Origin of the sequence: Schumannella luteola (genome assembly GCF_013408685.1) — a bacterium.
Lineage (GTDB): Bacteria > Actinomycetota > Actinomycetes > Actinomycetales > Microbacteriaceae > Schumannella > Schumannella luteola.
This window is the reverse complement of sequence record NZ_JACBZY010000001.1, coordinates 3,068,337-3,124,662: the sequence shown is the minus strand read 5'-3', so window position 1 is coordinate 3,124,662 and position 56,326 is coordinate 3,068,337. Positions and strand designations below refer to the sequence as shown.

Below are 56,326 nucleotides of genomic sequence, written 5' to 3'. Positions count from 1 at the left end.
GCCAGGTCGACCTCCGTGTGCGGCCGGCGGTAGATCACCTTGACGTCGAAGCGGCTGTCGAGGTCGGCATCCGCGGGGGTGAAGGCGACCACGGGGGAGTCGGGGGATTCCGTGAGCCAGGCGCCGAGAGCGTCGACAGCGGCGGTGTCGCCCGTCGAACCGCCGCCCGCCGCATCCGCGAACACGTAGATGCGCCAGCGTCCGTCGGCGGTGGCGTGGTGGCCGAGGTGCTGCGGCGTGCCGTCGGCGACCCGCTGCACCGGCGCCGAGCGGAAGCGCTTGCCGACCGGGAACCCGGTCGCGAGCGACTGATGATCGGCGGAGCCGGTGATGAGCGACGGCGCGTAGTGCGTCATGAACCCGGCCGGGAACTCCGCGGTCTTGACGTAGAAGTCCTCGAGCTCGGTCGGGTCCTTGAGGTCTTCCGGCTTCGCGGCCATGAGCGTCGACCACTCGCGGTCGAAGTCGATGAGGTTCTGCGCGATCACCTGACGCTCGGCCGAGTAGGTGTCCAGCAGGGCCTCCGACGCGCGGCCCTCGAGCACGTGCCCGAGCTTCCAGGCGATGTTCCAGCCGTCCTGCATCGACACGTTCATGCCCTGCCCGGCCTTCGCGCTGTGCGTGTGGCAGGCATCGCCGGTGATGAACACCCGCGGGGTGCGGGTGCCGACGTGCTCGTGCGCGACGTCGTCGAACTTGTCGGTCAGGCGGTGGCCGACCTCGTAGACGCTGTGCCAGGCGACATCCTTCACGTCGAGCGTGTACGGCGTCAGGATCTCGTTCGCCTTCGCGATGATCTGCTCGATCGTCGTCGCTCGCACGGCCGCGCTGCCGCCCTCGGGCACCTCGCCGAGGTCGACGTACATGCGGAACAGGTGCCCGCCTTCGCGCGGGATGAGCAGGATGCTGCCGCCGGTGTGCGACTGGATGGCGCACTTGAGCCGGATGTCGGGGAAGTCGGTGACGGCCAGCACGTCCATGACGCCCCAGGCGTGGTTGGCGCTCGCTCCCGTGAGCTTGCGGCCGATCGACTCCCGCACGCCGCTGCGGGCGCCGTCGGCGCCGATCACGTACTTGGCGCGCACGGTGCGCTCGGAGCCTTCGCGCGGGCCGGCGGGGTCGGGGGAGTCGGTGGTGTGCCGCAGCGTCACCGTCACCGGGAACTCGGGCAGAGCCTCGCCCGCGCCCGTCACCTCCGCCACCTCGAGCCCGAGGAACTCGAGCCCGTAGTCGGGGGTGATGCGCGCCGGCGCGTTCGCGGCGTACTCGGCGAAGTAGTCGAGCACGCGCGCCTGGTTGACGATGAGGTGCGGGAACTCGCTCACGCCCGCCGGGTCGTCGAGCGGCCGCGCGGTGCGCACGATGTTCTCGGGGTGCTCGACGTCGGGCTTCCAGAAGCACATCTCGCTGATCTGGTAGGCCTCGGCCGTGATGCGCCCGGCGAAGCCGAACGCCTGGAAGGTCTCGACACTGCGGGCCTGGATGCCGTCGGCCTGCCCGATCGCGAGACGGCCGGGGCGGCGCTCGATGATGCGGGTCGTGACGCCGGGGAAGCGCGCGAGCTGGGCGGCGGCGATCATGCCGGCCGGTCCGCTGCCGACGATGAGCACATCCACCTCGTCGGGCAGCTCCGTCGGGCGGTCGACCCCGACGCCCTCGGCGGGCAGCACCCGCGGGTCGCCGGACACGTAGCCGTGGTGGTGGAACTGCATCGGGATGCTCCGCTCTGACGTCGCTGTCGGGTCCGCGACGACGAGAGCGGCGCTGCGGCTAGTTCGATAATCGAACTGGACGTTCGGATATCGAGACGACGGTAACTCGAGGCGTCGACGACGCGCAAGCGGACACGCGCTCTCGCCCGTGTCCGCTGCGCTGTGCGACATGCCCGCCGCGACCGGCCGGCGTGAGCGCTCAGAAGTCGATGCGTCCGAAGCGGTTGTGGAACTCGCCGGTCGGCCCGTCGGCGCCGAGCAGTGCGAGCTTCACCGTCGCATCCGTGCCCTCGGTCACCGTCTGGTGTCCGCCGTGCCGGTTGAAGTCGGTCGCCGTGTAGCCGGGGTCACTGACGTTGACCCGGAACGACGGCAGGTTCTTCGCGTACTGCACGGTCAGCGCGATCGCCGCCGCCTTCGACGCCGCGTAGGGGATCGCGGGAACCGGGAACTCATCGGTGCCCGGCGTGGTCAGGAACTTCGGCCAACCCACGCCCGAGGCGACGTTGACGATGACCGGGTTCGCCGAGCGGCGCAGCAGCGGCAGCGCGGCCTGCGTGACGCGCACGAGGCCGGTCACGTTGGTGTCGAGCACCGCGGCGATCGCGGCGGCATCCAGGTCGTCGACGCCGAAGGAGGTGCCGAGGATGCCGGCGTTGTTGACGAGCACGTCGAGCTCAGGCAGAGAGGCGAGGGCGGCGTCGACGCTCGCCTGATCGGTCACGTCGAGCTGCACGGGGATCGCGCCGAGCTCGCGCACGGCGTTGCCGGAGGCGGTGTCGCGCATACCGGCGTAGACGATGTGGCCGGCCTCGATCAGGCGGCGGGCGGTCTCGAGTCCGAGGGAGCGGTTGGCTCCGGTGATGAGTGTCGTGGTCATGGCTTGAGCCTGCGCCCGCCGGCGGAGTCGATCCAGGCACCCGCTGACGGTGGGAACGGCAGTACCAGGCAGCCGGCCGCCGAGCGGGGCACCATGGACTCATGGACGAGTTCGCGCAGGTGCTGCGCGCCTGGCGCGACCGGGTGCGGCCCGAGGATGCCGGGCTGCCGGCCGGCGCCGGTCGCCGCACGCCGGGCCTGCGGCGCGAGGAGCTCGCTCTGCTCGCCGGGGTGAGCGTCGACTACATCGTGCGCCTCGAACAGGGCCGCGCCACGCATCCCTCGAGCCAGCTGCTCGGCGCCCTCGCCCGAGCCCTGCGTCTCGACGAACGCGAGCGCGACCACCTCTACCGCGCCGCGGGCGCCGCCCCACCCTCCGCGGGCACCGTCCCCGTGCACATCACCCCCGGCGTGCAGCGCATGCTCGACCGCTGCACCGACACCCCGGTCGCCGTGTACTCCGCCACCTGGGATCTGCTGCGCTGGAACGAGCTCTGGGCCGCGCTGCACGGCGACCCGTCGACCCGCGTCGGCATCGAGCGCAACGTCGCCTGGCGCACCTTCGTCGAGCAGGACGACCACGTCACGCACACCCCCGGCGACCAGGAGGCCTTCGCCGCCGACATCGTGGGCGATCTGCGCACCGCCGTCGGGCGCTATCCCGAGGATGCGGGGCTGCGCCGTCTGATCACGCGTCTCAGCGAGGCCTCGCCCGACTTCGCGCGCCGCTGGAGCACCGCGCACGTCGCCGAGCACCGGGTGAGCCGCAAGATCGTGCACGGCTCGGCCGTCGGCGACGTCACGGTCGACTGCGACGTGCTGACCGCGCCCGGCAGCGACCTGCGGCTCGTGCTCTACACGGCGGTGCCGGGCAGCGAGGATGCCGAGAAGCTGCGCCTGCTGCGCGTCGCCGGCACCCAGCGTCTCACCGGCGCCGGCACCGTGTCGACGGCGCACTGAGTCCGCCGCGGCCGGGCGCGGTGCGCACCGGCTTCCCGCAGGTCGGGCGGGCATGATCCGGCCATGCCTGACCCGCACATCCACGTCGCCCAGTTCGTCGCCGCCGACCCCGCCCGCGTCTGGGCGGCCCTGACGACGAGCGACGGTGTCGGATCGTGGTGGTGGTCGCACTGGTCGGGGGTGCGGGTGCGCTTCGACGCGGTCGCCGGTCAGGACTACTCGATCGTCGCGCCGCAGCAGGGCATCCACCTGGTCGGCCGCTTCGAGGAGGTCGAGCCCGAGTCCCGTCTGGTCGTCACCTGGAGCTGGCGGGATGCCGACCGCAGCGATCCCGAGGAACGGGTCGAGATCGCGCTCGCGCCGAGCGGCGACGGGCGCGGCACCGAAGTGATCGTGCAGCACAGCGGTCCCTGGACCAGCGACGCCCCGGGCGAATTGAATCTGCAGGGCTGGACCTTCACGCTCGGTCAGCTCGCCCGCACGCTCGCCTGAGCCGGCCTCCAGCCTCCGGGCGCCGCGGCCCTGCCCGCTCGCCCTGCACTGCTCCGCCCCGCCCCGCCCCGCCCCGCCCCGCCCCGCTCTCGGGGGTCGACCGCACGGCCGGATGACGCCGTGTGACAGGTGTCGCCGACGGTGCGGGTGCGAGCACGTAGTTTGCTCTGAACGGCTCCCACGACGACGCGCGAGCCGACACCACCGGGCCCGCACCGCGCCGACGGCGCGACGGGCATCCCGCACCCGCAAGGAGCACCGTGACGACCGATCGACCGCTGCACGCCGCCGGATCGGGGCTGGGCTTCAGCACGCGGCAGCTGCACGCGGGCGATCACTCCGACGCGCAGCACGGCTCCCGCACGACGCCGATCTTCCTCACCGCGGGCTTCGAGCTCGACGACTTCGACGCCGGCGGCGCGCTCTTCTCGGGCGAGCGCGACGGCTACGTCTACTCCCGCCACGGCAATCCGACCGCCGCCGCCGTCGAGCGCCGCATCGCCGCTCTGGAGGGCGGCGATGACGCGATCCTCGTCGCCAGCGGCCAGGGTGCCGTGGCCGGGGCGCTGCTCGGCCTGCTCAACGCGGGCGACCACCTCGTCGCCTCGGCGAGCATCTACGAGGGCACCCGCGGCCTGCTGGGCGAACACCTCGAGCGCTTCGGCGTCACCATCAGCTACGTCACCGCGCCGCACGATCCGGCGGCGTGGGAGGCCGCGATCACGCCGCACACGCGCGTGCTGTTCGGCGAGAGCATCCCGAACCCCAAGAACGACGTGCTCGACATCGCCGCGATCGCCGAGGTCGGCCACCGGCACGGCGTGCCGCTCGTCGTCGACAACACCCTCGCCACGCCCTACCTGGTGCGCCCGCTCGAGCACGGCGCGGATGTGGTGGTGCACTCGGCGAGCAAGTTCCTGGCCGGGCACGGCTCGGTGCTCGGCGGCTTCATCGTCACCGGCCACGGCTTCGACTGGGGAACGGGTTCCTACCCGCAGCTGAGCGAGCAGCGCGGACCCGACGGCCGCACCGCCGTCGAGCGGCACGGCGACCAGGCCTACGTGCGCTACCTGCGCGAGCTCGTCGTGCCGCGCTTCGGCGCGGTGCCCTCGCCGCTGCACGCCTTCCTCATCCAGCAGGGCATCGAGACCCTCTCGCTGCGGGTGCAGCGGCAGTCGGCGTCGGCGCTGGCGGTCGCGCGCTTCCTCGCGGCGCAGCCCGAGGTCGCGAGCGTCGACTACGCGGGGCTCGACTCGAGCCCGCACCACGCCGTCGCCGAGCGCTACTTCTCGGCCGGCTACGGCTCGGTGTTCGCGATCACGCTCGCCGGCGGACGCCCCGCCGCCCGCGCGCTCTACGACGCGCTCGAGATCTTCACCCGCATGACGCACCTCGGCGACGTACGCTCGCTCATCCTGCATCCCTCGACCACGACGCACGTGCTGCGCACCGACGCCGAGAAGCGCCAGGCCGGCATCGGCGAGGGGCTGCTGCGGCTGTCGATCGGCCTCGAGGACGTCGACGACCTCGTCGCCGACCTGGAGCGCGGGCTCGCCGCGATCCGGGCGCTCGGCGCGATCCTCCCGGCGGATGACGCCGACGGCGCCGGGTTCCCGCCCGACGCCGCCGACCCGACCTCCTCGGCGCGCCGCGCCGCCGAACCCGACCCGCGCATCGCCGCGCTCGACCGGATCGCGGAGGCCGTCTGATGGCCAAGCAGCAGCACTTCGGCTGGTTCCTCTCGCGCGGCTTCGGCCCGCACGGCTGGGGCAAGCCCTACTGGGACTGGGACTACGACTGGCGTCGCCCCGATCTCTACCAGCAGTCCGTGCGCACCCTCGAGCAGGCCGGGCTCGACCTGGTGATCATCGAGGACGCGCTCTCGGCGGGCTTCCCCGAGACGCTCGACCTGCGCATCCGCGGGGCCTACGGCGCGCCGAAGCACGACCCGGTCGCGCTCACCCCGTACCTGCTGAACGCGACGCAGCACCTCGGCATCGTGCCGACCGTCAACGTCGCCAGCTGGCTGCCCTACGTCGCCGCACGCCAGTTCGCGAGCCTGCACCACCTCAGCGATCACCGCGTCGGCATCAACGTCGTGACCGACACGGGCAGCGCCCGGCACCTCGGGCTCGAGCCGGTGCCGCACGATCGCGCCTACGACCGCGCCGACGAGTGGATCAGCGGCATCCGCGAGCTCTGGCACAGCTGGGGCGAGGGGGCCGTCGTCGCGGACGCCTCGACGGGCCGGTACGCGGATGCGAGCCGCATCACCGCGACGCAGCACGAGGGCGAGTTCTTCCGCTTCGAGGGCCCGCTCAACGCGGTGCCCTTCGAGCTCAGCGACCCGGCCATCGTCTCGCCCGGCGGCTCGCCCCGCGGCATCGACTTCGCGGGCAAGCACTCCGACGTGCAGCTCGCGCTCGCCTCGCTCGACGTGAACAGCATCCGCGCCTATGCCGAGAAGGTGCGTGCGGCCGCCGCCGTCTACGGGCGCGAGCGCGACATCCGCACCCTGTTCGTGTTCAAACCGCAGATCGTCGGCAGCCGCGAGGAGGCCGATCGGATCGTCGCCGCCTCGGCCGATCCGGACGAGGGGCAGCTGCGCGACATCGCGCTCGGCTGGTCGTCCGACTCGGAGACCGACCTGACGGCGCTCGACCTCGACCGTCCGCTCGACGAGGGCGTCTTCGGCCAGCACGTCTCGCGCGGCACGATCAAGGGACTGCTCGGCCGCTTCGACGACTTCGCCGAGCAGCCGCTGCGCCAGGTGCTCGCCCAGCATGCCCGTCTCGGTCGGGTCTCGAGCCGCGAGGGCTACGTCGGCACCGCCGACGAGATCGCCGACTTCATCGAGGAGCTCGGCGACGACGGCACCGCCGACGGCTTCATCTTCTCGGGCGACCTGCATCCGGTCACGATCCACCGCACCCTGGATGAGCTGGTGCCGATCCTGCGTCGGCGCGGCGTGCTGCGCCGCGACTACGGCCAGGGCGGCGTCGTCGGCAACCTGCGCGACTTCTGACCCGCGGGCCGAGATCAGAACCGGCGAGGCCCGGCCAGGAGACCGAGCCCCGTCGGAGGGATCGCCCGGGTCAGGCCCGGCGGTACTGGGCGAGCATGGGGCACTCGAAGGGGTCGCGCGCGGCGAGGCCGACGCGGTTGAGGTAGGCGATCACGATCGCGTATGACTGGCCGAGGCTCGTCTCCGTGTAGGGCACGGCGAGTTCGGCGCACTTCTCCTGCACCAGCTGGCGCGCGCTCGACAGGTGCGGGCGGGCCATGCTCGGGAAGAGGTGGTGCTCGATCTGGTAGTTGAGGCCGCCCATGAGCGCCGTCGCCCACCAGCCGCCGCGGATGTTGCGCGAGGTGCGCACCTGCTTGGTGAAGAAGTCGAGACGCGCATCCTTCGCGATCACGGCCATGCCCTTGTGGTTCGGGGCGAAGGAGGCGCCCATGTAGACGCCGAAGACGGCGAGCTGCACGCCGACGAAGGCGAAGGCCATGCCGAGCGGCAGCAGCAGGAAGACCGGCACGAGCACGATCGCGAAGCGCGCGGCGATCATGCCGAGCTCGAACCAGCGCGACTTGACGCTGCCGCGCGAGAAGAGGTGGCGCAAGCTCATCCAGTGCAGGTTGACGCCCTCGAGCGTCAGCAGCGGGAAGAACAGCCAGCCCTGGAAGCGCGTGATGACGGCGATCAGACCCCGGGCCTGCACCGCGTCTTCTTCGAGGAACGAGATCGTGTCCTTCGCGACATCCGGGTCCTTGTCGACGCGGTTCGGGTTCGCGTGGTGTCGGGTGTGCTTCGCCTCCCACCAGGAGTAGCTCATGCCGACGGTCGCCGCGAGGATGCGCGCCAGCAGGTCGTTCGCCGGGCCGCGCGTGAGCACCTGCTTGTGCCCGGCCTCGTGCGCGACGAAGGCGATCTGCGTGAAGACGATGCCGAGCGCGCCCGCGATGAGCAGTTGCAGCCAGCTCTCACCGAGCAGGATGAAGCCGGTCACGCAGCCGCCGAGCGCGAGCAGCAGCACGACGCCGAGGATCGAGTAGAAGCCGACGGCACGGCGCAGCAGGTCGAGTCGACGCACCTCGGCCGACAGCTCGGTGTAGGCCTTCGCGACCGGCGGGAACGTCTCGCTCGTCGCGCGGGTGAACCGCACCGGACCCAGCGAATCGGCGCGACCGCCGTCGGACCCGGGTACGAGAGTAGAGAGAAGCGACATGGCGACCCCGATGTTCGGTCCGCCTTCCGGCGGCTGAAGCCAAGGGCAGCTGCCGTTCGCTGACTTCACAGTAGGTCACGCGCCTGTGTTCTTCCGGTCAACGACGCAGAAGATCACCCGGGTCACCCCGAACTGGGGATCGGGGCCCGGGCAACGCAGAAGCCGGGATGCGCGACCGCCGAAGCGGCCGGCATCCCGGCTTCTGGAGCGATCAGAGAGTGATCAGAGGGCGCGGATGTTCGCGGCCTGCAGACCCTTCTGGCCCTGTTCGACGTCGAACTCGACCTTCTGACCCTCATCGAGGTTGCGGTAGCCGTTGCCCGAGATCGCGCTGAAGTGCGCGAAGACGTCGGCGGAGCCGTCGTCGGGAGCGATGAAGCCGAAGCCCTTCTCGGAGTTGAACCATTTGACGGTGCCGGTGGCCATGTCTTTCCTTGCGTTGTGAGTTGTGCTGCGACGTGGACGACGCGGCGGTATTCGCTGAAGTCTAAGGGGTTCCGGCGTCCAGGAGAACGTCGAATCGGTCTCAATTCGTCTTCTCTTCATCGAGAACGAGGCGATAGCCCATCCCGGACTCGGTCAGGAGGTGTCGCGGAGTGGACGGATCGGTCTCCAGCTTCTTGCGCAGCTGGGCGATGTAGAGCCGCAGATAGCCGGTATCGGCGACGTGCTGCGAGCCCCAGATCTCCGTCAGCAGGGTCTGCCGGGTGACGAGGCGTCCGGGGTTGCGGATGAGCAGCTCGAGCATCTGCCACTCGGTCGGCGTGAGGCGCACGGGCGCGCCAGGCGCGCCGCCACCGGCGCCGGAGCCGGCCTCGCCGCCGCGCGTCACGGTGTGCGCCGCGAGATCGACGGTCACGTCGCCGAAGCGCACGACCGGCGCCGAGCCGGCCGCGGCGAAACGCCGGGTCAGGGCCCGGATCCGCGCCATCAGCTCCTCGATCGAGAAGGGTTTCGTGACGTAGTCGTCGGCGCCGGCGTCGAGCGCATCCACCTTGTCGGCCGCGCCCGTGCGGCCGGAGACGACCAGGATCGGCGCGGTCGACCAGCCGCGCAGCGCCGCGATCACGTCGAGGCCGTCGAGCTGCGGCATGCCGAGGTCGAGCATCACGAGGTCGGGGTGGTGCTCGATCGCGGCGGCGATCGCGGCCCTGCCGTCGCCGGCCGTCACGACGTCGTAGCCCTGCGCGCCGAGCGTGATGCGCAGCGCGCGCAGGATCTGCGGGTCGTCATCGGCGATGAGGATCCTCACGCGGCGCTCCCGCCCTCGGAGACCGTCGAGATCGGCAAGGCGACCACCATCGTCAGTCCGCCCCCGGGCGTGTCCTCGGGCGTGAGCGTGCCGCGCATCCCCTCGACGAAGCCGCGCGACAGGGCGAGGCCGAGGCCGAGGCCGACGGAGTTGTCGGTGTCGCCGAGACGCTGGAAGGGCACGAAGACATCATCGCGCCGCTCGGGCGGGATGCCGGGCCCGCGGTCGATCACGCGCAGCTCGACGCGGTCGCCGAAGCTGCTCGTCGTGATCGTGACGGGTGCGCCCGCGGGGCTGTGGCGCAGCGCGTTCGCGACGAGGTTGACGACGACGCGCTGCAGCAGCACCGGGTCGGCGGCCGCGGTCGGCAGGTCGGGGGCGAGGTCGAGCGTGACGCGGTCGGGCCCGGCGGCCGCCTCGGCGCGGTCGCGGGGCCCGGGCCCGGGCCAGCGCCCGCGCCCGCCGCCGAGCTCGACCGCGAGCTCTTCGAGGGCCGGCAGGATGACGTCGGCCGGATCGACCGGCTGGGTCGCCACCGCGAGCACGCCGGCCTGCAGTCGGCTGACGTCGAGCAGGTCGGTCACGAGCTGGGCGAGCGCGCCGAGGCTCTCGTCGGCGGTCGCCAGCAACTCGCGGCGATCGTCGTCGCTGAGCGCGTCGCCGGCCGTGCGGAGTCCGCCGATCGCGGCCGTCGCCGCCGCGAGCGGGCGCCGCAGGTCGTGGCTCAGCGCCGAGAGCAGGGCGCTGCGCACCTTGTCGTTCGCGGCGAGCGGGGCGATCTCGCTCGCCACCTCGGCGAGGTCGCGGTGCTCGAGAGCGGCGTCGAGCTGCGCGGCGATCGCGGCCAGCAGCCGCTGCTCGTCGGCGGCGAGATCGGCGCCCTCGAGCTCGAGCGTGGCCCGCGCGCCGACCGCGACCCGGGTGAGCGGAGCGCCGGCCGCGGCGGCGCCCGCATCCGCCGTTCCTTCTTCTGCCAGCACTGACTCCCCGTCGACGAGCCGCACCCGGCTCAGCCCGAAGGCCTCGCGCGTGCGGGCGACGAGCGCGACCACGGCATCCGCCCCGCGCAGCACGCTGCCCGACACGGTCGCGAGCAACTCGGCCTCGCTCGCGGCACGCAGCGCGGCGCGGGTCTGCCGGGCGGCGCGGTCGACGATGACGCTCACCAGGATCGCGATGACGACGTAGAGCAGGATCGCCAGGAGGTGCAGCGGCTTGTCGATCGTGACCGTGTAGAAGGGCTGCACGAAGAAGAAGTCGAGCGTCACACCCGACAGCACGGCGGCGAACAGCGCCGGCCAGACGCCGCCGACGAGCGCGACGATCACGACGAGCAGCTGGAAGGCGAGCACGTCGCTCGTGATCGAGTCGTCGGAGCGCAGCGCCACGAGCAGCCAGGTCAGCAGCGGTCCGCCGACGAGCGCGAGCGCGAAGCCGGCCACGCGCCGGCGCAGGCTGAGCGCCCCGCCGAGCCGGGGGAGCCGGGCGCGGCCGCCGGCGGAGGCGTGATTGACGATGTGCACGTCGATGTCGCCCGACTCGCGGATGACGGTCGCGCCGATGCCGGGACCGGTCAGCGCCGCCTGCAGCCGCGAGCGCCGGCTCACGCCGATCACGAGCTGCGTCGCGTTGCGGCCCTTCGCGAAGTCGACCAGCGCCCGCGGCACGTCGTCGCCGACGACCTGGTGGTAGCTGCCGCCGAGCTTCTCGACGAGCGCGCGCTGCCGGGCGAGGTCTTCGGGGTCGCCCTGGCGCAGGCCGTCCTGCGTGGTCACGTGCACCGCCAGCAGCTCGCCGCCCGAGGAGCGCGCGGCGATCCGCGCGCCGCGGCGCAGCAGCGTCTCGCCCTCGGGTCCGCCCGTCAGCGTGACGACGACGCGCTCGCGGGCCTCCCAGGTGGAGTCGATGCCGTGCGCCTCGCGGTACGACTTCAGCGCCGTGTCGACCTCGTCGGCGAGCCAGAGCAGCGCCAGCTCGCGCAGGGCCGTCAGGTTGCCGAGCCGGAAGTAGTTGGCGAGCGCCGCATCCACCCGCTCGGCGGGGTAGATGCGTCCGCCGGCGAGCCGGTCGCGCAGCGCCTGTGGATCGAGGTCGATGACCTCGATCTGGTCGGCCGAGCGCAGCACCCGGTCGGGGATCGTCTCGCGCTGCGGCACGCCGGTGATCTGCTGCACGACGTCGCCGAGCGACTCGATGTGCTGGATGTTGACGGTCGTGATCACGTCGATGCCGGCATCCAGCAGGGTCGCGACGTCCTGCCAGCGCTTCTCGTTCGTCGAGCCGGGCGCGTTCGTGTGCGCGAGCTCGTCGACGAGGGCGATGCCGGGGCGGCGCGCGAGCACGGCGTCGAGATCCATCTCGTCGAGGTCGACGCCGCGGTGCTCGACCCGGCGGCGCGGCACGGTCTCGAGGCCCTCGGCGAGCGCGGCGGTCGCGGCCCGGCCGTGCGTCTCGACGATCGCGACGACGACGTCGCGGCCCTCTCCGCCGAGCCGCCGGCCCTCCTCCAGCATCGTGAAGGTCTTGCCGACGCCGGGCGCCGCGCCGAGCAGCACTCGCAGCCGACCCCTGCCCACGCTCAGTCCTCCCGCCGCATCAGCGCGTCAGCTCCGCCAGCGCGCTGTTGAGTTCTAGCACGTTGACAGTCGACTGCCCGAGGAACCCGAGGTCGGGGCCCTGGATGTGCTTCTCGACGAGCGCGCGCACGGTCGCCGCGGGCAGGTCGCGGGCCGCAGCGACGCGCTCGACCTGCAGCAGCGCATAGGCCGGGCTGATGTGCGGGTCGAGCCCCGAGCCGGAGGCGGTGACCGCATCCACCGGCACGTCAGCCGTGTCGACGTGGTTGAACGCGGCGACCTGCGCCCGGCGCTCGCGCACGGCCTTCTCCAGATCGGCGCTGTTCGGGCCGAGGTTCGATCCTGACGAGGCGCCCGCGTCGTATCCGGTCTCACCGGCGGCGGAGGGGCGGGACTGGAACCACTGCGCGAGCGGCTCGCCCTTCTTCGTCGTGAACGACTGCCCGATCAGCGACGAGCCGGTGAGGCTGCCGTCGGCCGACCGCAGGAGCGAGCCGTTCGCCGGAGCCGGCAGCAGCAGCTGTGCGATGCCGGTCACGACGGCCGTGTAGGCGACGCCGAGCAGCAGGGTGAAGACCACCATGGCGCGCACGGCGACGCCGAGCGTGCGGGCGGTGGTGCGGGAGGACGTGTTCATGACTCTCTTCTTCTCGTGTCTCGTGAGCGGCGGGGCTTGAGCGACGGACTCAGAACCCGGGGATCAGGCGCACGAGCTGGTCGATCAGCCAGATGCCGATGAACGGGGCGATCACCCCGCCGAGGCCGTAGATCAGCAGGTTGCGTCCAAGGATCTGCGACGCCGATCCGGCCCGGTACCGCACGCCGCGCAGCGCCAGCGGGATGAGCGCCACGATCACGAGCGCGTTGAACACGATCGCCGACAGCACCGCCGAGGCGGGGGAGTGCAGCCCCATGATGTTGAGCGCCGCGAGCTGCGGGAACACGCCCATGAACATCGCCGGGATGATCGCGAAGTACTTCGCCACGTCGTTCGCGATCGAGAACGTCGTCAGCGCGCCGCGGGTGATGAGCAGCTGCTTGCCGATGCGCACCACGTCGATGAGCTTCGTCGGGTCGCTGTCGAGGTCGACCATGTTGCCGGCCTCCTTCGCGGCCGAGGTGCCCGTGTTCATGGCCACCCCGACATCCGCCTGGGCGAGCGCGGGCGCATCGTTCGTGCCGTCGCCGGTCATCGCGACCATCGCGCCGCCGGCCTGCTCGCGGCGGATCAGCGCCAGCTTGTCCTCGGGCGTCGCCTCGGCAAGGAAGTCGTCGACACCGGCCTCGTCGGCGATCGCCTTCGCGGTCAGCGGATTGTCGCCCGTGATCATGACGGTGCGGATGCCCATGCTGCGCAGCTCGGCGAAGCGCTCACGCAGTCCGTCTTTCACGACGTCTTTGAGGTGCACGACGCCGAGGGGGCGGATGCGGCTGCCCGACTCGTCGACCGCCCGCTCGTCCACGGCGACGACCAGAGGCGTGCCGCCCGACTGCGAGATGTCGTGCACGATCCGGTCGAGCTCGGCCTCGGTCTCCCGCCTCAGCGGCCGGTCCTCGGCGCCGATCCAGGTCACGACGGCGCTCGCGGCGCCCTTGCGGATGCGGCTGCCGTCGGGCAGGTCGAGTCCGCTCATCCGGGTCTGAGCCGTGAAGGGCACCGCCTCGCCGCCGAGCTGCTCCGAGCTGCCCGGGTCGATGCCGGCCGCGCGGGCGAGCTCGACGATCGAGCTGCCCTCGGGCGTCGGGTCGGCGAGCGAGGAGCGGGCCGCGGCGAGCAGAAGCTGCTGCTCGGTCACACCCTCGAGCGGCACGACCGCGGTCGCGCGCCGGTTGCCGTAGGTGATGGTCCCTGTCTTGTCGAGCAGCAGCGTCGTCACGTCGCCCGCGGCCTCGACGGCGCGGCCCGACATGGCGAGCACGTTGCGCTGCACGAGGCGGTCCATCCCGGCGATGCCGATCGCCGAGAGCAGGGCGCCGATCGTCGTGGGGATGAGGCACACCAGCAGCGCGATCAGCACGGCGATGCTCGCCGGCGCCGCCGCGTACGACGCCATCGGGTTGAGCACGAGCACGACCAGCACGAACACGATCGACAGCGAGGCGAGCAGGATGTCGAGGGCGATCTCGTTCGGAGTCTTCTGCCGACTGGCGCCCTCGACGAGCGCGATCATCCGGTCGACGAAGGTCTCGCCGGGCTTCGAGGTCACGCGCACGACGATGCGGTCGCTGAGCACACGGGTGCCGCCGGTGACGGCGCTGCGGTCGCCGCCGGACTCGCGGATGACCGGAGCCGACTCTCCGGTGATCGCCGACTCGTCGACGCTCGCGATGCCCCAGACGATGTCGCCGTCGCCGGGCACGAGCTCGCCGGCCGTGACGACGACGTGGTCGCCGAGCCTGAGATCCGCCGACGACACCTCCTCGAGCGGGGCGCCCTCGGCGGACGGATGCGCCGCATCCCAGCTGCCCAGTCGGTGCGCGACGGTGCTCGTGCGGGTCTGGCGCAGCGAGTCGGCCTGAGCCTTGCCGCGGCCCTCGGCGACCGATTCGGCGAGGTTCGCGAACAGCACGGTCAGCCAGAGCCAGACCGCGATCGCGACCGTGAAGCCGCCGGGCACGACCGTGCCGCCGGACGTGCCGGGCCCGCCGAGGAAGGGCTCGGCGATCGCGATCACCGTGGTGAGCGCGGCGCCGACCCCGACGACGAACATGACGGGGCTGCGCCACATGCGGCGCGGGTCGAGCTTGCGCAGGGCGCCGGGGACGGCGGCCGCGAGCTGGCGGGGCGTGATGCCGGCGCGGCGCTGCGGGGCGCGGGGCGCGCCGGTCGCGTCGGATGCGCCCGTCGAGCGGGCCGGTTCGGGGGCGGCGTCGGCCGCCGGCGTGGGAGTGGAGATGGACATGGTCAGCTCAGCCCTTCCGCCAGGGGACCCAGCGCGAGAACGGGGAAGTAGGTCAGCGCGGTGACGATCACGATCACGCCGATGAGGAGGCCGATGAACTGCGGCCGGTGGGTGGGCAGGGTTCCCGCGGTGACGGGCACCCGATCCTGCGCGGCGAGCGAGCCGGCGAGGGCCAGCACGAGCACGATCGGCACGAAGCGGCCGAGCAGCATCGCCACGCCCAGGGCGGTGTTGAACCAGGGGGTGTTCGCGGTGAGACCCGCGAACGCCGAGCCGTTGTTGTTCGCCGCCGAGGTGAAGGCGTAGAGCACCTCGCTGAAGCCGTGGATGCCGGGATTCCAGATCGAGGTCGTCACGACATCCGCCCGGATCGCCGGGATCGCGAAGCTCAGCGCCGTGCCGATGAGCACGAGCGCGGGCGTCACGAGGATGTAGAGGCTCGCGAGCTTGATCTCGCGGGCGCCGATCTTCTTGCCCAGGTACTCGGGGGTGCGCCCGACCAGCAGGCCGGCGATGAAGACGGCGATGACCGCGATCACGAGGATGCCGTAGAGGCCCGAACCGACGCCGCCGGGCGCGAGCTCGCCGATCATCATGTTGAGCAGCGCCATCATGCCGCCGAACGGCGTGAAGGAGTCGTGCATCGCGTTGACGGCGCCGGTCGATGTGGCCGTGCTCGTGGTCGAGAACAGCGTCGACCCGACGATGCCGAAGCGCTGCTCCTTGCCCTCCATCGCGCCGCCGGCCGCGTGTGTGGCGGATCCGCCGCCGGCGAGCTCGGCCCAGGTCATGAGCGCGAACGAGGCGACGAAGATCACGCCCATCGCGGCGAGGACGGCGTAGCCCTGGCGCAGGTCGCCGACCATCCGACCGAAGAGACGCGGCAGAGCGACCGGGATCGCCAGCATGAGCACGATCTCGAACAGGTTCGTCCAGCCGGTGGGGTTCTCGAAGGGGTGCGCCGAGTTGGTGTTGAAGAAGCCGCCGCCGTTCGTGCCGAGCAGCTTGATCACCTCCTGCGAGGCGACCGGCCCGCCGGGGATGCTCTGCGTGCCGCCCACGAGCGTCGTCGCGGTCTGGAAGCCGGAGAGGTTCTGGATGACGCCGCCGGCGATGAGCACGACCGCGCCGACCACCGAGATCGGCAGCAGCACGCGCAGGCAGCCGCGCAGCAGGTCGACCCAGAAGTTGCCGATCGTGCCGGTGCGGCGGTACGCGAAGCCGCGCACCAGAGCGACGGCGACGGCGATGCCGACGGCGGCCGAGACGAAGTTCTGCACGGCGAGGCCGGCGAGCTGCACGGTGTAGCCGAGGGAGACCTCGGGGGAGTACGACTGCCAGTTCGTGTTGGCCACGAACGACGCCGCCGTGTTGAACGACAGCGGTTCCGACGGCGCGGGCAGCCCCAGGGAGTAGGGCAGCCAGGGCTGGATGCGCTGCAGCAGGTAGACGAGCAGCAGCCCGACGAGCGAGAAGGCGAGCACGCCGCGCAGGTAGGCGGGCCAGCTCTGCTCGGCGCGGGGATCCACGCCGATCACGCGGTAGAGGCCGCGCTCGACGCGCCAGTCCTTCTCGGTCGTGTAGACGCGGGTGAGGTAGTCGCCGAGGATGCGGTGGGCCAGGCCCAGCACCACGACGAGCACGAGGAGCGCGAGCCCGGCGGCGAGCCAGGAGGCGCCGTTCAGGAATGTCGTCGCATCCATCAGAATCGCTCGGGTTCGAGCAGGGCCACGACGAGGTAGCCCAGGGCGGCGACGCCGAGCACGGCGGCGATGACGGTGATGACGATCACAGCTTCTCGACCGCCTTGCCGAGCAGCGCGATCAGCGCGAAGACGGCGAGGGCGCCGATCACGTAGACGAGGTCCAGCACGGGTGTCTCTCTGGTCTCGAGGGTGGCGGCGCGACCGTGATCCTGCGGGGCGCCGGCCGTCACATCCGGTGACGACGGTGTCGAGAGAACACCCGCCGGAGCCTGTCTGAACGGGCCCTGACGGAATCCATACGGCCGAGCGCGCGATCCTCACGCTTCGCTAGCGTCGGCGGCATGAGTGATGACGCCAGCGACTCCGCCAGCACCGATGTGAACAGCAAGGCCGCCGCACTGCGCGGCCTCTATGAGAGCGACACGATCCTCCGCGTCGTGAACGTGTGGGATGCGGTCTCGACGAAGGTCGTCGCCGAAGTGCCCGGCACGACCGCGATCGCCACCGCCGGCCACTCGATCGCCGCGAGCCTCGGCTACGCCGACGGCGGCATGCCGCTCGACGTGGCGCTGAAGGCGATCGAGCCGATCGTCGCCGCCACCGAGCTGCCCGTCACCGCCGACCTCGACGACGGCTACAGCGACCCGGGTGAGACGACCCGCCGCGCGATCGGCATCGGCGTCGTCGGCGCGAACGTCGAAGACCGGCTCAAGGCCTTCGACGAGTCGGTCGCCCGCGTGCGCGCGATCATCGCCGCCGCGCAGGCCGAGGGCGTCGACTTCCAGCTCAACGCCCGCACCGACGCGATCGCCCGTGGCGGCGACCGCGCGAAGGCTGACAGCATCGCCGACGCGATCGCCCGCGGCAAGGCCTTCCTCGACGAGGGCGCGACGGCCGTGTTCGTGCCCGGCGCGGTCGCCCGCGAGGATGTCGAGCAGCTCGTCGCCGGCCTCGGCCGCGGCAAGCTCAGCGTCATCGGACTGCCCGGCGCGCTGCCCGCGGCCGAGTACGAGGCGCTCGGCGTCGCCCGCATCTCCTACGGACCGCTCGTGCAGCGCGTGGCGCTCCGCGCCGTGCGCGATCTGGCCGCCGACCTCTACGGCTCGGGCGTCATCCCGACCGACACCCCGGCGCTCAACTAGGGCTCGCGTCGCGCCCGAGCTGCGCTGCGACCGCCTGGCGCAGCTCGGGCACCAGCTCGTCGACGAACCACGGGTTGCGCGCCTGCCAACGGAAGTTCAGGGGCGACGGGTGCACGAGCGGCACCACGCCCGGTAGGTGCGACCGCCAGTCGCGCACGATCGCGGTCAGGGTCGAGCGCCGCAGCTCGGGCAGGTAGTGCTGATGCGCGTAGCGTCCGATCAGCAGGGTCAGGCGGATGCGCGGCATCAGCGCGAGGAGCGGCGGATGCCAGCGTGCGGCGAAGCCCGGCCGCGGCGGCAGATCACCGCCGGTCCCGCGGCCCGGGTAGTAGAAGTCCATGGGCAGCATCGCGAAGCGCTCCGGATCGCGGAACTCGGCCTCGCTCACGCCGAGCCAATCGAAGAGCCGCGCGCCGCTCGCGTCGTCCCACGGGATCGCGCTCTCCTGCGCTCGCCGGCCGGGCGCCTGGCCGACTACGAGGATGCGCGCCGCAGCGCTCGCCGTGAAGATCGGCTCCCAGCCCGCCGCGGTGAAGGCCGCGTTGCCGGGATGCGCGCGGATCTCCTCGCGCAGCCGGCCGAACGCATCCACGGCTCCATCCTCTCCGCTCGCTTCGGCGCCGACGCGCCGCGCTCGCTCAGCGCGGCACCGCCCCGTAGCCGGCCCGCGGCATCGGCTGCCCGGCCCAGGCCAGCCGGTTCAGGTCGTAGAACTCCTGCGGGCGGGCGAGCAGGAACATCCATACGAACGGCAGGAAGATGCCGAGCACCAGGAAGCCCGAGTCTTTGCCGAAGGAGATCCCGATGCGGTGCATGCCGATGATCTGGAACACGAGCACGACGTACGAGCCGACCGGCACCAGGGAGAGCAGCGCGAGCGCGCCGTGGTGCCCGCCGACCTCGAGGAACTTCCACTGGTTGTAGATCGGGATCCACGCGATCCATCCCTCGACCCCCACCTTGCGGAAGAACCGCATCATCGCGATCGCGGTGACCACCCACACCGCCAGGCCGAACAGCAGAGCGAAGCCGTAGATCACACCGAAGGTGAGCGCGAAGTACTGCCAGAACTCGTCCGAGTAGGGGGAATAGGTCACGCGGCCACCCTACGAGATCCGCTCAGCATTACCGCGCCGGCCCCGCCGCCGAGCCTGTGCGCTGGGGGAGAGCCCCTCACTCGCGTCCGTCCTCGCGCCTAGCGTCGCCTCATGCGCATCGGAACCCTCGTCCTCCGTCTCGTCGTCGGCGGCGTCTTCGTCGGCCACGGACTTCAGAAGCTCACCGGGGCCTTCGGCGGCCCGGGGCTCGAGGGCACCGAGCAGATGATGGAGAAGACGGGGATGACGCCCGCCGCCCGCAACGCCCGTGCGGTGGCGCTGACCGAGACCGCCGGCGGCGCCGCCATCGCGCTCGGCGCCGCGACCCCGCTCGCCGCGGGCGGGCTGATCGCGACCATGCTCGTCGCGACGCAGAAGGTGCACTGGCGCAACGGGTTCTGGAACACGAAGGGCGGCTGGGAGTTCAACGCCGTGCTCATCACGGCGCTGACGGCGATCGCCGCCGACGGGCCGGGGAAGCTGTCGGTGGATGCCATCCGCGGCCGGAAGCGCGGCGGCCTGCGCGGGGCGCTGACCGCGCTCGCCGTGGGCGCCGCCGGTGCGGTCGGCGTCGTGCAGCTGGCCAAGGGCGCGCAGGAGCTTGCGGCGGAGGAGCACTCGGCCGCGGAGGCGCGCTCGGCCGACGGATCCGCGCGCGATGCGGCCCTCTGAGCCGCGACGACCGGGGCCTAGGCTGACCGCATGAGCCCGACGCTGACCATCACCGGAGACGCCGTCGCCGACGAGCTGCTCTCCTCCGACCCGCTCGCGCTGCTGATCGGGATGCTGCTCGACCAGCAGATCGCCATGGAGACGGCCTTCACCGGTCCGGCGAAGATCCGCGACCGCGTCGGCGGTCTCGATGCCGCGCAGCTCGCGCACTACGACCCCGAGGAGCTCGTCGCCGTCTTCAAGCAGACGCCCTCGGTGCACCGCTTCCCGGGCTCGATGGCCGGGCGCGTGCAGGCGCTCGCCGCGGCGCTTGAAGAGGACTGGGGCGGAGACGCGGCCGCGCTCTGGACGCGCGGGGAGCCCGACGGCCCCGAGATCCTGAAGCGGCTCAAGGCCCTGCCCGGCTTCGGCGAGCAGAAGGCGAAGATCTTCCTCGCGCTGCTCGGCAAGCAGTACGGCGTGGATGCGGCCGGCTGGCGCGAGGCCTCGGCCCCCTACGGCGAGGAGGGCTCGACGCGATCGGTCGCCGACATCCACGACAAGGAGTCACTGCTCGAGGTGCGCGAGTTCAAGAAGGCCGCGAAGGCGGCGGCGAAGGCGAAGAGCTGACTCCGATACCTGCGGTCGCGCCGCGCGGGCCCGGCGACCCGCGGCCGGTTCCGCGGTTCACACGCGCCGAGCTCGACGCCCTGCGCGGCACGACGGTCGAGCCGCTGCTCGGCCCGGGACTGAAGCTGCTGTTCGTCGGCATCAACCCCGGACTCTGGACCGCCGCGACGCGCACCCACTTCGCGCATCCCGGCAACCGCTTCTACCCGGCGCTCGTCGCCGCCGGCATCCTGCCCTGGCTGCCGCAGTTCGCCGCGGGCCTCGACGACGCGGAGCGGGCCACGATCGTCGAGGCCGGCGTCGGCATCGCCAACCTCGTCGACCGCGCCACGGCACGGGCCGACGAGCTCGATCGCGCCGAGCTGCGCGCGGGCGCCGAGCGGCTCGCCGACCTCGTCGCCGAGCACCGGCCCGCGGTCGTCGCGGTCGCCGGCATCACCGCCTACCGTCAGGGCTTCGGCCGGGCGAAGGCCGTCTCCGGCGAGCAGCCCGAGGGGATCGCCGGGGCCCGTCTGTGGGTCGTGCCGAACCCGAGCGGGCTCAATGCGCACGACACCGTCGCCTCACTCTCCCGTGCCTACGCCGAACCGGCCCGCGCGGCGGGCATCCCTGGAGCGGGTGGCGACGCGCCGCTAGCGTGAGGTCATGCCGCAGCTGCTCCGTCTCGATTCCTCCGCCGACCTGACCGGTTCGGTGTCACGTGCGCTCAGCGACGCCTTCGTCGCCGCCTGGACCTCGCGCGGCGACGACCACACCGTCGTCGTGCGCGACCTGCACCGCGACCCGCTGCCGCACTTCGGCGACCCGGATCTGCACTGGGCGCCCGAGCTGCGCCCCGCCGACGCGGCGCCGGATCCCGCCGCCGTCGCGCTGCAGGAGGAGCTCATCGCCGAGCTCATTGCCGCCGACGTGCTGCTCGTCGGCGCGCCCATGTACAACTACTCGCTTCCGTCGACGCTCAAGGTGTGGATCGACAACATCCACGTGCCCGGCACGACGACGACCTTCGGCGAGGAGCCGACGCAGCCGGTCGCCGGGCGCCCGGCCGTGATCGTCTCGAGCCGCGGCGCGGTCTACGACGCCGGCACGCCGACCGCCGAGTGGGACCACACGGTGCCGCCGCTGCGGCTCGTGCTCGGCGATGCGCTCGGCATGAAGGTCGATGTCGTGACCTGCGCGCTCACGCTCGCCGACACGGTGCCCGCCCTCGAGCCGCTGCGCGAGCGGGCGCACGCCGAGCGCGCCGCCGCCGAGGAGCAGCTGCGGGAGCTCGCGCTCACGCTCTGAGCGCTGGGTCCTCCGACGAGCGGGAGCTCCGAGCTGTGCGGCCGCCGCGTCGTCGTCGACGCCCGGCGAGGGGACTGGGATGATCGACCCAGGCGATCGAGGGAGAGCGCACATGGCCGAGCAGCAGTCCGCCGAGTCCGTCGCGGCCGAGGTCATCGACGCCGCCATCGCCGACCTCGAGCGCGGCGAGCGCGCCTGGGCCGAGCGGTCGCTGCCCTCGCGGGCGGCGCTGCTGCGCGAGGTGCGCGCCGCGGTCGCCGGGTGCGCCGAGGAGTGGGCGCTCACGGCCTCGCGCATGAAGGGCATCCCCGTCGGCTCGCCGCTGGAGGGCGAGGAGTGGCTCTCGGGCCCCTACGGCCTGCTCACGGCGACCGCGCTGCTCGCCGACTCGCTCGACCGGCTCGCCGCCGGCGGCAGCCCGCTCGAGGGCGAGACCCTGGGCATGGCCGTCGGCGGCCGCACGACCGTGCGCGCGCTGCCGCGCACCCGCGACGAGGAGCTGCTGCTCAACGGCTTCCGGGCGGAGGTCTGGCTTCAGCCGGGCATCGGCGAGGGGCAGGCGCGGGCGCGCGCCGGGCTCGGTCAGCGTCATCCCGCCGACACCGGCGGCATCGGGCTCGTGCTCGGCGCCGGCAACATCACCGCGATCCCCGCGCTCGATGTGCTCAGCGAGCTCGTCGCCGGCAACCGCGTCGTCATCCTCAAGCCGAACCCGGTCATGGCGGCGATGACGCCCGTGTTCGAGAAGGCGCTCGGGCCGCTCATCCGCGCCGACGTGCTGCGCATCGTCGAGGGCGGGGCGGAGGTCGGCGCGCAGCTCACCGCGCATGCTCGCGTCGCGCACGTGCACATCACCGGCAGCGCCGCGAGCCACGACGCGATCGTCTTCGGCACGGGCGAGGAGGGGCGCACGCGCAAGGCCGCGAACGACCCGAGACTGCGGATCCCGATCTCGAGCGAGCTCGGCGGCGTCTCGCCGATCATCGTCGTGCCGGGGCGCTGGAGCCCCGCCGACCTGCGCTACCAGGCCGAGCACGTCGCCACGATGCGGCTGCACAACGCGGGCGCGAACTGCATCGCCGGGCAGCTCGTGATCGTGTCGGGCGACTGGCCGCAGCGCGAGCGCTTCCTCGCCGAGCTGCGCCGCGCGATCGACCGGGCTCCGGCCCGACCCGACTGGTATCCCGGCGCCGCGGATCGAGCCCAGGCCGCGGTCGGCGCGCATACGACCGCGCTGCGCTGCGGGCCCGACGGCACCCGGGTGCTGCTCGAGCTCGGCGCGGCCGGCGTCGGCGCGCCCGTCGAGACGACCGAGTACTTCGCGCCCGTCCTCGGCGTGATCGACCTGCCCGGCGATGCCGCATCCTTCCTCGATGCGGCAGTCGACCACGTCACGCGGCGCGTCGCCGGAACCCTCGGCATCAACGTGCTCGTCGACCCGGCGACCGAGCGGATGCTGGGGCGCGGCTTCGACGAGGCGGTCGCCCGACTGCACTACGGCACGGTCGCGATCAACGCCTGGACGGGCGTCGCCTTCCAGACCGCGGCGGCGCCCTGGGGCGCCTATCCCGGCAACCATCTCGCCGACGTCGGCAGCGGGATCGGCCAGGTGCACAACGCGCTGCTCATCGACGGCGCCGAGAAGACCGTGCTGCGCGGACCCTTCCGGCCGTTCCCGCGCTCGGTCGCCGGCGGCGAGACGTCGCTCTTCCCGACCCCGCCGTGGTTCGTCAGCGCGCGCAGCGCCGCCGTCACCGGGCGCCGTCTCGTGGAGTACTGGATCGCGCCCTCGGCCCGCCGGATGGCGGCCGTGTTCGCGGCGGCGTTCCGGGCCTAGCGTCCCGCTCGCGCCGCCCGCGCCGCGGCGACCGCGCCGGCCGCGCGCACCAGGCTCAGGTGCGAGAACGCCTGCGGTGTGTTGCCGCGGTGCGCGCCGGTCGTCGCGTCGACCTCCTCCGACAGCATCCCGACGTCGTTCGCGAGCCCGACCAGCCGGTCGAGCAGAGCCTCCGCCTCGTCGAGGCGACCCTGCCCGGCGTAGACCTGCACGAGCCAGAACGAGCACGCCAGGAACGGGCTCTCGTCACCCGCGAGACCGTCGACGCCCGAGGTCGTGCGGTAGCGCAGCACGAGACCGTCGGGCATGAGCTGCTTCTCGATCAGCTCGACCGTCGCGCGCATGCGCGGATCGTCGGCTGCGACGAAGCCGACCTGGGGCAGGACGAGCAGCGCCGCATCCACCTCGCTCGTCGCGTAGTGCTGACGGAAGGCGCCGGTCGCCGGGTCGACGCCCTTCTGCTCGATCTCGGCGCGCAGCGCATCGCGGTGCTCCTCCCAGCGCTCGACCGGGCCCTCGAGTCCGCCCTCGTTCACCGCCCGCACGGCCGCGTCGAAGGCCGCCCAGAGCAGCACGCGCGAGTGCACGAAGAACTGCGGCTCGCCGCGGATCTCCCAGACGCCGTTGTCGGGCTCGTCGAGGTGCTGCTCGACCCAGCCGAGCAGCGCCTGCTGCAGCGACCACGAGAAGCGGTCCTCTGTGACCCCGGCCCGCCGCGTCTGCTCGAGCGCGAGGATGACCTCGCCCACCACATCCGCCTGGAACTGCTCGCTGGCCGCGTTGCCGACGCGCACCGGGGATGCGCCGTCGTAGCCGGGCAGGGTCGGCACCTCCCACTCGGGCAGCCGCCGCTCGCCCGCCAGCCCGTACATGATCTGCAGGTCGCCCGGGTCTCCGGCGACGGCGCGCAGCAGCCAGTCACGCCAGTGGTGCGCCTCGGCGCGGAAGCCGCGGGCGACGAGCGCCTGCAGCGTCAGCGCCGCGTCGCGCAGCCAGACGAAGCGGTAGTCCCAGTTGCGCGCACCGCCGGGCTGCTCGGGCAGGCTCGTGGTCGAGGCCGCGACGATGCCGCCGGTGTCGCGGTGCGTGAGGGCGCGCAGCAGCAGCAGCGAGCGGCGCACGGCGTCGTCGTGCACCCCGCCCGTCTCGGCGTCGGCGATCCAGTCGCGCCACTCGGCGAGCGTGCCCGCGAGCGCCGCATCGACGTCGAGCGGCGGCGGAGGAGTGCGATGCGCCGGGTGCCAGCTCAGCACCGTGTCGACCGTCTCGCCGGCGCTCACGTCGAACTCCGCGGCGTGCCGGTGGTCTTCGGGCTCGAAACGCGGTCCGCGGATGACGAGCGCATCCGGCCCGGCCGTCGCACTCAGCGCGGGCTCGGCGTCGGTGCCGAGCTGGCGCATCCAGGGCAGGGCGGCCGCGTAGTCGAATCGGATCCGCAGCTCCTGGCGCACCCGCACCGTGCCGCGGATGCCGCGCACCCGCCGCACCACGTCGATGCGGGTGTGGTGCTCGGCCGTGTCGGCTCCCGTGCCCGCACCCGTGTCGGCCCGCACCTCCGTGCTCGGCAGGAAGTCGAGCACCTCGATCTCGCCCTCGTCGGTCACCCAGCGGGTCGCGAGCACGACCGTGTCGTCGACGTAGGCGCGCGCGTCGGCGCGGCGGCCGCGCGCGTCGGCGCGGCGGCCGCGCGCGTCGGCCGGCGCGAGCATCCACCGCCCGTGGTCGTCGTCGCCGAGCAGGGCGCCGAACACCGACGCCGAGTCGAACCGGGGCAGGCAGAGCCAGTCGATACCGCCGTCGGAGCCCACCAGGGCGGCCGTGCGACCGTCGCCGATGAGCGCGTACTCCTCGATGGGCAGGGGCATTCCGCCATCCTGGCGCGAGTGCCGTCGGCGGTGCGGGATGCGCGCCCGGGCGCTCAGCAGACATCCGGCCGGCGCACGCCCAGCGCACCGGGCGCGCGCGGGGTTAGTCTGCGGACATGAGCGAGCTGCGCGACATCCCCCTCCAGACGATCGACGGCGAGACCGCCACCCTCGCCGACTACGCCGGCAAGACCGTGCTGGTCGTCAACGTCGCCTCGCGCTGCGGCCTCACCCCGCAGTACGAGAAGCTCGAAGAGCTGCAGAAGAAGTACGAAGACCGCGGTTTCACCGTGCTCGGCTTCCCCTGCAACCAGTTCCTCGGACAGGAGCCCGGCTCGACCGAGGAGATCAAGGAGTTCTGCTCCACGACGTACGGCGTCACCTTCCCGCTCTTCGACAAGGTCAAGGTCAACGGCCGCTCGGCCCACCCGCTCTACGCCGAGCTGAAGAAGACCGAAGACGAGGCGGGCAAGGCCGGCAAGGTCAAGTGGAACTTCGAGAAGTTCGTCATCACGCCCGACGACACCGTGCACCGCTTCCGCCCGACCACGCAGCCGGACGCCCCCGAGGTCATCGCGGTCATCGAGGAGTCGCTGGGCGCCTGAGCGTCCGCGCGCTCGACCGACCCGCTCTCGCGCTGTCGCCGAGACGGGCGTGCGTCGTCAGCGCGCCCGCACGAGCGGGTCGCCGCTCAGGTGCGGGCTGAGCCCGAGGTCGACCAGGCGCACGCTCCCGGCCAGGGCAGCGGCGGGCGACCGCAGCAGTCCGGCCTTCATCGCGCCGAAGGTGACCGTCACGGTCGCCGGCAGCAGCACGCCGTCGTCCGGCGCCGTGCCGTCGTCGACGCCGATCCCGCTCGGCACGTCGACGGCCACGACGCGCAGGCGCTGCGCATCGCGCTCCGTCACGCGCGGCAGCAGCGCCGTCGCGAGGGCGTGCGCGGCCCCGCGCAGGCCGGGCTCCGAGGCGCCGATGCCGACCATCGCATCCACGATCAGGGCAGCCGGCCCGAGAGAGTCGACGAAGCGGGCCGGATGCGCGGCCGCCGCCCGGTCGAGCTCGGCGCCGGCCTCGACCGCGGCGGTGAGGCCGGCCTCGTGCAGCCGCGAGCCGGTGGGCACGATCGTCACGGGGACGCCGTCGCGACACAGCTCGGCCGCCGCGAAGAGACCGTCACCGCCGTTGTTCCCCGACCCCGCGAGCAGCACGACGCGTCCGCCCGGCTCCGACAGCTCGTCGCGCACGACCGCCGCGAGCGCCGACGCCGCCTGACGCATGAGCGGCACGCCGGCATCGAGCAGCGGGCGCTCCGCCGCCCGGATCTGCTCGGCCGACCAGCCATCCCGGATGCTCGGCACGGCCGCGTCGGCTGCCGATGCCCCGGAGCTCGACGCGCCGGAGCTCGACGCGCCGGAACTCGTCACTCGCGCCGTCCCTGCAGGCGGTCGAGCTCGCGGCGGTCGCGCTTCGTCGGGCGACCGGCGCCGCGCTCGCGGATCCCGATCACGGCGCGCTCCTCCTTCGGCGGTGGGGGCGGCGTCTGATCCGTGTAGCACTCGGCGGCCTGCGGCGCGCCGACCCGCTTGACGATGAGCTTCTCGACCGTGACGAGCTTCTCGCCGCCGGGCGTCAGCACCCGCACGTGGTCGCCGACGATCACGCTCTGCGACGGCTTCGCCCGCTCGCCGTTCACGCGCACATGGCCCGCCTTGCACGCGGTGCTCGCCGCCGAGCGCGTCTTCACGAGCCGCACGGCGCAGATCCACGCGTCGATGCGCACGCCCGCGCTCACGCGCCGTCCCGCGGCTCGACGGGGCGGTGCTTGATCGGGCGATCCTCGCCGGGCAGCGCGCGCACGCGCGCCGACACCGGCTGCCCGTCCCGCTGCACGCGGTCGACGAGCTCGCGCCAGGGGCCGGTCAGCTCGGGTTCGGGCAGCTCGGCTCGCCGCGGCTGCTCGGGGCCGTCGGCGGCGATCGTCCACGTCATCCGGTCGGCTCCGCGCGGCGCGGACGCACCGGCGGCAGTCGACCCCGCACCCGGCGCCGCATCCGGAGCCCCGCCGACGTCGGCGCTCGACCACGGGCAGGCGTCGAGCAGCAGGATCCAGTCGGCCCGACCGTCGCCGTCGACGTCGATGCGCCACTCCCGCCGGATGCCGGCCACCCCGCCGCTGCGGGTCACGCTCACCGTGAGAGCGTCGTCGCCGGGCGACGTGCCGCGGTCGACACCGGCGCCCGTGCTCACGTCGGCGCCGGGCTCAGAGCCCCGCGGGCTTCCCGCCTGCGTCATCGGTCGTCACTCCCACTCCCGCCCAGCCGGCGCGCACCGCGTCGACCTCGGGCGATGACTCACCGTACCTCGCCGTCGCCGCGCTCACCGTGGCCGCGGCGAAGCGGGCGAAGTCGGCATCCTTCGGCACCCGGTCGCGGGCGCCCTTCGCGGCGAGCGTGTCGAACCAGATCTGGCCCGCGCGCTCCCAGGCGTGCCCGCCGAGCTTCTCGGCCACGAGATAGAACGCGCGGTTCGGGATGCCGGAGTTGATGTGCACCCCGCCGTTGTCCTCCTGCGTGTCGACGTAGTCGTCCATGTGGCCGGGCTGCGGATCCGTGCCGAGCACGTCGTCGTCGTAGGCGGTTCCGGGGGCCTTCATCGACCGCAGCGCCGCTCCCTCCACCTCGGGCGTGAACAGGCCCTCGCCGATCAGCCAGCTCGCCTCGGCGGCGGTCTGGCCCTTGCCGTGCTGCTCGACGAGCGCGCCGAAGACGTCGGAGATCGACTCATTGAGCGCGCCCGCCTGCCCCTGGTACTCCAGACCCAGCGTCGCCTCGGTCACGCCGTGCGTCAGCTCGTGGCCGATCACCGAGACCGAGGCGGTGAAGCGCCCGAAGACCTCGCCGTCGCCGTCGCCGAACACCATCCGCTCGCCGTTCCAGAAGGCGTTGTCGTAGTTCTCGCCGTAGTGCACGCTCGCGTCGAGCGGCAGGCCCGCGCCGTCGATCGAGTTGCGGCGGAACACCTGCGAGAACAGGTCGAAGGTCGCGCCGAGACCGTCGTAGGCCTCGTCGACGGCGGTGTCGCCGCTCGCCTCGTCACCCTCCTTGCGCACGACCGTGCCCGGCAGCTCTTCCGAGCCCTTCGCATCCGCGATCGTGCGATTCGGCTGATCGGTCAGCTCGGCGACGAGGTCGTCGCCGTCGACGCTGAAGGTGATGGCCGCGCGGCGGCGGCCCGAGGTGTCGGTGAGCGCGAGGGTGCGACGGGCGGCGCGCGGGGCGACCGCGAGGCGCTCGCTCTCGGCTTCGGCGATGCGGCTGAGCAGGAACGGGGGGACGATTCCGGTGACCATGCCCTCACGGTAGGTGCACCCTCCGACGTCGTCACGGGTGCGCGGCGTGTCGATCCGCCGGTATGACGCGTGCCGTCACACGACCCGGCGGCTCTCGCCCGCGACCCCTAGGCTGACGCCATGACGCGCGCGACCCACGATTCCTCGGCGCGGCGACCGCGCGGCCCCGAGGACGTCTGGGTCGAGGGACCGCAGGGACGCTTCTGGGGCTCCTTCGGCGCGGCCGGTCTGCTCGTGCGCAGCGCGGATGCCGTGCTGCTGCAGCTGCGGGCGGAGTGGAGTCACTTCGGCGGCACCTGGGGCATCCCGGGCGGCGCCCGCAAGGCCGGCGAGACCGCCGAGCAGGCGGCGCTGCGTGAGGCCGACGAAGAGGCGGGTGTGCCGCCCGAGCGGGTCGTCGTCTCTGGCGAGCTCGTCTTCGACCTCGGCTACTGGTCGTACACGACCGTGCTCGGCGAGGTCACCGAGCGCTTCGAGCCGATCCTCGGCGACGCCGAGAGCACGCGCCTGGACTGGGTCGCGATCGGCGAGGTGGATGCGCTGCCGCTGCACCCCTCCTTCGCCGCGAGCTGGCCGGAGCTGCGGTCGCGACTGAGTTGATCGCGACCCGGCGGATCAGGCGGGCTGACCCTCGAGCTGCGCGGCCTCCTCGGCCAGCGAGGCCTTCCACGCGACGAGTCGCCGCACGGTGTCGTCCTCGTCGTCGGCGAGCTTCTGCATGACGTCGTCGGGCACGAAGTAGTTCACGGCGACCCAGCCGCGCACGGTGGCCGACTCGTCGTCGGCGAGGTCGCGCAGCACGTCGCACGGAGTGGTCTCGTTGCGGGCGAGCACAGCGCGCACGCTCGCGTCGGGGTCCTGCTTGAGCTTCTCGATCACGTCGGCGGGGGTGTGATAGCTCGAGGCGACGCTCTCGCGGATCTTGCCGACCGGGCTCTCGGCGAGCACGCGCAGTCGACGGATCTTGCTCTCGGTGACCGGGGGAGCGGGGTGCTCGTTCGCGATCTCCTCGGCGGTCTTCATGCTCGGCGCCATCCGGGCGAGCTGGGCGCGCTGGGCCGGGGTGTTGAAGCGGATGCACGACATGCCCGTCACCCTACGCGCGCTGTGGCGCGAGCCGCCGGAGCGCGCCGCGGATGACACACGATGTCGGCGCGTCGCCCGCGATCCGCGTCGACCGGCTCCGGGCCCCGGCGTGTCGCGGCACCGCGCCCGCGCGACCCGCCGCCCCGCGACGCCGTCAGCTCGACAGGGCCCGCAGGCGCCGGTGCTTGCGGGCCATCGAGGCGACCGCATGCACCAGGTTCACGGCGAAGAGCAGCCCGTATCCGATCAGGAACGCGGGCGTCCACGCCCAGAGCGCGAAGACCCAGCAGAGCGCGCCCATGTCGGTGGGCAGCAGCGCGAGCGAGCGCAGCGCGCCGCCGCCGCGCGGGATGCCGGCATCCGAACCGAGTCCGCGGGCGAGCTGCTCGGCGAGGATCTGGCTCATGAACTGGCCGACGGCGAGCACCGTGTAGGCGATCGGCAGCCAGAGCCAGCCGGCGCCGACGTCGCCGTGCCGCCAGAGCGCGACGAGCACGGCCAGGTGGATCGCGGGGGTGCGGATCGCATCCACGACGTGGTCGAGCCATTCGCCGGCCGGCCCGCCGGTGCGGGAGAGCCGCGCGAGCTGACCGTCGGCCGAGTCGAACACGTAGCCCAGGGCGAGCAGCAGCGCGGCGACGAGTCCGCTCCAGAGGGTGATGGGCGCGAGGATCAGCACGGCGAGCCCGGCGGCGGAGAGCACCGCCGAGGCGACCGTCACCGCATCCGCGCTCGCCCCGATCACGTAGCCGAGGGCGGCGACGAGCCGAGCCGCCCGGCGGTTGACCCATCGGGTGTAGGCGGGCACGCCGCCTCCGGGTTTCTGCGCCGAGTCGAGGGCGGCGAGCGCCTCGCCGAGGCTGCGTGCCGGGACCGGCGTCGGGCCCGGCACGATCGTGATGGGCGCCGTCACTTCACGACCACTCCCAGGTCGAAGCTCACGCTCGGCGACGAGCGGTAGTTCGACACCACCTGCACGGCGATCGTGTTGCGTCCGCTCACCACCAGGTTCGCCGGCACGTCGAACACGACCGGGCTCGCGACGGCCGCGGCGGTCGACGGAGCGCTGTTCGCGTAGGTGTTGTGGCCGATCGTGCCGGGGATGAGGTTCGAGCGCCCGATCTCGGTGCCGTTGAGGAACACGATGATGCCGTCGTCGGCGCGGGTGGTCACCGTGAGCCCGTTCGGCACGGATGCTCCCGCCGCGAGGTCGAAGCCTCCCCGGAAGTACAGCGAGCTCGGCTTCGGCGTCGCGGTCGCCGTCACGGTCGTGGCGATGGATGCGCTGCCCCAGCCGACCGGGGCGGCTCCGGTCGCCCAGCTCCCTGCGTCGAAGGCCGCGGTGCGCCAGTCGGCGGCCGGGGCGTCCACGGGGTAGCTGTACGACCAGCTCGATCCGGGGGCGAGCAGCGTCGTGCCGGCCGGGAGCGCTCCGCCGGCGCCCGGGTCGGTCGGGGCGCCCGGGTCGACCGGATCCTCGGGGTCGGGCACGTCGACCGGCGTCGTGCCGCCGGTGCTCGCCGTGGCGGTGAGCTCGAAGCTCGTGTTCGGCGTCGAGCGGTAGTTCGCGTGCACCTCCGCGGAGATCACGTTGCGGCCGTTGACGAAGGCGCTCGCCGGCACGGTCACCGTCACCGGTGCGGCGACCGCGGCCGCCGTCGACGGCGCGGCGTTCGCGTAGGTGCCGACCGTCACCGCGCCCGCGTCGATGTTCTTGCGAGCCACCTCGGTGCCGTTGACGTAGACCACGATCCCGTCATCCGCGCGGGTCGTCAGCGTCACCGACCCGAGACCGGCGGTGCTGATGTCGACCGCCTTGCGGTAGTAGGCCGTGAGCGGCTTCGGGGTGACCGTCGAGGTCACGGTCGTCGCGATCGCCGAGGTGCCCCAGCCGAGCGGCGCGGCGCCGCTCGACCAGCCGGCCGCGTCGAAGCCCGCGGTGTTCCAGCCGGCGGGAGCCGCTTCGCCGTCGTACTTGTACGACCAGGTGGATCCGGCGGTGATCAGGTTGGGATTGCCCACCGGGTCGACCGGTGGCGGCGTCGACCCGATCCTCGCGGCCGGTGTGCTGGCCGAGATGTTGCCGGCAGCGTCGGCGGCGCGCACGAAGTACTTCGTCGCGGCGGGGGCGTCGGGCAGCGTGATCGTGTTCGTCGTGGTGGTGGCCACGACGCGGTCGTTGCGCAGCACCTGGTAGGTCACCGCGCCCGAGGCGTCGGCCGATCCGCCCCAGCTCAGCGCGACCTGACTGCCGGCCGAGGTCACCGAGAGGCTCGTCGGCGTCGTCGGGGCCGTGCTGTCGCGCAGCGGGAAGCGCACGAAGCCGCCCGACCACTGCCGCTTCGTCGGCGCCGTCTCCGAGTAGGTGTAGTCGCCGCCCGCCCACAGCGTGCCGGTCGAGTCGACGAACAGCGCCCAGCCGCCGGCGCCCTCCGCCTGGTTGACGCTCGGGTTGAAGGCGTCGAGGTAGCGGCCCGTGGCCGCATCCCAGGCGCCGACCGAGTTGATCTTCTCGGCCTTGTACCAGCTCTGGCCGATGTTCGGCCAGGTCTTGCTGCCCATGTACTGCGTCTGGAAGCAGTGGCAGCTGCCGTAGATGACCTTGCCGTCCGTGGCGGCCGCCTGGAAGTCGCCGCCGGCATTGCCGACGGTGGAGGAGATCAGCTTCAGGTCGGCTCGGCCGTAGCTGAAGAAGGAGTGCTCGGAGCCGCCGAGCCAGACGGTGTCGCCGACCTCCTTCACGGCCTGCTGGTAGTGCTTGGTGTCGGAGAAGACCGTCGACCACGGCACGACCGCGGCGCCGCTCGTGGTGAGCGCGGCGGCGGAGTCGGTGGCGGTGCCCTTCGACGCGGTGAAGAAGCCGGCCAGGTAGACCCGGTCACCGCGCGCCGAGGCGTCGAGCGACATGACCCGCCCGTTCAGCTCGGGGTTCCAGCTGCCGTCCGGAGTGCCGTTCGCGACGGAGAGTCGCGCGGCGCCCTTCGTGTACCACTCGGTCGAGGTGCTGCCGCCGGTCGAGTGCGTGAAGATGCCGCCGACGTAGAGCCAGCCGTCCTGGACGTCGAGCGAACGCACGAAGGCGTTGTTGTTGGTGCGGTCGATGATGCGGCCGGTCCAGTCGTTCGAGGTCGCGCCGGTCGTCGGGTCGAGCACGACCAGTCCGGCCTTCGGCTGGCCGTTGACCTGGGTGAAGTAGCCGCCGACGGCGATACGGCCGTCCGGCAGGGCCGCGAGCGCCTTCACCTGGTTGTTGAACACCGGGCGGAACGCGGTCTTGAGCTCGCCGGTCGCCCGGTCGAAGGCGGCGAGGTACGGCTGCGCGACAGCGCTGCCGCCCGCGGCGGTCTTCTGCACCGTCGTGAAGTTGCCGCCGACGTAGACGACGCCGTTGGCCTCGGTGAAGGCGCCGCCCTGCACGCTGCCCTCGATCGACGACGGGCCGGCGCCCTTGCCCGCGATGCCCCAGTTGGTCGGCAGCGCGAAGCTCGAGGCCACGGCCGTGACGGTGGAGGCGGGCGAGCCGGCGTCGGGGATCGCGGTGAACAGGGTCGAGCTGGTCGTCTTCGGCCGCAGGAACACCTGGGTGAAGCCGCGGGCGTAGCCGCTGTTCGCGTCCTTCGACCACATCCAGCTCGACGCGGCGTTGCTGCCCTTCGTGTCGGCGCCATAGCCGAAGCCGTCGCTCCAGCCCTGCGTCGAGCCGGTCGAGGTGTCGACCCGGTTCTGACCGCCGCCCGAGCCGAAACCGCTCGTGTTGCCGCCCGTGCCGCTCGCGTTGCCGACCTTCCAGGTCTTCACCCGCTGCTGGTTGTTGAACATCCACGACCAGTCGTCGCGCGGCGAGCTGAAGGTGAACCGCACCTCCTGGAAGTTCGACCCGGCGACGTCCAGCGCTCGCCGCAGTCGCACGCCGTCCGTGAGCTCGCTGACCTTCTGCCCGCCGAGCAGCGCCTCGACCGTGCGCGACGGCAGCTGGCGCGCGTCGAACGCGGCCTGCCCGGTGATCGGATCGCGCACCTGATCGGCGGTGCCGCGGCCCTCGTCGGTGGTGGAGAAGTTCTCGCGTCCGCGAGCGATGAGCACCCATCCGCCGCCGTCGGTCGTCTGATCGCAGTAGAAGCGATCCGCCGCTCCGAGCTGGGGAGTCCAGAGCCAGTAGACGCCGCTCGCGGACGAGGGATCGCGCTGCTTGATCTCCCAGCAGGAGGCGGCGGCGGTCAGCTCGCTCTTGCCGTCCGGGTTCGGCAGCGGCGCCTCGGCCAGGGCGGGCAGCGGTGCGAGAGCGCCGGCAGCCAGGGCGCCGCCCATCAGGGCGATGAGCGCGCGGCGCAGGTGACGGCGAGCGGGGGTGGGGGTGTGCGACATGTCGGGTCCGCCTAGCACTGGGGGTCGTCGGGGTAGGAGCGGTCGGCGACCAGCCAGCGGCCGCTCGCGTCGATCAGGGTGAAGTCGCTCAGCGAGCGGGGCACGACCGTGGGGTCGCTGGGCAGCGGGGCGCCCTCGGAGTCGTAGGTCGTCACGCCGCTGCTGTCGATGCAGGCGCGCACGACCATCTGCGCCGGGGTCGCGGCCGGGTCGGTGCTGAGCACCGAGGCGGACACGATCTTCGGCGTGCCGGTGCGCGTCCAGCCGAAGGCGGCGAGCTCCTGCTGGTCGTTGGCGATCTCGGCCAGCAGCGCTCCGGTCGCGACGTCGTCGACGCGGGCGGTGCCGGTGCTCGGGTCGCTCGAGGCCTCGGCGCCCGCCGCGAGCAGCCCGCCGAGCACGGCGGCCGGATCGGGGGAGGTGGCCGCGCCGGCGCTCGCCCCGGGGGAGGGCGATGCCGAGGGGGAGGCGGGGCCGGACGGGCCCGCGCCGGCGCGGCTGGTCGACGAGCTGGTGGGGCCGCCGGCGGGAGCCAGGGCGGCGATGCCGGCCACGGCGAGCGCGAGAGCGGCGGCTCCGGTCACGATCGAGAGCACGATCGTGCGGACGCGGCGGCGCGGTGCTCGCGGCACGGCGGGCGCGGGAGCCGGTTCGGGGTCGACCGGCGGCGTCGGGTCTTCGGACATGGTGCTCCATGCCTCGACGACAGGCGCCGTCGCCAGGGCGGGGCGACGGAAGAGCGGGATGTCGGGGGAGGCTTCCTGCGGTTCGGGGAGATGCAGTGTGCGACGGGGCGACGTGGAGCTCGTCGGCACCCGTGGTTGTGGGGGTGGCCGGATGCTAGCACGCGAGATCCGCTCGGCAACAGACCGCATCGAGCCGGTCAGGGGGAGCCCGGAGAGGGCGCGTCAGCGGGCTTCGCCGAGGCCGCTGCCGCGCGATCCCGGTGCGCGGTCAGCTCCGACGTCGGAACGCCGCCGTCAGCTCGTCGAGGTGGTGCCGGCGGCCGTCGAGCCGGGCCCACACGAGCAGCGCGGCACCGCCGACGCCGATGCTCAGCAGCAGCGCCGGCAGCGTGGCTCCGAGCGCCCAGCGCAGCAGCAGCGCGGGTGCGCCGACGAGCACCAGCGGCACCAGCAGCGCGCCGAGCACGTGGCCGAGCGCGGGGCGGATGCCGAGCAGCAGCCGCACCTGCACGCCGGCGAGCACCGCATCGAGCAGCATCGCGCCGGCCCACGCGGCGGCGGCCCCGGTGATGCCGAAGACGGGCACGAGCAGCAGGTTCGCGGTCACGTTGAGCGCGAGCACGATCGCCTTGTTCGCGGCGGCCCACCCGCTGCGGCCGCTCATGAGCAGCAGCGAGTGCACGTTGCCGGCGAGGAACGTCACGATCGCCCCGGCGCAGAGGATCATCAGCGCCGTCGCGCCGTCGCCGAAGCCCTCGCCGAACCAGGTCAGCACGAGCGGCGCGAAGACGGCGAGCAGCAGGTAGATCGGGGCGCTGAAGAGCACGAGCCAGGAGGCGGCGGTGCGGTAGAGCGCCTCGGTCTCACTGCGGCGTCCGGCGTGCAGCAGCGCGCTGAAGCGGGGCGCGACGACGACACGCAGCGCGGTGTCGATGATGAGCCCGGCGGCGATCAGCCGGCTGGCGGCGCCGTAGTCGCCCGCGGCCGCCGACCCGGCGAGGGCGCCCACGATGATCACGTCGAGCCAGAGCAGGCCCTGCTCGAGCACGGCCGAGAGGGTGCGCGGCAGCGCATAGCCGAGGCTCTGGCGGGTGAGCCCGCGATCGGGGATCCAGGATGCGCGACGCGGGCGACCGGCCCCGGAACCGGGCGGCGGCGCCGACGCGCGCACGCGGCGCAGCAGAACCACGACCGCGATGACGGCGAGCGGGATGAGCGGCAGGGCCCAGGCCAGCCCGAGGGCGAGCGGGGTCGCGACCAGCAGCGCGGCGGCCAGCAGCGCGAGCACGCGCGTGGACGGCAGCACGACGCTGCCGATGAGCACGTATCCGCGCAGGCCGCCGAGCCCGCGCAGCGCCGCGAGCGCGACGAGCATCACGCAGCCGGCGGGCAGCACCGCGGCGGCCGACCTCAGCAGGTCCGGGTCGATCCCCGTCGCGAGCTGCGGCAGTGCGAGCGCGACGACGAGCGCGGCCGCGCCCCCGCCGAGCAGCGCGACGCCGAGCTGCAGCGTCACGGCGGGGCGGATGCGCTGCGGCGCCTCGCCGAGCCGCGGCAGCAGCCAGACGCCGACCGAGTCCATGCCGAGCCGGCCGAAGCTCAGCGCGATCGTGATCACGGCGATGAGCTGCAGCACCTGCCCGGCGCCGGCGTCGCCGAGCGAGCGCGTGATCACGACCGTCGCGGCGAAGCCGAGCAGGGCGCTGAGCGCCGAGCCGAGGAAGCTCAGTCCGCCGCCTCGCGCCAGCCGCCGCCGATCGGCGGCGCTGTCGTCGGCCGCGGCGGTCGCCGGCGCGGTCACGGGGCGCCTCGCCCCCGACCGCGTTCTCGCAGCAGCTGCCGAGCGAGTCGCAGCACGAACGCGGGGTTGCCGAGAACGTAGCGCCGGGCGAGTCGGCGCGGCTCGATGAGCAGGCGCCAGAGCCATTCGAGGCCGGCCCGGATCATCCACGCCGGGGCGCGCCGGTGCGAGCCCGCGAGCCAGTCGAACAGGCCGCCGCAGCTGAGCACGGCCGGCGCGGTCAGCGCGTGACGGTTCGCGGCGATCCAGTCCTGCTGGGCGGGATCGCCGAGGCCGACGAGCAGGATGCCGGGGCGGAACGCCGCGATCCGCTCGAGCAGCTCCGAGGTGTGCTCGGGCGGCAGATAGCCGTGCTGCTCGGCCACCTCGAGACCGGGGTTCTCGCGACGCAGCCGCCCGGCGGCCTGCGCCGCGACGCCGGGACGCCCGCCGAACAGGAACACGCGCACCCCGGCGGCCGCGGCGCGCGCGGCGAGCGGATGCACCACGTCGGTCGTGGCGAGACGCTCCGGCACGGGATGCCCCAGCAGTCGCGCGGCCGCGACGACCGACTGCCCGTCGGCATAGCAGAGGTCAGCCGCCTCGAGTCGTGCGCGCAGAGCGCCATCCCGAGCCGCGAGGTTGCACACGTGCGCGTTCACGCCGACGGCGACATGCACACCGCCGTCGCGCAGCCAGTCGTCGATCCGGTCGAGCAGCTGCTGCTCGGTCACGGCGTCGACGGGGACGCCGACGATCCGGCGCCGGCGCGGGACGGTCGACGCGCTCACGCGGGGAGGACGGCGTCGCGGACGCGGTTCGACCCTGTCGACGTCGATGAGTCCGGCGTCTCGGAATCGTCGTCGACGTCCGGTGCGGAGCGGCCGACCGCGCCGCCGCGGCTCGCGCGCGTCGCGCTGTCCGGCAGCTCGGCGGCGGGATCCGCCGTGGTCGAAGCCGGTCCGTCCGCGGCGACGTCACTCGCCGCGGCGCTGTCCGCCGCTGCGCCGCGTCGCCGCGACGCCGGCCGCGAGGGCGACTTGGCGCGCGGCGGCTCGGTACGACGCACGATGCGCGGCTCCTCGGGCGCCGGCGGCTCGTCGGCCGACGCGGGCTCGAGTCGGCGCCGGCCCGAGATCAGCACCGAGCCGAGCAGCTCGGTGCCCAGGCTCTCGAAGCCCTCCGCGTCGCGGGCGAGAACGGCGCGGGAGGTGCTGCCGAGCGCGGCGACGCCGAGCACGGCTCCGGTGAGCCGCGCCGCGGCGAGTCGACTGGCCTGCGGCGCGGCGGACGGCAGGGCGAGCAGCACGAGCTCGGCGTCGCGGTGACGGGCGATGTCGGCGACGACCGCCCGGGTCAGCAGCGCATCCGGATCGGCGAGCCCGCCGCGGTGCTCGACGACGATCAGCCGCAGCTCGCCGAGCTCCTGCGGCGACCAGACGCTGATCTCGTCGCCTCGGCTCAGCAGCCGCAGGCCGAGCGCGGAGCGCAGCCGTTCGAGCGTGGTCTCGTCGATCCCGGGCAGCAGCAGCCGCACGGGCGCTCCGCTCTGCCCGATCGCGACGGCGAGGTGGATGGCGACCTCGCCCGCGAGCTCGGCGGGGCCGTCGTCGACGATGGCGATCGCCCCGGTCGTGCCGCCGAGACGCGCGAGCAGCCGTTCGCGCACGGTGCGCAGCAGTTCGGCGTCGCCGGGACCGGCGGGCAGGCTGCCGATCCGGCCGGGCAGCTGGGTCAGCACCGGGGCGCCGGTGAAGCGCTCGACATCGTCGGCGCTGCGCACCCGTCGATCGAGCAGGTTGGCGACCACGGCGGCGGTCAACCCGATCACGAGACCGGCGAGCAGTCCGCTCGCGAGCACGAGCGGGCGGTTCGGGGCGGAGGCGATCGGGTTGCTCGAGGCGGAGCTCAGCACCGATCCGCCGGAGGCGTCGATCAGCTGCAGCGAGTTGCGCTGACTGAGCAGGCTGTCGACCTCGATCGTGATGAGCTGCCGGTCGCTCTGCGCCTGGTTCGCGGCGCTGCTTCCTGGCTCGGCCGCGGCGGCGCGCGCATCCACATCGGTGAGCGAGTCGCGCAGCTCGTCGAGGCGTGCATCGACCTGGTCGACGACCGCGCGACGACGCTCGACCGCCTGGTCGCCGCGGTAGTCCAGGTAGGCGGCGGCGATCGCGTCGGCGCGTTCGCGGGCCGTGGTCTCGTCGGATGCCGTGTAGCTGATGCGCATGACGGTGGCCTGCGCGACCAGCTCGGCGGTCAGGCCGTCGCGCAGCTCCTCCGGCGGAACGCCCCCGAGCCGCTTCGAGGCGGCGTCGGCGACGGCGTAGGAGCGCGCGATCTGCACCTCGGTCGGCCCGTCGAGCAGACCCGCGGCCGAGCGCTGCGCGTTGAACGGATCGGTCGAGATGACGTTGAGGTTGAGGTCGGTGCGCGCGGTCTCCTGCGAGCCGAGCACGAGCAGCCCGGCGCCGGAGAGCAGCAGCCCGGCGAGGGCCACCGCGACGACGAGGCGCCAGCGGCGCAAGGCCGCGCGCAGGTAGTCGCCGAGCAGGGGCGGCGGTGGTTCGACCGGCTCGACGCGCGCTGAGGCGGTCGGGTGCGGGGTCGGCGCGAGGCCGGGTCGGGCGGGGGCAGGGGAGACGGGCACGGGGTCCTCCATCACGGCCGGGGCGGGTGCCGACGGGGGAATCGGGGTGGAGCCGGATCGCGTCCCGCTGGGCGACGGGAGCACGTGAGGTGGCGACAGCATAGACCCGCCGAGGCTTGCGGCAGAAGCAGATGCGAGGGATTCTTAGCCGCATGGCGTCCCCCCGAGCGCTGCAGCACGACCGCGTCTCCGCACCCCGACGGAGTGCGCGCGAAGCCGTGCGCGCACTCATGCCGGATTCGGCATATGCCCGCGCGCTGCGCCGGGGGATGCGTCCGGATCTGCCGCGCTGGCCCTTCGCCGCGATCTTCGTCGGCTACCCGCTGTGGTGGGTTCTGGGCATCGGCGACCTGGTGTTCCCGCTCGCCGCCGTCGTCATGGCGGCGCTGCTGCTGCGTCGCGGGCGCGTAGAGGTGCCGCGCGGCTTCGGGCTGTGGCTGGTCTTCCTGGTGTGGATGGCGGCCTCGGTGATCGGCATCGACTCCGGCGGCCGGCTGATCGGCTTCGTCTACCGCGCGCTCCTCTATCTGGCCGTCACGGTCGTCTTCCTCTACGTCTACAACGCCCGGGCGAGCTTCGGCCGCCGCTACGTCGCCGGCGTGCTGACGGCGTTCTGGGGCATCACGGTGATCGGGGGCTGGCTCGGTGTGCTCGTTCCCCTGCTCTCGATCACGACCCCGCTCGCGGCGATCATCCCCGACTCCCTGCAGTCGAACGAGCTGGTGCGCGAGATGGTCATCCGCCGGGTGACGCAGTGGGATCCGACGTCGGCGCTGCAGCTCGATCCGCGCCCGAGCGCGCCCTTCCTCTATACGAACGGCTGGGGCAACGTCTACTCGATGCTGACGCCGGTCGCGATCGCCTACCTCGTGTCGGTGCGGGGCACCCGGCGCTTCTGGCTGGTGCTCGTGCTGATCCCGCTCTCGCTCGTGCCGGCGTTCCTCACCCTCAACCGCGGCATGTTCCTCGGTCTCGGCGTGGCGGCGCTCTACATCGCGGTGCGCGCGGCGCTGCGGCGCGACGGCCGGCTGCTCGCGGGTCTCGCCGGTCTGGCCGTGCTGGTCGGCGCCGCCGTTCTGGTGCTGCCCGTGCAGGAGCGTCTGACCGAGCGGCTGGACACGAGCAGCACGACCGTCGACCGCGCGAACCTCTACCTCGAGACGGTCGAGCGCACCCTCGAGTCCCCGGTGTTCGGCTACGGCGCCCCGCGCCCCTCGGAGACCGACGGGGCGCCCTCGGTCGGCACCCAGGGTCAGATCTGGAATGTCATGTTCTCGCACGGTCTGCCCGCCGCCGCGCTCTTCCTGGCGTGGCTGGTCTTCCTCGTCTGGCGCACCCGGCACGCGCGCGGCGCGATCGGCATCGCCGGCCACGCGATCCTGCTGGTGCTGCTGGTCGAGGTCTTCTACTACGGCGTGCTCGTGCCGGGTCTCGCCATCGGGATGATCGTGGGCGCGCTGCTGATCAGACGGGAGTCGACATGACGGATTCCGAGACGGGCGCCGCCGTGACGGCGCCGGGAGCCCGGTCGGGAGTGAGCGTCGTGATCGCCACGCGAGGTCGACCCGAGCTGCTGCGCTCCGCGGTGCGCGCCGCGCTCGCGCAGCAGCACGACGGCGCGGTGGAGGTGATCGTCGTCTTCGACCAGACCGAGATCGACGAGCTCGGCGACGTCGAGGTGCCGGTGGGCCGCACTGTCTGCACGATCGCGAACGCGCGCACCCCGGGGCTCGCCGGCGGACGCAACACGGGCGTCGCCGCGGCCCGCCACGAGCTGATCGCCTTCTGCGACGACGACGACGAGTGGATGCCGACGCGGCTCGCCCGGCAGCTGGCCGCCTGGGGCGACGACCCGAGCGCGGTCGTGCTGGCGACGGGCATCCGCATCCGCACCGCCGAGAGCGAGATCGACCGGGTGCCGCCGCAGCGCGCCGACTTCGACGACTTCCTGCGCTCGCGCATCACCGAGATCCATCCCTCGAGCTTCCTGCTGCGGCGCGAGGATCTGGTCGGTCGCGACGATGTGGCCGGCCGCGTCGGCCCGGTCGACGAGCAGCTGCCGGCGGCCTACGGCGAGGACTACGACCTGCTGCTGCGTGCCGCCCGCGTGGGTCACGTGCGCAGCGTGCCGGAGCCGCTCGTGCTCGTGCGCTGGAACCGGGCGTCCTTCTTCTCCGAGAAGTGGGAGGGCATCGCCGCCGGACTCACCTACCTGCTGCGCAAGCATCCGGAGTTCGCCCGCGATCCGCGCGGCTCGGCTCGGGTGGAGGGGCAGATCGCCTTCGCGCACGCGGCGCTGGGGGAGCGGCCGGAGGCGCGGGCCTGGGCTCGGCGCGCGATCCGGCACGATCGACGTCAGCTGCGCGCCTGGGCGGCGATGCTCATCGCGCTGCGGCTGCTGCCGGCCGGCGCGCTCGTGCGCGCGGTGAACCGGCGCGGGCGCGGGCTGTGAGCGTCGTCGCGCGACTCGGGGGAGGGATCCCGCCGTGCCGCGGCTGAGCGTGCTCCTTCCGGTGCGCGACGGCGCCCGCACGGTCGGTGCGGCGGTGCGCTCGACGCTGCGGGCGATGCCTCGTGACTCCGAGCTGCTCGTGCTCGACGATGCGAGCGCCGATGGCACGGCGTCGATCGTCGACGGCATCGCGGATGCGCGCATCCGGCTCGTGCGCGCCGAGACCTCCTTCGGCGTCGCGCGGGGTCTGAACCATCTGCTCGAACTGGCGGACAGCGACTACGTGGCTCGCATGGACGCCGACGACCTGGTGCTGCCGGGCCGCTTCGCCCGGCAGCTGCGCGCCCTGCGCCGGCACCGTGCCGAACTGCTGTTCTCGACCGTCGTCGAGTTCTCCGAGCGGCCGCGCCGCGTGCGTCCCCCCGCTCCGCTCACGATCACCCCCGAGGCCTTCGGGCTGCACCTGCTGCTGACCAACCCGGTGTCGCATCCGACCCTGCTCGCGACGCGGGCCGTGCTCGACGACCTGGGCGGCTACGCCGCGGTGCCGGCCGAGGACTACGAGCTCTGGCTGCGTGCCGCGGCCGCCGGGCGTCGGCTCGCCCGAGACGCCGCCCCCGTGCTCGCCTATCGGATGCACCCGAGCCAGATCACCGCGTCGACCGACTGGCGGCGATCGTCGTGGCGCGATGCCGCGACGGCGGCCGCGTTTGCCGCGGTGGCGCAGCGCGAGCTCGGCCGGCCGGCGCGCCGGCTCACGGCCCTCGCGATCGACCCGGCCGTCGACGACGCCGCCTTCGACGCCGAGGTGGGCGGCTTCTCGACCGACATCGTGCGCGCCGCGACACGACTCGACCGGATGCGGTCGGCGTGGCTGCGCCGGCTGCTCGCCCAGCGTGTGCGGGCTGCCCGAGCCGCCCGCCGCAGCGCTCGCGCGGAGGCCGGACGCGGCGGGACGGATGACTAGACTCAGTGCGACAGGGGGCCAGGTGACGAGCGTGAGCACGCGGATCGTGACGATCCCGAACATCCTGAGCTTCCTCCGCCTGCTCCTGATCCCGGTCTTCCTGGTGCTGGTCATCGCAGGCGAGTACGCCTGGGCGGTCGTGACCATCGCGGTGTCGAGCCTCACCGACTTCGCCGACGGCTACATCGCGCGCCGCTTCGGCCAGGTCACGCGCCTCGGTCAGCTGCTCGATCCGCTCGCCGATCGCCTGTTCATCCTGTCGACTCTCGTGGGCATCGCGATCGCCGGCATCGTGCCGCTGTGGTTCCTCGCGATCGTCGTCGGGCGCGATGTGCTGCTGATCGGCATCGGCATCGCCCTGGCGAACGTCGGCCACGGCCCGCTGCCGGTGCATCACCTCGGCAAGATGGGCACCTTCTGCCTGCTGTTCGCCTTCCCGGTGCTCATGCTCGGCGCGGCCTTCCCCGAGGCGGCCGGCGTCACCTCGGCGGTGGGCTGGGCCGCGGCGATCTGGGGCGCGTTCCTGTACTGGTGGGCAGGTCTGCTCTACCTGCGCCAGGCCCTCGTTCTGGTGCGGGGATCGCGGGTGGCGTCACCGGCGTCGTCGGATAGGCTGGATCGCTAGAAGAGGGAGGTCGCGATGGTCGACGGACAGCAGGGAGCTCAGCCCCAGGAGAACGCGGGCGAGAGCTCTTCGGCAGCCCGCGCGGACACCACCGCCCACTTCGCCGAGGACTTCAGGGCCCAGCTGGCCGCTCTCGAGAAGGGCATCTCGCTCGACGAGCAGGAGGCCATCCAGGCGCTCCCCTCGGGCTCCGCCCTCCTCGTGGTGCGTCGCGGCCCGAACGTCGGCGCCCGGTTCCTGCTCGACGGCGACGTGACCACGGTCGGCCGCCACCCCGAGTCGGACATCTTCCTCGATGACGTGACCGTCTCGCGTCGTCACGCCGAGTTCCTGCGGGTCGGCACCTCCTTCCAGGTGCGCGACCTCGGGTCGATGAACGGCACCTACTTCGACAGCGTGCGCATCGAGCAGGCTCTGCTCACCGACGGCGCCGAGGTGCAGGTGGGCAAGTTCCGCCTCACCTTCTACGCGTCGCGTCTCGACCTCGCGGCGGCGTCGCGCTAGTGCCCGCGTCCTCCGCGTCCCCGGCTCGTCAGCCGGGGAGCTCGCCTCAACTCAGCATCGGCCAGGTGCTCGCGCGGCTCAGCCCCGAGTTCCCCGATCTCAGCCCGTCGAAGCTGCGCTTCCTCGAAGAGCGCCAGCTCGTCTCGCCGGCGCGCACGGCCTCGGGCTACCGCAAGTTCTCGCAGGCCGACGTCGATCGGCTGCGTTTCGTGCTGTCGATGCAGCGCGACCACTACCTGCCGCTCAAGGTCATCCGGGGCTACCTGGAGGAGATGGATGCGGGCCGCGAGCCCGTGCTGCCGAGCGGCGTGCCGGTGTCGGCGCCGTCGATGCTGGCGGCCGAGCGCCGGCTGAGCCGCGAGGAGCTGATCCGCGAGGCGGGCGCGACCACGCTGCTGCTGCAGGATGCGGTGAGCGCCTCGCTCATCGTCGCCGCCGACACTTACGGCGAGGATGCGCTCACCGTGCTGAAGTCGCTCGTCGAGCTGCAGCGTTCGGGCATCGAGCCCCGTCACCTGCGCGGTTTCCGCGCCGCGGCGGAGCGCGAGCTGGGGCTGATCGAGAGTGCTCTGATCCCGGTCGCGCGTCGCAAGGACGCGTCGAGCCGGGCCAAAGCGGCGGAGCTCGCGCGCGAGATCGCGGGGCAGCTCGAGGTGGTGCGCTCGAGCCTGATCCGCTCGGCGCTGTCGCGGCTGCAGTAGCGCGCAGCGGGTGTCGGGGAGAACTTTCCGCGACACGCCGCCCGCTCGAGCGGAATGTCGTTGCCCGAGCGTTCCTGGGTGGGTACCGTGAGAGCACGACGAACCTGAACGTTCAGGTTCAACTTGAGGGTTAGGAACGGGCGATGAGCGAAGCCAGTCGGAACGAGGGTCCGCGCTACGACCTCGGCCTCCTCTTCACCGACGGGCTCCCCGAGCTCGATGACGCCGCCGGCTACCGCGGCGCCGTCGCCGCCCGCGCCGCCGGCATCTCCTACCGCCAGCTCGACTACTGGGCTCGCACGCAGCTCGTCGAGCCCACCGTGCGCGGCGCCGCCGGATCCGGTTCGCAGCGCCTCTACGGCTTCCGCGACATCCTCGTGCTCAAGCTCGTCAAGCGCCTGCTCGACACCGGCATCTCGCTGCAGCAGATCCGCGTGGCGGTCAACCAGCTCCGCGAGGCCGGTGTCAACGACCTCGCCCAGACCACGCTCATGAGCGACGGGGCCAGCGTCTACCTCTGCACCTCCGACGACGAGGTCATCGACCTCGTCAGCCAGGGCCAGGGCGTCTTCGGCATCGCGGTCGGCAAGGTGCTGCGCGAGGTCGAGACCAGCCTGGTCGAGCTCGATTCGGTCTCCGCCGAGGACCCGCAGGACGAGCTCGCGGCCCGCCGTGGCCGCAAGGCCCAGGCCTCCTGAGGCCACCCTCCCCGCCCTGGATGACCAGGGCACGCTCGAACGAGCACGACCGCGGCGACCAGCTCACGGGCCGGGGACGAAGAAAGAGGCGGATGCCGAGCATCCGCCTCTTCGTCTGTCTGAGCTGCCCGGCTACGCCGGAGCCTGCGTCAGCTTCGCGGTGCGCATGACGCGGTCGAGCAGCACGTCGAAGTGGTGCGCCATCTCCTGAGCGCTCTCACCGGGCCACACGTGCAGCGGCTTCGCGGCGCCCTGCGCCTGCTGCAGCGAGGTGCGCTCGGGCAGCTGCGGGTTCAGCACGAGCGGGCCGAACATGTCGCGCAGCTCCTTGATGCGGAACTGGTGCTCGAGCGACTGCACGCGAGCGCGGTTCACGACGATGCCGAGCGGCTGGAGGCGGGGGGAGAGTCCGCGACGGATCTCCTCGATCGCGCGGAGGGCGCGGTCGGCGGCGGCGACCGAGAACAGGCCGGGCTCGGTGACGACCGCGACGCGGTCGGAGGCGGCCCAGGCAGTGCGCGTCAGCGCGTTGAGCGACGGCGCGCAGTCGATGAGCACGAGGTCGTATTCGCTCTCGACGTGCGCGAGCGCCTCCTCGAGCTTCCAGATGTCGCGGATCGACGGGTGCGGGCCGTCGAAGTTGATCGCCGAGGGCGATCCGATCAGCACGTCGATCGTGCCCTGGCGACCGCGCGTCCAGCCCGAGGGCGAGATGGCGGAGCGGACGATCTTCTCTTTCGGCGAGGCGAGGACGTCGGCCACGTTGAGATGCCCGGCGACCGCCACATCCATGCCCGTCGAGACGTCCGACTGCGGGTCGAGGTCGACCACCAGCGTCGAGACGCCCTTCGCGAAGGCGGCGGAGGCGAGACCGAGCGTCACCGTGGTCTTTCCGACGCCCCCCTTCAGGGAGCTGACGCTGAGTACGTGCACGAGAACCAACTTATCGGTCTGGATCTGAAAGAACACAAAACCATAACGTCCGCGCGTGGTCTTCTGCGGTGCGCGCACTGAATAAGGTGGACCCAGGCATCGGAGAGGATCGAATGTTCAACAAAATCCTGGTCGCCAACCGCGGCGAGATCGCGATCCGCGCATTCCGCGCGGCATACGAGCTCGGAGCGAAGACCGTCGCCGTGTATCCGTGGGAGGACCGCAACTCCGCCCACCGCCTGAAGGCCGACGAGTCGTACCTCATCGGCGAGAAGGGCCACCCGGTTCGCGCCTACCTCGATGTGAGCGAGATCATCCGCGTCGCGAAGCTCTCCGGCGCCGACGCGATCTACCCGGGCTACGGCTTCCTCTCCGAGAACCCCGACCTCGCCCAGGCGGCGGCGGATGCGGGAATCACCTTCATCGGCCCGCCGAGCCGCGTGCTCGAGATGGCCGGCAACAAGGTCACCGCCAAGCAGCACGCGATCGAGGCCGGCGTGCCGGTGCTCGACTCGAGCCCGGCGACGACCGACATCGAGCTGCTGCTCAGCGAGGCCGACCGCATCGGCTTCCCGGTGTTCGCGAAGGCGGTCGCCGGCGGCGGCGGGCGCGGGATGCGCCGCGTCGAGCGTCGCGAGGATCTGCGCGAGGCCCTCGAGGCCGCCATGCGCGAGGCCGACAGCGCCTTCGGCGACCCGACGATGTTCCTCGAGCAGGCCGTGCTGCGCCCGCGCCACATCGAGGTGCAGATCCTGGCCGACGGCCACGGCAATACGATGCACCTCTTCGAGCGCGACTGCTCGATCCAGCGCCGCAATCAGAAGGTCGTCGAGATCGCGCCCGCGCCGAACCTCGACCAGTCGATCCGCGACGCGCTCTACCGTGACGCCGTCGCCTTCGCCGAGTCGATCGGCTACGTCAACGCCGGAACCGTCGAGTTCCTGCTCGACACGGTCGGCGAGCGCGCCGGCCAGCACGTCTTCATCGAGATGAACCCGCGCATCCAGGTCGAGCACACGGTGACCGAGGAGGTCACCGACGTCGACCTCGTGCAGTCGCAGATGCGCATCGCGGCGGGGGAGTCCCTCGCCGAGCTCGGCCTGTCGCAGGAGACCGTGCAGCTGCACGGCGCCGCGATCCAGACCCGCATCACCACCGAGGACCCGGCTGCGGGCTTCCGCCCCGACACCGGCAAGATCACGAACTACCGCTCGCCCGGCGGCGCCGGCATCCGCCTCGACGGCGGCACCGTGCAGACGGGTGCGCAGATCAGCCCGCACTTCGACTCGATGCTGGCGAAGATGACGGCCCGCGGCCGCGACTTCTCCGCTGCCGTCGCCCGCTCGAAGCGCGGACTCGCCGAGTTCCGCATCCGCGGCGTCTCCACCAACATCCCCTTCGTGCAGGGCGTGCTCGACGACCCGGCGTTCGCGAAGGGCGACCTCAGCACGCTGTTCATCGAGGAGCGCCCCGAGCTGCTCGCCGGCCGCCCCTCGCGCGACCGCGGCACCAAGGTGCTCAACTGGCTCGCCGACGTGACCGTCAACCAGCCCAACGGCGAGGGCGCGCACCTCATCGCCCCTGCCGAGAAGCTGCCGAAGCTCGACCTCACGACCGCGCCGCCGGCCGGATCCCGTCAGCGTCTGCTCGAGCTCGGACCGCAGGGCTTCGCGAAGGCCCTGCGCGAGCAGAAGGCGCTCGCGGTGACCGACACGACCTTCCGTGACGCGCACCAGTCGCTTCTCGCGACCCGCGTGCGCACGCAGGACCTCGTGCAGGTGCTGCCCTACGTCGCCCGCACGACGCCGCAGCTGCTGTCGGTCGAGGCCTGGGGCGGGGCGACCTACGACGTCGCGCTGCGCTTCCTCGGCGAAGACCCGTGGGAGCGACTGGATGCGCTGCGCTCGGCCCTGCCGAACGTCGCCATCCAGATGCTGCTGCGCGGCCGCAACACGGTCGGCTACACGCCGTACCCGACCGAGGTGACCGACGCCTTCGTGCAGGAGGCCGCCGCGAGCGGCATCGACATCTTCCGCATCTTCGACGCCCTCAACGACGTCGACCAGATGCGTCCGGCGATCGATGCGGTGCTCGCGACGGGCACCACGGTCGCCGAGGTCGCACTCTGCTACACGGGCGATCTGCTCGATCCTGCCGAGGACCTCTACACGCTCGACTACTACCTGAAGCTCGCCGAGCGGATCGTGGACGCCGGCGCCCACATCCTCGCGATCAAGGACATGGCGGGCCTGCTGCGTGCCGGCGCCGCCGAGAAGCTCGTCAGCGCGCTGCGCAGCGAGTTCGACCTGCCCGTGCACCTGCACACGCACGACACGGCCGGCGGGCAGCTCGCGACGCTGCTCGCGGCGAGCAACGCCGGCGCCGACGCGGTCGACGCGGCCAGCGCGCCGATGTCGGGCACGACGAGCCAGCCCTCGCTCTCGGCGCTGGTCGCCGCGACCGCGCACACCGACCGCGACACCGGCATCTCGCTCCAGGCCGTCAGCGACCTCGAGCCGTACTGGGAGGCCGTGCGCAGCGCCTACAAGCCCTTCGAGTCGGGTCTGCCCGGCCCGACCGGCCGCGTGTACAAGCACGAGATCCCCGGCGGCCAGCTCTCGAACCTGCGCCAGCAGGCGATCGCGCTGGGTCTGGCCGAGCACTTCGAGAAGATCGAGGACTACTACGCGGCGGCGAGCGAGATGCTCGGCCGTCCGCCGAAGGTCACGCCCTCGTCGAAGGTCGTCGGCGACCTCGCGCTCGCGCTCGTCGCGGCCGACGCCGACCCGAAGGACTTCGCCGAGAACCCGTCGAAGTACGACATCCCCGACTCGGTCATCGGCTTCATGGCCGGCGAGCTCGGCGACCTGCCGGGCGGATGGCCCGAGCCGCTGCGCTCGAAGGTGCTGGCGGGCCGCGAGGTCAAGATCGGCGTCACCCCGCTCGAGGGCGACGACCTCGAGGTGCTGAACGGCGCGTCGGCCGGGCGCCGCGCGCGCCTCAATCACCTGCTCTTCCCGGCCCCGACGCGGCAGTTCGACCAGCTGCGCGAGCTCTTCGACGACCTCTCGGTCATCGACACGATCGACTACCTCTACGGCCTCAAGCCGGGTGTCGAGCACGTCGTCGAGATCGAGCAGGGCGTGCGGCTGCTGATCGGTCTCGAGGCCATCGGCGAGGCCGACGACAAGGGCATGCGCACGGTCATGACCACGCTCAACGGCCAGCTGCGTCCCGTCTACGTGCGCGACCGCGGCATCAAGGTCGAGACGGTCACGGCCGAGAAGGCCGACAGCTCGAAGCCCGGTCAGGTGCCGGCGCCGTTCTCGGGCGTCGTGACGCTCAAGGTCGCCGAGGGCGACTCGGTCGAGCCCGGCCAGGCCGTGGCGACGATCGAGGCCATGAAGATGGAGGCCGCGATCACCACGCCCGTGGGCGGCACGGTGCGTCGTCTGGCCATCCCGAAGACCCAGCAGGTCGACGCCGGCGATCTGCTCGTCGTCGTCGAGGGCTGATCCCGCGCCCTACACTGGGGTCCGCGCAGGGAGAGGAGGCGTTCCATGAGCGCAGATCGTTCCCCGCGCGACCCCGGTGCCGGGGCCGCGCCCGGCGGCGACGCCGCGGATGACGCGGCGCGCGCCGCGTCGGCGGGCGCACGTCCGTCGACGGCATCCGGGTCGTCCGACGAGATCGAGTACGTCGGCGACCTCATCGAGGATCGCGACCTCACCCTGCACCTGCCGGCGAGTCTGACCGTTCCGGTCGATCCGATCGCCGAGTCGTCGGCCGACGCAGCGAGCCCGCTCGCGACCGGCGCGACGCCGTCGTCGACAGCCCCCGCTCCGCGTTCCGCCGTGACGTCGTCGCTCGCGGCGGACCCCGCGCCCACGGTGGTCGAGACCGCCGACGGTGCGATCGTGTCCGCGTCGCGCGCGAGCGCCGCTCCGGTGCAGCTCGGCACGACCTCGGTCGAGATCGTCACCCCGCGCGTCGTCGAGGAGCCCGAGGTGCAGCCGGACGTCGTGCCGCTGCCCGAGGCGAGCTACTCCGGAACCCGACGCGAGCGCTTGCGCGGCGAGCCCTCGCGGGCGCCCGAGCCGGCCTCCATGCTCACGGCCGAGCGGCTGCTCGACCCGAAGGGCTCGCGTCGCATCCGTCCCGAGGGCTTCTGGCAGCGTCTGCTCTTCGAGGTGACCTTCCATCTGGTCAACGTCGGCGACTCGGCGAAGGTGCGCGAGCGCAAGGCGCTCGAGGCCCGCATCGCCCGCGCCTTCGAGGGCGGCACCCGCTTCGTGCCGGTCATGACCCGCAAGGGCGGCGTCGGCAAGACGACCGTGACGACCCTGCTCGGCATGGCCCTCGCCGATGTGCGCGACGACCGCGTGATCGCGATCGACGCGAACCCCGACCGCGGCACGCTCTCCGAGCGCGTGCCGAAGCGCACCCGCTCGACCGTGCGTGACCTCGTCAACCACGCTCCCTCGATCACCGACTACGGCCAGCTCTCAAGCCACGTCTCGCGCGACGAGACCCGCCTCGATGTGCTCGCCAGCGACACCGATCCCATGCTCTCCGAGGCCTTCGACGAAGACGACTACAACGTCGTCGCCGACCTCGTGGCGCGCTACTACTCGATCGCGCTGACCGACTGCGGCACCGGCATCGTGCACTCCGTCATGCGGGCTACCCTGCAGCGCGCCGACTCGGTCGTGATCGTCTCCGGCGGCAGCGTGGATGAGGCGCGCCTCGCCAGCGAGACCCTCACCTGGCTCGAGGCGAACGGCTACGGCGCCCTCGTGCGCAACGCGATCGTCGCGCTCAACACGGGCACCCAGGCGACGAACCTGGTCAAGCTCGAGGAGATCGAGGCGCACTTCCGCTCGCGCGTGCGCGAGATCGTGCGCATCCCCTACGACCCCGAGCTCGCGGCCGGCTCGGTCGTGCGCTTCCGTGACCTCAAGCCCTTCACCCGCGAATCGGCCCGCCACCTGGCGGCGCTGGTCGTGGACGGCCTCCCGACCCAGCGAGAGAGATGACCGAACGACAGATCCGCCTCTTCGGCGACCCCGTGCTCCGCTCCGTCTCCGACCCGGTGCGCGTCGGCGCACCCGGCAACGAGCAGCTCGTCGACGACCTGATCGAGACGGTGCAGATCCCCGGCCGTGCCGGCCTCGCCGCGCCGCAGATCGGCGTCGGCCTGCGCGCCTTCAGCTGGAACGTCGACGGTGACATCGGCTACGTGCTGAACCCCGTGCTCGAGGTCTGGGGCGAGCCCGAGATCGTCGATGAGGGCTGCCTGTCGGTGCCCGGCTTCTACTTCCCGCGGCGTCGCTACCCGCACGCGCGGGTGACCGGCATCGACCTGGCCGGCGACGAGGTCGTGATCGAGGGCGACGGCGTCATGGCGCAGGCCCTGCAGCACGAGACCGACCACCTCGACGGCAAGCTCTACATCGAGGGGCTCGACCCCGAGGTGAAGCGCGAGGCGATGCGCGAGGTGCGTCAGGCCGACTGGTTCCGGGCGGCCTGATCCGATCCCGCACGCACGACGCGGAAGGGCGCCCCGGCTGATCGGCCGGGGCGCCCTTCGCGTTCGTCGACGGAGCGACGGATGCGCCGCGCTCAGTGCGCGAGCGACACCCCGCGCGTCTCCGTCGTCGTGGAGTACAGGTCGGCGATCTCGCGCTGGAAGTCCTTGAGGATGACCTGGCGCTTGATGCTCAGCTTCGGCGTCAGATGCCCGCTCGCCTCGGTGAACTCGGTCGGCAGGATCACGAACTTGCGGATCGACTCGGCGCGCGAGACGCGGGTGTTCGCCGCATCCACCGCCTTCTGGATCTCGGCGATCACCTTCGGGTTGGTCGCCGCCTCGGTGAGCGGCATGTCGGCCGCCTCGCCCGCGTTGTTGAGCCAGACCGGCAGCATCTCCGAGTCGAGCGTGACGAGGGCGGAGATGAAGGGGCGCTGGTCGCCGACGACGACGACCTGGCCCACGAGCGGGTTGGCGCGGATCGGGTCCTCGAGGGCGGCCGGGGCGACGTTCTTGCCGCCGGCGGTGACGATGATCTCCTTGGTGCGACCGGTGATCGTGAGGTAGCCGTCGTCGTCGAGCGTGCCGATGTCGCCGGTCTTGAACCAGCCATCGTCGAAGGCCGCGGCCGTCGCCTCCGGGTTGTTCCAGTACTCCTTGAAGACGTCGACGCCCTTGATCTGGATCTCGCCGTCGGCCGCGATGCGGATGCCGACGCCCGGCAGCGCGGGGCCGACGGTGCCGATCTTGAACTTGTCGGGCAGGTTGACGCTCGCCGGGGCGGTGGTCTCGGTGAGTCCGTAGCCCTCGAGGATGCGCACGTCGAGGCTGCGGAAGAAGTGGCCGAGGCGCACGCCGAGCGGCGCCGATCCCGAGATCGCAAACCGCACGTTGCCGCCCATGGCGGCCTTGAGCTTGCCGTAGACGAGCTTGTCGTAGAGGGCGAACTTGATCTTGAGCCCGAGCGGCACGCGGCCGGCGTCGAGGGCCCGCGAGTGCTGAACTGCCGTCTCCGCCGCCGCCCGGAAGATCTTGCCCTTGCCGCCGGCCTCGGCCTTCTGCTCGGCCGAGTTGTAGACCTTCTCGAACACGCGCGGCACGGCGAGCAGGAAGCTCGGCTTGAAGCTGCCGAGCGAGGGCAGCAGCTGCTTGGTGTCGGCCTGGTGGCCGACCTTCACACCCGCGTAGACGCTGAGCACCGAGATGAAGCGGGCGAAGACGTGCGCGGTCGTGATGAACAGCAGGGTGGACGCGCCCACCTTGGCGACGTCGGCGAGTCCGAGCGCCGAGTTGCGGCTGAGCTCGACGAAGTTCGAATGCGTGAGCACGCAGCCCTTCGGGGTGCCCGTCGAGCCCGAGGTGTAGATGAGCGTCGCGAGGTCGTCGCCGCGGGCGGCCGAGCGGCGCTCCTCCAGCTGCTCGTCGGTCACGGCGGTGCCGCCGGCGCGCAGCTTGTCGAGGGCGCCGAGCCCGAGCTGCCAGACGCGGGTGATGTCGGGCAGCTCGGCCTGCACCTCGTCGAAGCGGGTGAAGTGCTCGGCCGTCTCGACGATGATCGCCGTCGCGCCGGAGTCGGCGAGGGCGAAGCGGATCTGCGCGGGCGAGCTGGTCTCGTAGATCGGCACGAGCACCGCGCCGGCGAACCAGGTCGCGAAGTCGATCAGCGTCCACTCGTACTTCGTCGTGCAGATGAAGCCGATCTTCTCGCCGGGCTGGATGCCGGCCCCGATGAGGCCCTTCGCGAGGGCGACGACCTGGGCGTGGAACTCGCGCGTCGTGATATCGCTCCAGCCGCCGTCGGCGGTCGGCACGGCGAACAGCACGCTGTCCGGCGTCTCGCGCAGGCGGTGCAGCAGCAGATCCGTGGTGTTGAGCTCGGGGTCTGCTTCGACCAGAGGGGGCACGATCGTCTCGTTCACGACATCTCCTTCGACACCGTTCGGGAAAAGTGACCTCATGCTACCTGCGGGGCTGGGGAGCATCCTGGAGCCTCACCGGTCCTAGACTCGGTGCTCGTGCACGCGATCGGGATCGACATCGGCGGAACCAAGATCGCCGGGGCGGTGGTGACCGAACTCGGCGAGATCGTCGAGGAGCTGCGGCGCCCCAGCCCCGCCGACGACCCGGACGCGATGGTGGATGTGGTGGTCGAGATGATCGCCGATCTGGCCTCCCGTCACGAGGTCTCGGGCGCCGGCGTCGCCGCGGCCGGCTTCATCGACGCGGCGCAGTCGACCGTCTACTACGCCCCGAACATCGCCTGGCGCAACGAGCCGCTGCGTGCGCGGATCGAGGAGCGCCTGCCGGGTCTCGACATCACGGTCGACAACGACGCGAACGCGGCCGGCTGGGCGGAGTTCCGCTTCGGCGCCGGCCGCATCTACAGCGACATGACGATGCTGACGATCGGCACCGGCGTCGGCGGTGCGGTCGTCGTCGGCGACCGCCTGCTGCGCGGCGGCTTCGGCACCGGCGGCGAGATCGGCCACCTGCGCGTGGTGCCCGGCGGTCTGCCCTGCGGCTGCGGCGCCCGCGGCTGCATCGAGCAGTACGGCTCGGGCCGCGCCCTGCTGCGCATGGCGAACGAGATCGCCGACGCCGGCGGCATCGGTCGACCGCTGGCGGATGCGCGGGCGGAGGCCGAGGCGGCGGGCGGCAAGCTCGACGGCGGCCTCGTCGGCGGGCTCATCGCCGCGCACGATCCCGGCGCCCTGGCGGCGCTGCGCGAGCTCGGCGGCTGGCTCGGCCAGGCCTGCGCCTCGCTCGGCGCCGTGCTCGACCCGCAGATCTTCGTCTTCGGCGGGGGAGTGGCGGTCGCCGGCGACCTGCTGCTCGACCCGGTGCGCGAGGCGTACCTGGCGCACCTGCCGGCCCGCGGCTACCACCCCGAGCCGCAGTTCCTCGTGGCCGAGCTCGTGAACGACGCGGGCGTCGTCGGCGCCGCCGACCTGGCCCGCCTGCACGCCGACGCTCAGTAGCCGGCCCGCCCGGCGGCGCTGACCGGGAGATCCTCGACTGCCCGGTAGACTCCCTCCGGCGCATCGACCCGGGAGGACGCCTCTTGTTCTACTGGTTTCTGAAGAACCTCGTCGTCGGTCCCTTCATGTACACGGTGTTCCGCCCGTGGACGCGCGGACTCGACAACGTGCCCAAGACCGGCGCCGTGATCTTCGCGAGCAACCACCTCTCGTTCGCCGACTCGATCTTCCTGCCGATCGTCGTCGACCGGCAGATCCGCTTCCTCGCGAAGAGCGACTACTTCACCGGCCGCGGCATCAAGGGCTGGTTCATCAAGCAGTTCTTCCTCGGCATCGGCCAGCTGCCGATCGACCGCTCCGGCGGCAAGGCCTCGGAGGCGTCGCTCAACACCGGCCTCGAGGTGCTCGCGAACGGCGGCCAGCTCGGCATCTACCCCGAGGGCACCCGCAGCCCCGACGGCAAGCTCTACCGCGGCCGCACGGGCGTGGCGCGCATGATCCTCGAGGGGCACGTGCCGGTCATCCCGGTCGCCATGATCGACACCGAGAAGGCCATGCCCTCGGGCCGCATCATCCCCAAGGTGCGCCGCATCGGCGTCGTGTTCGGCGAGCCGCTCGACTTCTCGCGCTTCGAGGGGCTCGAGGGCGACCGCTTCGTGCTGCGCTCGATCACCGACGAGATCATGTACGAGCTGTCGCGCATCAGCGGCCAGGAGTACGTGGATGTGTACGCCTCCTCGGTCAAGGAGGAGCGCTCGAAGCGCCCGTCGAAGAAGAAGGGCGCGAGCGCCTCGGGCGTCTCCGCCGCGCGCAAGGCCGCCGAGGCGCGTGCCGCCGCGAAGAAGGCCGCAGCGAGCTGAGCTGAGGGGCTTCGCCGGGGTGTGCCGGATCGGCGCCGCGGCGTCGACGAGCGCTCCCTCCCGGCGTCAGCGTGGGGGAGTGCGAGCGGATAGGCTCGGAGGCCGGTGCATCCGCCCGAATCCCACCCGCTCTGCAAGGAAACTCCCTTGGTCGAAACGTCCGAACCCGTCGTGCTCGCTGATCCGCAGGTGATCGAGGGTCTGGACTATTGGCGTCAGCTGCCGATCAAGCAGCAGCCGGCGTGGCCGGATGCCGAGGCCGTCGCCGCCGCCTCCGCCGAGATCGCGAGCCTGCCGCCGCTGGTGTTCGCCGGCGAGATCGACCAGCTGCGCGACCGCCTGGCGCGCGCGGCGCGCGGTGAGGCCTTCGTGCTGCAGGGCGGCGACTGCGCCGAGACCTTCGCCGGCGCCACCGCCGACCAGATCCGCAACCGCGTGAAGACGCTGCTGCAGATGGCCGTCGTGCTCACCTACGGCGCCTCGGTGCCGGTCGTGAAGATGGGCCGCATGGCGGGACAGTTCGCGAAGCCGCGCTCGAGCGACAACGAGACCCGCGGCGACGTCACGCTGCCGGCCTACCGCGGCGATATCGTCAACGGCTACCCCTTCGACCTCGCCTCGCGCACGGCCGACCCCTCGCGTCTCGTGCAGGGATACCACATGGCCGCCTCGACGCTGAACCTCATCCGCGCCTTCACGCAGGGCGGCTTCGCCGACCTGCGCGAGGTGCACAGCTGGAACCGCGGCTTCGCCCAGAACCCCGCCAACCAGCGCTACGAGGGCCTCGCCAAGGAGATCGACCGCGCCATCCGCTTCATGGAGGCCGCGGGCGCCGACTTCGACGAGCTGAAGCGCGTCGAGTTCTACACGGGCCACGAGGGCCTGCTCATGGACTACGAGCGCCCGATGACGCGCATCGACTCGCGCAACGGCACGCCCGTCAACACGAGC

The 56,326-nt window shown here is 72.5% G+C and carries 52 protein-coding genes (2 of these 52 only partly in view); 25 read left to right on the top strand and 27 right to left on the bottom strand.

Going from position 1 to position 56,326, the window contains the following annotated elements:
• A protein-coding gene (locus BJ979_RS14205) for an FAD-binding monooxygenase (protein ID WP_179568857.1) crosses the window boundary here: on the bottom strand, nucleotides 1-1,712 show its 5' portion. The gene continues 286 nt to the left of window position 1, outside the view; only the first 1,712 of its 1,998 coding nucleotides appear in the window; the start codon lies at nucleotides 1,710-1,712; its stop codon lies off the left edge, out of view.
• A 199-nt stretch (nucleotides 1,713-1,911) separates the two neighbouring features.
• A complete protein-coding gene (locus tag BJ979_RS14200; RefSeq protein ID WP_179568855.1) occupies nucleotides 1,912-2,592 on the bottom strand; it encodes an SDR family NAD(P)-dependent oxidoreductase in 681 nt (226 codons plus the stop codon).
• Between the two features lie 101 nt (nucleotides 2,593-2,693).
• Between BJ979_RS14200 and BJ979_RS14195 the strand changes: the two genes are divergently transcribed.
• The 4 genes from BJ979_RS14195 to BJ979_RS14180 all read left to right on the top strand — a co-directional run bounded on the left by BJ979_RS14195 (nucleotide 2,694) and on the right by BJ979_RS14180 (nucleotide 7,068).
• On the top strand, nucleotides 2,694-3,551 hold the full coding sequence (locus tag BJ979_RS14195; RefSeq protein WP_179568853.1) for a helix-turn-helix domain-containing protein: 858 nt from the start codon (nucleotides 2,694-2,696) through the stop codon (nucleotides 3,549-3,551).
• Nucleotides 3,552-3,614: 63 nt separating this feature from the next.
• Nucleotides 3,615-4,043, top strand: a complete 429-nt coding sequence (locus BJ979_RS14190) for an SRPBCC family protein (protein WP_179568851.1) — start codon at nucleotides 3,615-3,617, stop codon at nucleotides 4,041-4,043.
• 260 nt (nucleotides 4,044-4,303) lie between these two features.
• Nucleotides 4,304-5,752 carry an O-acetylhomoserine aminocarboxypropyltransferase/cysteine synthase family protein gene (locus BJ979_RS14185; protein ID WP_343046718.1) on the top strand — a complete coding sequence of 483 codons (1,449 nt, stop codon included), beginning with the start codon at nucleotides 4,304-4,306 and terminating at the stop codon, nucleotides 5,750-5,752.
• A complete protein-coding gene (locus tag BJ979_RS14180) occupies nucleotides 5,752-7,068 on the top strand; it encodes an LLM class flavin-dependent oxidoreductase (protein WP_179568849.1) in 1,317 nt (438 codons plus the stop codon). The genes BJ979_RS14185 and BJ979_RS14180 overlap by 1 nt, the downstream gene beginning before the upstream one ends.
• A 70-nt stretch (nucleotides 7,069-7,138) precedes the next feature.
• Here the strand turns inward: BJ979_RS14180 and BJ979_RS14175 are convergent, their stop codons facing one another.
• The 9 genes from BJ979_RS14175 to BJ979_RS14135 form a co-directional block, all read right to left on the bottom strand.
• Nucleotides 7,139-8,269: a fatty acid desaturase family protein gene (locus BJ979_RS14175; protein ID WP_179568847.1), complete on the bottom strand. Its 1,131-nt coding sequence runs from the start codon at nucleotides 8,267-8,269 to the stop codon at nucleotides 7,139-7,141.
• 222 nt (nucleotides 8,270-8,491) lie between these two features.
• Nucleotides 8,492-8,695: a transcription antiterminator/RNA stability regulator CspE gene (gene cspE, locus BJ979_RS14170; RefSeq protein ID WP_141144047.1), complete on the bottom strand. Its 204-nt coding sequence runs from the start codon at nucleotides 8,693-8,695 to the stop codon at nucleotides 8,492-8,494.
• Between the two features lie 100 nt (nucleotides 8,696-8,795).
• Nucleotides 8,796-9,521: a response regulator gene (locus BJ979_RS14165; RefSeq protein WP_179568845.1), complete on the bottom strand. Its 726-nt coding sequence runs from the start codon at nucleotides 9,519-9,521 to the stop codon at nucleotides 8,796-8,798.
• Nucleotides 9,518-12,097, bottom strand: coding sequence for a DUF4118 domain-containing protein (locus BJ979_RS14160; RefSeq protein ID WP_179568843.1), 2,580 nt, complete (start codon nucleotides 12,095-12,097; stop codon nucleotides 9,518-9,520). The genes BJ979_RS14165 and BJ979_RS14160 overlap by 4 nt, the downstream gene beginning before the upstream one ends.
• 19 nt (nucleotides 12,098-12,116) lie before the next feature.
• Nucleotides 12,117-12,734 (bottom strand): potassium-transporting ATPase subunit KdpC, encoded by a 618-nt coding sequence (kdpC, locus tag BJ979_RS14155; protein WP_179568841.1) that lies wholly within the window; start codon nucleotides 12,732-12,734, stop codon nucleotides 12,117-12,119.
• Between the two features lie 49 nt (nucleotides 12,735-12,783).
• Nucleotides 12,784-15,000 carry a potassium-transporting ATPase subunit KdpB gene (gene kdpB / locus BJ979_RS14150; protein WP_179568839.1) on the bottom strand — a complete coding sequence of 739 codons (2,217 nt, stop codon included), beginning with the start codon at nucleotides 14,998-15,000 and terminating at the stop codon, nucleotides 12,784-12,786.
• Between the two features lie 2 nt (nucleotides 15,001-15,002).
• Nucleotides 15,003-16,703, bottom strand: coding sequence for a potassium-transporting ATPase subunit KdpA (gene kdpA, locus BJ979_RS14145; protein WP_179568837.1), 1,701 nt, complete (start codon nucleotides 16,701-16,703; stop codon nucleotides 15,003-15,005).
• Nucleotides 16,703-16,792, bottom strand: coding sequence for a K(+)-transporting ATPase subunit F (gene kdpF / locus BJ979_RS17700; protein WP_179568835.1), 90 nt, complete (start codon nucleotides 16,790-16,792; stop codon nucleotides 16,703-16,705). Before kdpF ends, kdpA begins: the two co-directional genes overlap by 1 nt.
• Nucleotides 16,789-16,935 (bottom strand): hypothetical protein, encoded by a 147-nt coding sequence (locus tag BJ979_RS14135; RefSeq protein ID WP_179568833.1) that lies wholly within the window; start codon nucleotides 16,933-16,935, stop codon nucleotides 16,789-16,791. The genes kdpF and BJ979_RS14135 overlap by 4 nt, the downstream gene beginning before the upstream one ends.
• Before the next feature lie 111 nt (nucleotides 16,936-17,046).
• Here BJ979_RS14135 and BJ979_RS14130 point away from each other — a divergent pair, with 111 nt between their 5' ends.
• Nucleotides 17,047-17,847: an isocitrate lyase/PEP mutase family protein gene (locus BJ979_RS14130; RefSeq protein WP_179568831.1), complete on the top strand. Its 801-nt coding sequence runs from the start codon at nucleotides 17,047-17,049 to the stop codon at nucleotides 17,845-17,847.
• Here the strand turns inward: BJ979_RS14130 and BJ979_RS14125 are convergent.
• Both BJ979_RS14125 and BJ979_RS14120 read right to left on the bottom strand, forming a co-directional pair.
• Nucleotides 17,840-18,439 (bottom strand): uracil-DNA glycosylase family protein, encoded by a 600-nt coding sequence (locus BJ979_RS14125; RefSeq protein WP_179568829.1) that lies wholly within the window; start codon nucleotides 18,437-18,439, stop codon nucleotides 17,840-17,842. The genes BJ979_RS14130 and BJ979_RS14125 overlap by 8 nt on opposite strands.
• 46 nt (nucleotides 18,440-18,485) lie before the next feature.
• Nucleotides 18,486-18,944 carry a DUF5684 domain-containing protein gene (locus tag BJ979_RS14120; RefSeq protein ID WP_179568827.1) on the bottom strand — a complete coding sequence of 153 codons (459 nt, stop codon included), beginning with the start codon at nucleotides 18,942-18,944 and terminating at the stop codon, nucleotides 18,486-18,488.
• Between the two features lie 111 nt (nucleotides 18,945-19,055).
• Between BJ979_RS14120 and BJ979_RS14115 the strand changes: the two genes are divergently transcribed.
• The 5 genes from BJ979_RS14115 to BJ979_RS14095 all read left to right on the top strand — a co-directional run bounded on the left by BJ979_RS14115 (nucleotide 19,056) and on the right by BJ979_RS14095 (nucleotide 23,349).
• A complete protein-coding gene (locus BJ979_RS14115; protein WP_179568825.1) occupies nucleotides 19,056-19,616 on the top strand; it encodes a DoxX family protein in 561 nt (186 codons plus the stop codon).
• A gap of 30 nt (nucleotides 19,617-19,646) precedes the next feature.
• Entirely contained in the window at nucleotides 19,647-20,225 is a 579-nt protein-coding gene (locus BJ979_RS14110) for an HhH-GPD-type base excision DNA repair protein (protein WP_179568822.1), read from the top strand.
• Nucleotides 20,135-20,866, top strand: a complete 732-nt coding sequence (locus BJ979_RS14105) for a mismatch-specific DNA-glycosylase (RefSeq protein WP_343046787.1) — start codon at nucleotides 20,135-20,137, stop codon at nucleotides 20,864-20,866. Before BJ979_RS14110 ends, BJ979_RS14105 begins: the two co-directional genes overlap by 91 nt.
• A gap of 4 nt (nucleotides 20,867-20,870) precedes the next feature.
• A complete protein-coding gene (locus BJ979_RS14100; protein ID WP_179568820.1) occupies nucleotides 20,871-21,512 on the top strand; it encodes an FMN-dependent NADH-azoreductase in 642 nt (213 codons plus the stop codon).
• Nucleotides 21,513-21,624: 112 nt separating this feature from the next.
• A complete protein-coding gene (locus tag BJ979_RS14095; RefSeq protein WP_179568818.1) occupies nucleotides 21,625-23,349 on the top strand; it encodes an aldehyde dehydrogenase family protein in 1,725 nt (574 codons plus the stop codon).
• Here the strand turns inward: BJ979_RS14095 and BJ979_RS14090 are convergent.
• Complete coding sequence (locus BJ979_RS14090) at nucleotides 23,346-25,214, bottom strand: glycoside hydrolase family 15 protein (protein WP_179568815.1); 1,869 nt, start codon at nucleotides 25,212-25,214, stop codon at nucleotides 23,346-23,348. The genes BJ979_RS14095 and BJ979_RS14090 overlap by 4 nt on opposite strands.
• Before the next feature lie 116 nt (nucleotides 25,215-25,330).
• Here BJ979_RS14090 and BJ979_RS14085 point away from each other — a divergent pair, with 116 nt between their 5' ends.
• Nucleotides 25,331-25,819, top strand: a complete 489-nt coding sequence (locus BJ979_RS14085) for a glutathione peroxidase (RefSeq protein ID WP_179568813.1) — start codon at nucleotides 25,331-25,333, stop codon at nucleotides 25,817-25,819.
• A gap of 57 nt (nucleotides 25,820-25,876) precedes the next feature.
• Here the strand turns inward: BJ979_RS14085 and BJ979_RS14080 are convergent, their stop codons facing one another.
• The 4 genes from BJ979_RS14080 to BJ979_RS14070 form a co-directional block, all read right to left on the bottom strand.
• Nucleotides 25,877-26,638, bottom strand: coding sequence for an NAD(P)H-hydrate epimerase (locus BJ979_RS14080; protein WP_343046717.1), 762 nt, complete (start codon nucleotides 26,636-26,638; stop codon nucleotides 25,877-25,879).
• The gene (locus BJ979_RS14075) at nucleotides 26,635-27,006 is read right to left on the bottom strand and encodes an RNA-binding S4 domain-containing protein (protein ID WP_343046716.1); all 372 of its coding nucleotides are present in this window, start codon (nucleotides 27,004-27,006) and stop codon (nucleotides 26,635-26,637) included. Before BJ979_RS14075 ends, BJ979_RS14080 begins: the two co-directional genes overlap by 4 nt.
• Nucleotides 27,003-27,404, bottom strand: coding sequence for a protealysin inhibitor emfourin (locus BJ979_RS17695; RefSeq protein WP_246286780.1), 402 nt, complete (start codon nucleotides 27,402-27,404; stop codon nucleotides 27,003-27,005). The genes BJ979_RS14075 and BJ979_RS17695 overlap by 4 nt, the downstream gene beginning before the upstream one ends.
• Nucleotides 27,405-27,474: 70 nt before the next feature.
• Nucleotides 27,475-28,563: a M4 family metallopeptidase gene (locus BJ979_RS14070; RefSeq protein ID WP_179568811.1), complete on the bottom strand. Its 1,089-nt coding sequence runs from the start codon at nucleotides 28,561-28,563 to the stop codon at nucleotides 27,475-27,477.
• A gap of 120 nt (nucleotides 28,564-28,683) precedes the next feature.
• Here BJ979_RS14070 and BJ979_RS14065 point away from each other — a divergent pair, with 120 nt between their 5' ends.
• Nucleotides 28,684-29,163, top strand: a complete 480-nt coding sequence (locus tag BJ979_RS14065) for an NUDIX domain-containing protein (protein ID WP_179568809.1) — start codon at nucleotides 28,684-28,686, stop codon at nucleotides 29,161-29,163.
• 15 nt (nucleotides 29,164-29,178) lie between these two features.
• On the opposite strand, the gene BJ979_RS14060 is transcribed toward BJ979_RS14065, so the two are convergent.
• The 7 genes from BJ979_RS14060 to BJ979_RS14030 all read right to left on the bottom strand — a co-directional run bounded on the left by BJ979_RS14060 (nucleotide 29,179) and on the right by BJ979_RS14030 (nucleotide 39,127).
• Entirely contained in the window at nucleotides 29,179-29,649 is a 471-nt protein-coding gene (locus BJ979_RS14060) for a hypothetical protein (RefSeq protein WP_179568807.1), read from the bottom strand.
• A 154-nt stretch (nucleotides 29,650-29,803) separates the two neighbouring features.
• On the bottom strand, nucleotides 29,804-30,562 hold the full coding sequence (locus tag BJ979_RS14055) for a CDP-alcohol phosphatidyltransferase family protein (RefSeq protein ID WP_343046715.1): 759 nt from the start codon (nucleotides 30,560-30,562) through the stop codon (nucleotides 29,804-29,806).
• On the bottom strand, nucleotides 30,559-34,014 hold the full coding sequence (locus tag BJ979_RS14050; RefSeq protein ID WP_179568805.1) for a fibrinogen-like YCDxxxxGGGW domain-containing protein: 3,456 nt from the start codon (nucleotides 34,012-34,014) through the stop codon (nucleotides 30,559-30,561). The genes BJ979_RS14055 and BJ979_RS14050 overlap by 4 nt, the downstream gene beginning before the upstream one ends.
• A gap of 11 nt (nucleotides 34,015-34,025) precedes the next feature.
• Nucleotides 34,026-34,700 (bottom strand): hypothetical protein, encoded by a 675-nt coding sequence (locus tag BJ979_RS14045; protein ID WP_179568803.1) that lies wholly within the window; start codon nucleotides 34,698-34,700, stop codon nucleotides 34,026-34,028.
• Between the two features lie 268 nt (nucleotides 34,701-34,968).
• Nucleotides 34,969-36,501, bottom strand: a complete 1,533-nt coding sequence (locus BJ979_RS14040) for an oligosaccharide flippase family protein (protein ID WP_179568801.1) — start codon at nucleotides 36,499-36,501, stop codon at nucleotides 34,969-34,971.
• Nucleotides 36,498-37,271, bottom strand: coding sequence for a WecB/TagA/CpsF family glycosyltransferase (locus BJ979_RS14035; protein WP_179568799.1), 774 nt, complete (start codon nucleotides 37,269-37,271; stop codon nucleotides 36,498-36,500). The genes BJ979_RS14040 and BJ979_RS14035 overlap by 4 nt, the downstream gene beginning before the upstream one ends.
• Nucleotides 37,268-39,127 (bottom strand): hypothetical protein, encoded by a 1,860-nt coding sequence (locus tag BJ979_RS14030; protein WP_179568797.1) that lies wholly within the window; start codon nucleotides 39,125-39,127, stop codon nucleotides 37,268-37,270. The genes BJ979_RS14035 and BJ979_RS14030 overlap by 4 nt, the downstream gene beginning before the upstream one ends.
• 152 nt (nucleotides 39,128-39,279) lie before the next feature.
• On the opposite strand from BJ979_RS14030, the gene BJ979_RS14025 reads away from it, so the two are divergent.
• From BJ979_RS14025 to BJ979_RS13995, 7 genes are all read left to right on the top strand, one after another.
• Entirely contained in the window at nucleotides 39,280-40,611 is a 1,332-nt protein-coding gene (locus BJ979_RS14025; protein ID WP_179568795.1) for an O-antigen ligase family protein, read from the top strand.
• The gene (locus BJ979_RS14020) at nucleotides 40,608-41,579 is read left to right on the top strand and encodes a glycosyltransferase family 2 protein (protein WP_179568793.1); all 972 of its coding nucleotides are present in this window, start codon (nucleotides 40,608-40,610) and stop codon (nucleotides 41,577-41,579) included. Before BJ979_RS14025 ends, BJ979_RS14020 begins: the two co-directional genes overlap by 4 nt.
• Nucleotides 41,580-41,613: 34 nt before the next feature.
• Nucleotides 41,614-42,546 carry a glycosyltransferase family 2 protein gene (locus tag BJ979_RS14015; RefSeq protein ID WP_179568791.1) on the top strand — a complete coding sequence of 311 codons (933 nt, stop codon included), beginning with the start codon at nucleotides 41,614-41,616 and terminating at the stop codon, nucleotides 42,544-42,546.
• Nucleotides 42,547-42,577: 31 nt separating this feature from the next.
• Nucleotides 42,578-43,171, top strand: coding sequence for a CDP-alcohol phosphatidyltransferase family protein (locus BJ979_RS14010; RefSeq protein WP_343046714.1), 594 nt, complete (start codon nucleotides 42,578-42,580; stop codon nucleotides 43,169-43,171).
• A 15-nt stretch (nucleotides 43,172-43,186) separates the two neighbouring features.
• Nucleotides 43,187-43,675, top strand: a complete 489-nt coding sequence (locus BJ979_RS14005; protein WP_179568787.1) for an FHA domain-containing protein — start codon at nucleotides 43,187-43,189, stop codon at nucleotides 43,673-43,675.
• On the top strand, nucleotides 43,675-44,376 hold the full coding sequence (gene ftsR / locus BJ979_RS14000) for a transcriptional regulator FtsR (protein WP_179568785.1): 702 nt from the start codon (nucleotides 43,675-43,677) through the stop codon (nucleotides 44,374-44,376). Before BJ979_RS14005 ends, ftsR begins: the two co-directional genes overlap by 1 nt.
• A gap of 143 nt (nucleotides 44,377-44,519) precedes the next feature.
• Nucleotides 44,520-45,074 (top strand): MerR family transcriptional regulator, encoded by a 555-nt coding sequence (locus BJ979_RS13995; RefSeq protein ID WP_179568783.1) that lies wholly within the window; start codon nucleotides 44,520-44,522, stop codon nucleotides 45,072-45,074.
• Nucleotides 45,075-45,206: 132 nt separating this feature from the next.
• Here BJ979_RS13995 and BJ979_RS13990 read toward each other — a convergent pair whose 3' ends face one another.
• Nucleotides 45,207-46,007, bottom strand: a complete 801-nt coding sequence (locus BJ979_RS13990; RefSeq protein WP_179568781.1) for a ParA family protein — start codon at nucleotides 46,005-46,007, stop codon at nucleotides 45,207-45,209.
• 113 nt (nucleotides 46,008-46,120) lie between these two features.
• Between BJ979_RS13990 and BJ979_RS13985 the strand changes: the two genes are divergently transcribed.
• The 3 genes from BJ979_RS13985 to BJ979_RS13975 are packed head-to-tail and all read left to right on the top strand — an operon-like array spanning nucleotide 46,121 to nucleotide 51,537.
• Complete coding sequence (locus BJ979_RS13985; RefSeq protein ID WP_179568779.1) at nucleotides 46,121-49,522, top strand: pyruvate carboxylase; 3,402 nt, start codon at nucleotides 46,121-46,123, stop codon at nucleotides 49,520-49,522.
• A 45-nt stretch (nucleotides 49,523-49,567) separates the two neighbouring features.
• Entirely contained in the window at nucleotides 49,568-51,043 is a 1,476-nt protein-coding gene (locus BJ979_RS13980; protein ID WP_179568777.1) for a MinD/ParA family ATP-binding protein, read from the top strand.
• Complete coding sequence (locus tag BJ979_RS13975; protein ID WP_179568775.1) at nucleotides 51,040-51,537, top strand: peptide deformylase; 498 nt, start codon at nucleotides 51,040-51,042, stop codon at nucleotides 51,535-51,537. Before BJ979_RS13980 ends, BJ979_RS13975 begins: the two co-directional genes overlap by 4 nt.
• Nucleotides 51,538-51,629: 92 nt before the next feature.
• Here BJ979_RS13975 and BJ979_RS13970 read toward each other — a convergent pair whose 3' ends face one another.
• The gene (locus BJ979_RS13970) at nucleotides 51,630-53,495 is read right to left on the bottom strand and encodes an AMP-dependent synthetase/ligase (RefSeq protein ID WP_218853503.1); all 1,866 of its coding nucleotides are present in this window, start codon (nucleotides 53,493-53,495) and stop codon (nucleotides 51,630-51,632) included.
• Between the two features lie 57 nt (nucleotides 53,496-53,552).
• On the opposite strand from BJ979_RS13970, the gene BJ979_RS13965 reads away from it, so the two are divergent.
• The 3 genes from BJ979_RS13965 to BJ979_RS13955 all read left to right on the top strand — a co-directional run.
• On the top strand, nucleotides 53,553-54,515 hold the full coding sequence (locus BJ979_RS13965) for an ROK family protein (protein WP_179568771.1): 963 nt from the start codon (nucleotides 53,553-53,555) through the stop codon (nucleotides 54,513-54,515).
• 83 nt (nucleotides 54,516-54,598) lie between these two features.
• Complete coding sequence (locus tag BJ979_RS13960) at nucleotides 54,599-55,375, top strand: lysophospholipid acyltransferase family protein (RefSeq protein WP_179568769.1); 777 nt, start codon at nucleotides 54,599-54,601, stop codon at nucleotides 55,373-55,375.
• 147 nt (nucleotides 55,376-55,522) lie between these two features.
• A protein-coding gene (locus tag BJ979_RS13955) for a class II 3-deoxy-7-phosphoheptulonate synthase (RefSeq protein ID WP_218853502.1) crosses the window boundary here: on the top strand, nucleotides 55,523-56,326 show its 5' portion. 585 nt of this gene lie beyond the right edge of the window; the window shows 804 of its 1,389 coding nt (coding positions 1-804); the start codon lies at nucleotides 55,523-55,525; the stop codon falls past the right edge of the window.

Excerpts from the sequence above, each read along its gene's own strand:
- BJ979_RS14085 (WP_179568813.1), top strand. The coding sequence starts at position 25,331 with ATGAGCGAGCTGCGCGACATCCCCCTCCAGACGATCGACGGCGAGACC.
- BJ979_RS14065 (WP_179568809.1), top strand. The coding sequence starts at position 28,684 with ATGACGCGCGCGACCCACGATTCCTCGGCGCGGCGACCGCGCGGCCCC.
- BJ979_RS14180 (WP_179568849.1), top strand. The coding sequence starts at position 5,752 with ATGGCCAAGCAGCAGCACTTCGGCTGGTTCCTCTCGCGCGGCTTCGGC.
- BJ979_RS13995 (WP_179568783.1), top strand. The coding sequence starts at position 44,520 with ATGAGCGAAGCCAGTCGGAACGAGGGTCCGCGCTACGACCTCGGCCTC.
- BJ979_RS14070 (WP_179568811.1), bottom strand. The coding sequence starts at position 28,563 with ATGGTCACCGGAATCGTCCCCCCGTTCCTGCTCAGCCGCATCGCCGAA.
- BJ979_RS13980 (WP_179568777.1), top strand. The coding sequence starts at position 49,568 with ATGAGCGCAGATCGTTCCCCGCGCGACCCCGGTGCCGGGGCCGCGCCC.
- BJ979_RS14130 (WP_179568831.1), top strand. The coding sequence starts at position 17,047 with ATGAGTGATGACGCCAGCGACTCCGCCAGCACCGATGTGAACAGCAAG.
- BJ979_RS13975 (WP_179568775.1), top strand. The coding sequence starts at position 51,040 with ATGACCGAACGACAGATCCGCCTCTTCGGCGACCCCGTGCTCCGCTCC.
- BJ979_RS13970 (WP_218853503.1), bottom strand. The coding sequence starts at position 53,495 with ATGAGGTCACTTTTCCCGAACGGTGTCGAAGGAGATGTCGTGAACGAG.
- BJ979_RS14195 (WP_179568853.1), top strand. The coding sequence starts at position 2,694 with ATGGACGAGTTCGCGCAGGTGCTGCGCGCCTGGCGCGACCGGGTGCGG.
- BJ979_RS14175 (WP_179568847.1), bottom strand. The coding sequence starts at position 8,269 with ATGTCGCTTCTCTCTACTCTCGTACCCGGGTCCGACGGCGGTCGCGCC.
- BJ979_RS14005 (WP_179568787.1), top strand. The coding sequence starts at position 43,187 with ATGGTCGACGGACAGCAGGGAGCTCAGCCCCAGGAGAACGCGGGCGAG.
- kdpB (WP_179568839.1), bottom strand. The coding sequence starts at position 15,000 with ATGTCCATCTCCACTCCCACGCCGGCGGCCGACGCCGCCCCCGAACCG.
- kdpC (WP_179568841.1), bottom strand. The coding sequence starts at position 12,734 with ATGAACACGTCCTCCCGCACCACCGCCCGCACGCTCGGCGTCGCCGTG.
- BJ979_RS14090 (WP_179568815.1), bottom strand. The coding sequence starts at position 25,214 with ATGCCCCTGCCCATCGAGGAGTACGCGCTCATCGGCGACGGTCGCACG.
- BJ979_RS14110 (WP_179568822.1), top strand. The coding sequence starts at position 19,647 with ATGAGCCCGACGCTGACCATCACCGGAGACGCCGTCGCCGACGAGCTG.
- BJ979_RS14060 (WP_179568807.1), bottom strand. The coding sequence starts at position 29,649 with ATGTCGTGCATCCGCTTCAACACCCCGGCCCAGCGCGCCCAGCTCGCC.
- BJ979_RS14200 (WP_179568855.1), bottom strand. The coding sequence starts at position 2,592 with ATGACCACGACACTCATCACCGGAGCCAACCGCTCCCTCGGACTCGAG.
- BJ979_RS14045 (WP_179568803.1), bottom strand. The coding sequence starts at position 34,700 with ATGTCCGAAGACCCGACGCCGCCGGTCGACCCCGAACCGGCTCCCGCG.
- kdpA (WP_179568837.1), bottom strand. The coding sequence starts at position 16,703 with ATGGATGCGACGACATTCCTGAACGGCGCCTCCTGGCTCGCCGCCGGG.
- BJ979_RS14115 (WP_179568825.1), top strand. The coding sequence starts at position 19,056 with ATGCGCATCGGAACCCTCGTCCTCCGTCTCGTCGTCGGCGGCGTCTTC.
- BJ979_RS14050 (WP_179568805.1), bottom strand. The coding sequence starts at position 34,014 with ATGTCGCACACCCCCACCCCCGCTCGCCGTCACCTGCGCCGCGCGCTC.
- cspE (WP_141144047.1), bottom strand. The coding sequence starts at position 8,695 with ATGGCCACCGGCACCGTCAAATGGTTCAACTCCGAGAAGGGCTTCGGC.
- BJ979_RS14025 (WP_179568795.1), top strand. The coding sequence starts at position 39,280 with ATGGCGTCCCCCCGAGCGCTGCAGCACGACCGCGTCTCCGCACCCCGA.
- BJ979_RS14020 (WP_179568793.1), top strand. The coding sequence starts at position 40,608 with ATGACGGATTCCGAGACGGGCGCCGCCGTGACGGCGCCGGGAGCCCGG.
- BJ979_RS14100 (WP_179568820.1), top strand. The coding sequence starts at position 20,871 with ATGCCGCAGCTGCTCCGTCTCGATTCCTCCGCCGACCTGACCGGTTCG.
- BJ979_RS14095 (WP_179568818.1), top strand. The coding sequence starts at position 21,625 with ATGGCCGAGCAGCAGTCCGCCGAGTCCGTCGCGGCCGAGGTCATCGAC.
- BJ979_RS13985 (WP_179568779.1), top strand. The coding sequence starts at position 46,121 with ATGTTCAACAAAATCCTGGTCGCCAACCGCGGCGAGATCGCGATCCGC.
- BJ979_RS14190 (WP_179568851.1), top strand. The coding sequence starts at position 3,615 with ATGCCTGACCCGCACATCCACGTCGCCCAGTTCGTCGCCGCCGACCCC.